The 54860-nt window shown below is 63.8% G+C and carries 55 protein-coding genes; 25 read left to right on the forward strand and 30 right to left on the reverse strand.

All coding sequences use genetic code 11. The features are described 5' to 3' along the window. The coding region (locus AXW67_RS43620; protein WP_245315360.1) for an MFS transporter at positions 1-485 on the reverse strand (485 nt) is incomplete at its 3' end. Positions 486-671: 186 nt separating this feature from the next. Between AXW67_RS43620 and thrS the strand changes: the two genes are divergently transcribed. From thrS to AXW67_RS01650, 3 genes are all read left to right on the forward strand, one after another. Then, positions 672-2714 (forward strand): threonine--tRNA ligase, encoded by a 2043-nt coding sequence (thrS, locus tag AXW67_RS01640; RefSeq protein WP_051310888.1) that lies wholly within the window; start codon positions 672-674, stop codon positions 2712-2714. A gap of 94 nt (positions 2715-2808) precedes the next feature. Beyond that, positions 2809-3372 (forward strand): nitroreductase family protein, encoded by a 564-nt coding sequence (locus tag AXW67_RS01645; RefSeq protein WP_063676131.1) that lies wholly within the window; start codon positions 2809-2811, stop codon positions 3370-3372. A gap of 63 nt (positions 3373-3435) precedes the next feature. Then, entirely contained in the window at positions 3436-4704 is a 1269-nt protein-coding gene (locus AXW67_RS01650) for a serine hydrolase domain-containing protein (RefSeq protein ID WP_063676132.1), read from the forward strand. On the opposite strand, the gene AXW67_RS01655 is transcribed toward AXW67_RS01650, so the two are convergent. Next, entirely contained in the window at positions 4690-7152 is a 2463-nt protein-coding gene (locus AXW67_RS01655; RefSeq protein WP_063676133.1) for a putative bifunctional diguanylate cyclase/phosphodiesterase, read from the reverse strand. The two genes, AXW67_RS01650 and AXW67_RS01655, sit on opposite strands and share 15 nt — an antisense overlap. Before the next feature lie 198 nt (positions 7153-7350). On the opposite strand from AXW67_RS01655, the gene AXW67_RS44720 reads away from it, so the two are divergent. After that, positions 7351-7476 carry a hypothetical protein gene (locus tag AXW67_RS44720; RefSeq protein ID WP_283806449.1) on the forward strand — a complete coding sequence of 42 codons (126 nt, stop codon included), beginning with the start codon at positions 7351-7353 and terminating at the stop codon, positions 7474-7476. 103 nt (positions 7477-7579) lie between these two features. On the opposite strand, the gene AXW67_RS01660 is transcribed toward AXW67_RS44720, so the two are convergent. Beyond that, on the reverse strand, positions 7580-7774 hold the full coding sequence (locus AXW67_RS01660; RefSeq protein ID WP_027554574.1) for a hypothetical protein: 195 nt from the start codon (positions 7772-7774) through the stop codon (positions 7580-7582). Positions 7775-8036: 262 nt separating this feature from the next. Beyond that, positions 8037-9020: an aldo/keto reductase gene (locus AXW67_RS01665; protein ID WP_063676184.1), complete on the reverse strand. Its 984-nt coding sequence runs from the start codon at positions 9018-9020 to the stop codon at positions 8037-8039. Between the two features lie 104 nt (positions 9021-9124). Here AXW67_RS01665 and AXW67_RS01670 point away from each other — a divergent pair, with 104 nt between their 5' ends. Beyond that, the gene (locus AXW67_RS01670) at positions 9125-10018 is read left to right on the forward strand and encodes a LysR family transcriptional regulator (protein WP_063676134.1); all 894 of its coding nucleotides are present in this window, start codon (positions 9125-9127) and stop codon (positions 10016-10018) included. 153 nt (positions 10019-10171) lie between these two features. Here the strand turns inward: AXW67_RS01670 and AXW67_RS01675 are convergent, their stop codons facing one another. Next, the gene (locus tag AXW67_RS01675; protein WP_063676136.1) at positions 10172-11245 is read right to left on the reverse strand and encodes a hypothetical protein; all 1074 of its coding nucleotides are present in this window, start codon (positions 11243-11245) and stop codon (positions 10172-10174) included. Positions 11246-11483: 238 nt separating this feature from the next. Here AXW67_RS01675 and AXW67_RS01680 point away from each other — a divergent pair, with 238 nt between their 5' ends. After that, a complete protein-coding gene (locus AXW67_RS01680) occupies positions 11484-12512 on the forward strand; it encodes a patatin-like phospholipase family protein (protein WP_063676138.1) in 1029 nt (342 codons plus the stop codon). Between the two features lie 7 nt (positions 12513-12519). Here the strand turns inward: AXW67_RS01680 and AXW67_RS01685 are convergent, their stop codons facing one another. Beyond that, positions 12520-12948: a CBS domain-containing protein gene (locus tag AXW67_RS01685; protein WP_027554569.1), complete on the reverse strand. Its 429-nt coding sequence runs from the start codon at positions 12946-12948 to the stop codon at positions 12520-12522. 190 nt (positions 12949-13138) lie between these two features. Then, on the reverse strand, positions 13139-13945 hold the full coding sequence (locus AXW67_RS01690) for a rhomboid family intramembrane serine protease (protein WP_063676140.1): 807 nt from the start codon (positions 13943-13945) through the stop codon (positions 13139-13141). 458 nt (positions 13946-14403) lie between these two features. On the opposite strand from AXW67_RS01690, the gene AXW67_RS01695 reads away from it, so the two are divergent. Continuing rightward, a complete protein-coding gene (locus AXW67_RS01695; RefSeq protein WP_027554567.1) occupies positions 14404-14958 on the forward strand; it encodes a PAS domain-containing protein in 555 nt (184 codons plus the stop codon). A gap of 223 nt (positions 14959-15181) precedes the next feature. Further along, a complete protein-coding gene (locus AXW67_RS01700) occupies positions 15182-15970 on the forward strand; it encodes a Crp/Fnr family transcriptional regulator (RefSeq protein WP_430648693.1) in 789 nt (262 codons plus the stop codon). Positions 15971-16247: 277 nt separating this feature from the next. Here AXW67_RS01700 and AXW67_RS01705 read toward each other — a convergent pair whose 3' ends face one another. Further along, a complete protein-coding gene (locus AXW67_RS01705) occupies positions 16248-16739 on the reverse strand; it encodes a phasin (protein ID WP_245315361.1) in 492 nt (163 codons plus the stop codon). 423 nt (positions 16740-17162) lie between these two features. Between AXW67_RS01705 and AXW67_RS01710 the strand changes: the two genes are divergently transcribed. Beyond that, positions 17163-18296, forward strand: coding sequence for a DJ-1/PfpI family protein (locus AXW67_RS01710; protein WP_063676144.1), 1134 nt, complete (start codon positions 17163-17165; stop codon positions 18294-18296). 72 nt (positions 18297-18368) lie between these two features. Here the strand turns inward: AXW67_RS01710 and AXW67_RS01715 are convergent, their stop codons facing one another. Further along, positions 18369-18758: a COG4315 family predicted lipoprotein gene (locus AXW67_RS01715; RefSeq protein ID WP_063676188.1), complete on the reverse strand. Its 390-nt coding sequence runs from the start codon at positions 18756-18758 to the stop codon at positions 18369-18371. A gap of 146 nt (positions 18759-18904) precedes the next feature. Here AXW67_RS01715 and AXW67_RS01720 point away from each other — a divergent pair, with 146 nt between their 5' ends. Further along, positions 18905-19426, forward strand: coding sequence for a GNAT family N-acetyltransferase (locus AXW67_RS01720; protein WP_063676190.1), 522 nt, complete (start codon positions 18905-18907; stop codon positions 19424-19426). A 36-nt stretch (positions 19427-19462) separates the two neighbouring features. Here the strand turns inward: AXW67_RS01720 and AXW67_RS01725 are convergent, their stop codons facing one another. Next, positions 19463-21418, reverse strand: a complete 1956-nt coding sequence (locus AXW67_RS01725; protein WP_063676146.1) for a DEAD/DEAH box helicase — start codon at positions 21416-21418, stop codon at positions 19463-19465. 378 nt (positions 21419-21796) lie between these two features. Between AXW67_RS01725 and AXW67_RS01730 the strand changes: the two genes are divergently transcribed. After that, positions 21797-22150, forward strand: coding sequence for a cupin domain-containing protein (locus AXW67_RS01730; protein WP_063676148.1), 354 nt, complete (start codon positions 21797-21799; stop codon positions 22148-22150). Positions 22151-22172: 22 nt separating this feature from the next. On the opposite strand, the gene AXW67_RS01735 is transcribed toward AXW67_RS01730, so the two are convergent. From AXW67_RS01735 to AXW67_RS01755, 5 genes are all read right to left on the reverse strand, one after another. Further along, entirely contained in the window at positions 22173-22685 is a 513-nt protein-coding gene (locus AXW67_RS01735) for a hypothetical protein (protein WP_027554560.1), read from the reverse strand. 200 nt (positions 22686-22885) lie between these two features. Continuing rightward, positions 22886-23311, reverse strand: coding sequence for a VOC family protein (locus AXW67_RS01740; protein WP_145927352.1), 426 nt, complete (start codon positions 23309-23311; stop codon positions 22886-22888). Positions 23312-23352: 41 nt separating this feature from the next. Further along, a complete protein-coding gene (locus AXW67_RS01745) occupies positions 23353-23835 on the reverse strand; it encodes a DUF5680 domain-containing protein (protein WP_027554558.1) in 483 nt (160 codons plus the stop codon). Positions 23836-23838: 3 nt separating this feature from the next. Beyond that, positions 23839-24990, reverse strand: coding sequence for a zinc-binding dehydrogenase (locus tag AXW67_RS01750; protein WP_063676150.1), 1152 nt, complete (start codon positions 24988-24990; stop codon positions 23839-23841). Between the two features lie 174 nt (positions 24991-25164). Continuing rightward, positions 25165-25833, reverse strand: coding sequence for an HAD family hydrolase (locus AXW67_RS01755; RefSeq protein WP_063676151.1), 669 nt, complete (start codon positions 25831-25833; stop codon positions 25165-25167). Between the two features lie 243 nt (positions 25834-26076). Here AXW67_RS01755 and AXW67_RS01760 point away from each other — a divergent pair, with 243 nt between their 5' ends. After that, complete coding sequence (locus AXW67_RS01760) at positions 26077-27318, forward strand: MFS transporter (RefSeq protein WP_283806450.1); 1242 nt, start codon at positions 26077-26079, stop codon at positions 27316-27318. Positions 27319-27367: 49 nt separating this feature from the next. Here the strand turns inward: AXW67_RS01760 and AXW67_RS44935 are convergent, their stop codons facing one another. Continuing rightward, a complete protein-coding gene (locus tag AXW67_RS44935; protein WP_245315363.1) occupies positions 27368-27619 on the reverse strand; it encodes a hypothetical protein in 252 nt (83 codons plus the stop codon). A gap of 37 nt (positions 27620-27656) precedes the next feature. Between AXW67_RS44935 and AXW67_RS01765 the strand changes: the two genes are divergently transcribed. The 3 genes from AXW67_RS01765 to AXW67_RS01775 all read left to right on the forward strand — a co-directional run bounded on the left by AXW67_RS01765 (position 27657) and on the right by AXW67_RS01775 (position 30223). Beyond that, complete coding sequence (locus tag AXW67_RS01765) at positions 27657-28586, forward strand: MFS transporter (protein WP_245315367.1); 930 nt, start codon at positions 27657-27659, stop codon at positions 28584-28586. A 67-nt stretch (positions 28587-28653) separates the two neighbouring features. Next, positions 28654-29265 carry a PilZ domain-containing protein gene (locus AXW67_RS01770; RefSeq protein ID WP_027554554.1) on the forward strand — a complete coding sequence of 204 codons (612 nt, stop codon included), beginning with the start codon at positions 28654-28656 and terminating at the stop codon, positions 29263-29265. Between the two features lie 331 nt (positions 29266-29596). Beyond that, positions 29597-30223: a transglutaminase-like cysteine peptidase gene (locus tag AXW67_RS01775; protein WP_063676152.1), complete on the forward strand. Its 627-nt coding sequence runs from the start codon at positions 29597-29599 to the stop codon at positions 30221-30223. Positions 30224-30340: 117 nt separating this feature from the next. Here the strand turns inward: AXW67_RS01775 and AXW67_RS01780 are convergent, their stop codons facing one another. From AXW67_RS01780 to AXW67_RS01810, 7 genes are all read right to left on the reverse strand, one after another. Further along, positions 30341-32110: a CYTH and CHAD domain-containing protein gene (locus tag AXW67_RS01780; protein WP_063676153.1), complete on the reverse strand. Its 1770-nt coding sequence runs from the start codon at positions 32108-32110 to the stop codon at positions 30341-30343. Positions 32111-32737: 627 nt separating this feature from the next. Next, entirely contained in the window at positions 32738-33448 is a 711-nt protein-coding gene (locus AXW67_RS01785; RefSeq protein WP_063676155.1) for an SDR family NAD(P)-dependent oxidoreductase, read from the reverse strand. Between the two features lie 146 nt (positions 33449-33594). Beyond that, a complete protein-coding gene (locus tag AXW67_RS01790; protein ID WP_063676157.1) occupies positions 33595-34347 on the reverse strand; it encodes an SDR family oxidoreductase in 753 nt (250 codons plus the stop codon). Positions 34348-34452: 105 nt separating this feature from the next. After that, the gene (locus AXW67_RS01795) at positions 34453-35190 is read right to left on the reverse strand and encodes an acetoacetate decarboxylase (protein WP_063676159.1); all 738 of its coding nucleotides are present in this window, start codon (positions 35188-35190) and stop codon (positions 34453-34455) included. 74 nt (positions 35191-35264) lie between these two features. Next, positions 35265-36545 (reverse strand): patatin-like phospholipase family protein, encoded by a 1281-nt coding sequence (locus tag AXW67_RS01800; protein ID WP_245315364.1) that lies wholly within the window; start codon positions 36543-36545, stop codon positions 35265-35267. Between the two features lie 310 nt (positions 36546-36855). Then, the gene (locus tag AXW67_RS01805; RefSeq protein WP_063676161.1) at positions 36856-38205 is read right to left on the reverse strand and encodes a metal-dependent hydrolase family protein; all 1350 of its coding nucleotides are present in this window, start codon (positions 38203-38205) and stop codon (positions 36856-36858) included. Positions 38206-38396: 191 nt separating this feature from the next. Next, complete coding sequence (locus AXW67_RS01810; RefSeq protein ID WP_063676162.1) at positions 38397-39104, reverse strand: GntR family transcriptional regulator; 708 nt, start codon at positions 39102-39104, stop codon at positions 38397-38399. Positions 39105-39359: 255 nt separating this feature from the next. Here AXW67_RS01810 and AXW67_RS01815 point away from each other — a divergent pair, with 255 nt between their 5' ends. The 7 genes from AXW67_RS01815 (at position 39360) to AXW67_RS01845 (ending at position 45637) form a co-directional block, all read left to right on the forward strand. Further along, complete coding sequence (locus tag AXW67_RS01815) at positions 39360-40331, forward strand: ABC transporter ATP-binding protein (RefSeq protein WP_063676164.1); 972 nt, start codon at positions 39360-39362, stop codon at positions 40329-40331. A 42-nt stretch (positions 40332-40373) separates the two neighbouring features. Continuing rightward, entirely contained in the window at positions 40374-41654 is a 1281-nt protein-coding gene (locus tag AXW67_RS01820) for an ABC transporter substrate-binding protein (protein WP_063676166.1), read from the forward strand. Next, on the forward strand, positions 41654-42610 hold the full coding sequence (locus AXW67_RS01825; RefSeq protein ID WP_063676168.1) for an ABC transporter permease: 957 nt from the start codon (positions 41654-41656) through the stop codon (positions 42608-42610). The genes AXW67_RS01820 and AXW67_RS01825 overlap by 1 nt, the downstream gene beginning before the upstream one ends. A 3-nt stretch (positions 42611-42613) precedes the next feature. Then, entirely contained in the window at positions 42614-43492 is an 879-nt protein-coding gene (locus AXW67_RS01830) for an ABC transporter permease (RefSeq protein ID WP_063676170.1), read from the forward strand. Positions 43493-43496: 4 nt separating this feature from the next. Further along, on the forward strand, positions 43497-44228 hold the full coding sequence (locus tag AXW67_RS01835; RefSeq protein WP_063676172.1) for an aspartate/glutamate racemase family protein: 732 nt from the start codon (positions 43497-43499) through the stop codon (positions 44226-44228). Between the two features lie 445 nt (positions 44229-44673). Beyond that, entirely contained in the window at positions 44674-44865 is a 192-nt protein-coding gene (locus tag AXW67_RS01840; protein WP_063676174.1) for a hypothetical protein, read from the forward strand. 277 nt (positions 44866-45142) lie between these two features. Further along, entirely contained in the window at positions 45143-45637 is a 495-nt protein-coding gene (locus AXW67_RS01845) for a hypothetical protein (protein WP_027552421.1), read from the forward strand. Between the two features lie 192 nt (positions 45638-45829). Here AXW67_RS01845 and AXW67_RS01850 read toward each other — a convergent pair whose 3' ends face one another. Both AXW67_RS01850 and AXW67_RS01855 read right to left on the reverse strand, forming a co-directional pair. Continuing rightward, a complete protein-coding gene (locus tag AXW67_RS01850; protein WP_027552422.1) occupies positions 45830-46201 on the reverse strand; it encodes a hypothetical protein in 372 nt (123 codons plus the stop codon). A 104-nt stretch (positions 46202-46305) separates the two neighbouring features. Continuing rightward, complete coding sequence (locus AXW67_RS01855; RefSeq protein ID WP_082907718.1) at positions 46306-46659, reverse strand: hypothetical protein; 354 nt, start codon at positions 46657-46659, stop codon at positions 46306-46308. Between the two features lie 95 nt (positions 46660-46754). Between AXW67_RS01855 and AXW67_RS01860 the strand changes: the two genes are divergently transcribed. Further along, a complete protein-coding gene (locus AXW67_RS01860) occupies positions 46755-46985 on the forward strand; it encodes a hypothetical protein (protein WP_063676177.1) in 231 nt (76 codons plus the stop codon). Between the two features lie 163 nt (positions 46986-47148). Here AXW67_RS01860 and AXW67_RS01865 read toward each other — a convergent pair whose 3' ends face one another. Both AXW67_RS01865 and AXW67_RS01870 read right to left on the reverse strand, forming a co-directional pair. Then, on the reverse strand, positions 47149-47679 hold the full coding sequence (locus AXW67_RS01865; RefSeq protein ID WP_063676178.1) for a gamma carbonic anhydrase family protein: 531 nt from the start codon (positions 47677-47679) through the stop codon (positions 47149-47151). Between the two features lie 89 nt (positions 47680-47768). Continuing rightward, positions 47769-48098 carry a DUF6949 family protein gene (locus tag AXW67_RS01870; protein ID WP_027552425.1) on the reverse strand — a complete coding sequence of 110 codons (330 nt, stop codon included), beginning with the start codon at positions 48096-48098 and terminating at the stop codon, positions 47769-47771. Between the two features lie 226 nt (positions 48099-48324). Here AXW67_RS01870 and AXW67_RS01875 point away from each other — a divergent pair, with 226 nt between their 5' ends. Next, positions 48325-49032, forward strand: a complete 708-nt coding sequence (locus AXW67_RS01875; protein ID WP_027552426.1) for a hypothetical protein — start codon at positions 48325-48327, stop codon at positions 49030-49032. A 381-nt stretch (positions 49033-49413) separates the two neighbouring features. On the opposite strand, the gene AXW67_RS01880 is transcribed toward AXW67_RS01875, so the two are convergent. Next, positions 49414-50874, reverse strand: a complete 1461-nt coding sequence (locus AXW67_RS01880; protein ID WP_063676179.1) for a DUF1254 domain-containing protein — start codon at positions 50872-50874, stop codon at positions 49414-49416. Positions 50875-50932: 58 nt separating this feature from the next. Next, a complete protein-coding gene (locus AXW67_RS01885) occupies positions 50933-52348 on the reverse strand; it encodes a DUF1214 domain-containing protein (RefSeq protein WP_245315366.1) in 1416 nt (471 codons plus the stop codon). A gap of 296 nt (positions 52349-52644) precedes the next feature. Between AXW67_RS01885 and AXW67_RS01890 the strand changes: the two genes are divergently transcribed. Beyond that, positions 52645-53409 carry an IS5 family transposase gene (locus AXW67_RS01890; protein WP_063676180.1) on the forward strand — a complete coding sequence of 255 codons (765 nt, stop codon included), beginning with the start codon at positions 52645-52647 and terminating at the stop codon, positions 53407-53409. A gap of 36 nt (positions 53410-53445) precedes the next feature. Here AXW67_RS01890 and AXW67_RS01895 read toward each other — a convergent pair whose 3' ends face one another. Next, positions 53446-54795, reverse strand: coding sequence for an IS701 family transposase (locus AXW67_RS01895; RefSeq protein WP_063676182.1), 1350 nt, complete (start codon positions 54793-54795; stop codon positions 53446-53448). Positions 54796-54860: the final 65 nt, after the last annotated feature.

A 54860-nucleotide genomic window follows, 5' to 3' on the forward strand; every position in this document is an offset into this window, starting at 1 on the left:
CCGTAGCGGCTGGCGATAAACGTGATCAACGGCAGACCAACGGCGGCGGCGAGCGACCAGCCGAGAAAGACGTAGGCGATGGTGCTGCCGCGCCGCTCCACCGGCACGATGAGTGCCGCCGTGCCGGCCGCCTGCGGCGTATAGAGCGCGCCGACCGCGAGCATCACCAGGCGAATGGCGAGCAGGTTCGCGTAGTCGGGAGCAAACGCCGAGGCGAGATTGCCCGCAGCAAGCAGCGCAAGCGTCACCGTGAGCAGCGTCCGCCGTTCGATGCGGCTGGTCAGCCAGGCCGTCAGCGGCGAGCCGATGCACAGCGTGATCGCGCCGAAAGTGATCAGCAGCCCGGCCGCACGGACGCTGACGTCGAGCCCGGCGGCCAACTCCGGCAGCATCCCCGCCGGCGCCAGCACCGAGCAGCCAGTGACGATATTTCCAAGCATCAGGGCGGTGGGCGCGAAACGGCCGGCGGCGGGGGCATTTTTCATGCAGGTGCATGTAGCCGGCGCCAGGGACGAGTTAAAGGGCGCGGCGCGAAATAGTTGTTGCAAGGCAGGTGTTTCACGCAGCCATTTTCTTGGAAATGCCCGATTGCACGGGCCGAATCGCCTGATATATCGCTCGTTCCCGCTTACCTGCGCTCGTTCGCAGGAGTGAGCCTCAGGAGAAATGCAATGACTGACCAGCCCAAGTCCGAGTCCGGCTTCCAGTACAGCCTCAGCAACCTCAAGCCCGTGACGCCGACTCCCAAAGTCACCCTCACCTTCCCCGACGGCGCCCAGCGCCAGTTCGACAAGGACATCACCGGCCTCGACATCGCCAAGGGCATCTCGCCGTCGCTGGCCAAGCGCACGGTGGCTATGGCGCTCGACGGCGAACTCGCCGATCTCAACGATCCCATCGAGGCCGATGCGAAGATCGAGTTCGTCAACCGCGACGATCCGCGCGCGCTGGAATTGATCCGCCATGACTGCGCCCACGTGCTGGCCGAGGCCGTGCAATCGCTCTGGCCGGGCACTCAGGTCACGATCGGCCCGGTGATCGAGAACGGCTTCTATTACGACTTCTTCCGCAACGAGCCGTTCACCCCGGAAGATTTTGCCGCGATCGAGAAGAAGATGCGCGAGATCATCGCGCGCGACAAACCCTTCACCAAGGAAGTCTGGGATCGCGAAAAGACCAAGCAGGTGTTCCGCGACAAGGGCGAAGCCTTCAAGGTCGAGCTGGTCGACGCCATTCCCGGCAACGAGCCGATCAAGATCTACTACCAGGGCGACTGGTTCGATCTGTGCCGCGGCCCGCACATGACCTCGACGGGCAAGGTCGGAAACGCCTTCAAGCTGATGAAGGTGGCCGGCGCCTATTGGCGCGGCGACAGCAACAACCCGATGCTGACCCGCATCTACGGCACGGCGTTCGCCAAGCAGGAGGACCTCGACGCCTACCTCAAGCAGATCGAGGAAGCCGAAAAGCGCGACCATCGCAAGCTCGGGCGCGAGCTCGACCTCTTCCACTTCCAGGAGGAAGGTCCGGGCGTCGTGTTCTGGCATCCGAAGGGCTGGACCATCTTCCAGCAGCTCATCGCCTATATGCGGCGTCGCCTGACCGGCGATTACAGCGAGGTCAACGCGCCGCAGATCCTCGACAAGGTGTTGTGGGAGACCTCCGGCCATTGGGGCTGGTACCGCGAGAACATGTTCGCGGCGCAATCCGCCGGCGACGAGGCCGAGGACAAGCGTTGGTTCGCGCTGAAGCCGATGAACTGCCCGGGCCACGTGCAGATCTTCAAGCACGGCCTGAAGAGCTATCGCGACCTCCCCTTGCGCCTTGCCGAATTCGGCGTGGTGCACCGCTATGAGCCGTCCGGCGCCATGCACGGGTTGATGCGCGTGCGCGGCTTCACCCAGGACGATGCGCACATCTTCTGCACCGAGGATCAGCTCGCCGATGAGTGCCTGAAGATCAACGATCTGATCCTGTCGACCTATGCGGACTTCGGCTTCACCGGCGATCTCACCGTGAAGCTGTCGACCCGGCCGGACAAGCGCGTCGGCACGGACGCGATGTGGGACCACGCCGAGCGCGTGATGGCGACGGTGCTACGCGAGATCCAGACGCAGAACAACCACATCAAGACCGAGATCAATCCGGGCGAAGGCGCCTTCTACGGGCCGAAGTTCGAATATGTGCTGCGCGATGCCATCGGCCGCGACTGGCAGTGCGGCACCACGCAGGTCGACTTCAACCTGCCGGAGCGGTTCGGCGCATTCTACATCGACCATGACGGCGGCAAGAAACCGCCCGTGATGGTGCACCGCGCGATCTGCGGCTCGATGGAGCGCTACATCGGCATTTTGATCGAGCACTATGCCGGCAACTTCCCGCTCTGGCTGTCGCCGGTGCAGGTCGTCGTCACCACCATCACCTCCGAGGCCGACGAATACGCCAAGCAGGTGGTCGAGCAGGCGCGGCGCGCAGGCCTTCGGGTCGAGATCGACCTGCGCAACGAAAAAATCAACTACAAGGTCCGCGAGCACTCGCTGGCAAAGATCCCGGCGCTGCTGGTGGTTGGCAAGAAAGAGGCCGAGACGCAGTCGGTCTCCGTCCGCCGCCTCGGCAGCGACGGGCAGAAGGTGATGACGACGCAGGAGGCGATTGCCGCGCTTCTCGACGAGGCGACCCCGCCCGACGTCCAGCGGATGCGGGGCGCGGCCTGATCCCTGAAATCGATCTAAATCGGCTTTCGGTTGCGGGCGTGCATGACTATCTCCAGCGTGCACGGCCGACGACCAGCCGAAGAGGATACCGAAAGTGCCCGACGCCATCGAACTCCTGAAGACCCGCCGCTCGGTCAAGCCGCGCGAGATGACCGGGCCCGGTCCCTCGCCTGCCGAGCTCGAAACCATCTTGACCATCGGTGCGCGCGTGCCCGATCACGGCAAGCTCGCGCCCTGGCGCTTCATCATCTTCGAAGGCGACGCCCGCGCGCGTGCCGGCGAGGTGATCGCCAAGGTCTTCGCCCGGAAGAATCCCGGCGCAGCGGCGGCCGACATCGACATCGAGCGCAAGCGGCTCACCGACGCGCCACTGGTGATCGGCATCGTCAGCTTCACCAGGCCGCATCCGAAGGTGCCGGCGTGGGAGCAGGAATTGTCAGCGGGCGCGAGCGCCATGAACATCCTCACGGCCGCGACCGCGCTCGGCTACGGCGCCTGCTGGCTGACCGGCTGGTTTTCCTTCGATCGCGACGTGCTGGACGGGCTTGGTCTCAAGCCCGACGAAAAGCTCGCCGGCCTCGTGCACATCGGCAAGCCGACCAAGCCGAGCGAAGACCGCCCGCGACCGTGCCTTTCGGAAATCGTGACGCGATTTTAATCGATGTCTTGTTGACGCCTGCAACATCTTGCGGCTTTGATCCCGTCGAGGGAGGAAGCCCGGATGAAGCGCCGCGAATTTCTGCTGGGGGCCGCGATGCTGGCCGGCACGATGGCACGAGGCCGCGCTGCCAGCATCCCTGCTCCTGCTCCCGAACAGCTCAACCGCATCACGGCGTACTTCGACAATGAGGTGACGAGCGGCCGGCTGCCGGGCGCCGTGATCCTGGTGCAGCAGCACGGCAAGCCCGTCTACTTCAAGACGTTCGGCGTGCGCGACGTCAGGACCGGCCTCGCCATGACGCCGGACACGATCTTCGCCATCCACTCGATGACCAAGCCGATCACGTGTCTTGGCGCAATGATGCTGATCGACGAGGGTAAGCTTGCCCTTGCCGATCCCGTGTCGAAATACATCCCCCTCTTTGCCGACACCAAGGTGGGACTGGAGGTCACGAAGCCGGACGGCACACTGGCGCTCGATCTCGTGCCGCCGGTCCGCCCCGTCAACATCGAGGATCTTTTGCGGCACACCTCGGGCATCAGCTACGACTATATCGGCGGCAAATGGGTCGAGCAGGCCTATCACGCCGCTAACATCTTCGCCGGACAGTTCGACAACAAGGAGTTCGCCGAGCGCATCGCCAAGCTGCCGCTCGCGCGTCAGCCGGGGACGCTGTGGCGCTATGGCCATTCCACCGACGTGCTCGGCGCCGTCATCGAGATCATCTCGGGGCAGACGCTCTACGAATACCTGAAGCAGCGCATCCTCGATCCGCTCGGCATGAGCAGCACCAAGTTCGTGCTGACGACGAAGGACGAGCTTGCGCGGATGGCACGGCCCCTGCCCACCGACCAGATCCTGCTGGATGCAGAGCATGACCGCCTCGCCCATCCGGAATGGCAGTCGGGCGGCGGCGGACTGCTCTCGACCATCACCGACTATCAGCGCTTCGCGCAGATGCTGCTCAACGGCGGCGAGTTCGAGGGCAAGCGCTATTTGAGCCCGGCTGCGTTCAAGGACATGACGACCGATCACATTGGACCGGGCTCCGGCGTCGGGCGCGACTATTTCTATTTTCCAGGCGACGGCTTTGGCTATGGCTACGGCCTCGCCGTGCGTACTGATCCCGGCAACGCGAAGCCGCCGCCGCCGGGTTCGATCGGCGAGTTGAAATGGGACTCGGGCAGCGGCACCTATTTCGGCGTCGATCCCAAGCTCGACATGGTCTACCTCATGATGCAGCAGACCCAGAACGAGCGCGGCCGCATCACGCCCGCCTTCAAGGCGCTCGTCTACGACTGCTATCCGCCCGAGCTACGCCGCCCGTGAGGCGCGCTGGCCGAAATCGGCGAGGAGCTTTGCGATCTCGCCGGCCGGCCGCGCCGCGCTGAACAGGAAGCCCTGCACCTCGTTGCAACCTTCCGCGCGCAGCCAGTCGAGCTGATCCTCGGTCTCGACACCTTCCGCGGTCGTCGTGATGTTGAGGCTGCGTCCAAGCCCCGAGATGGCGCGCACGATCGCACCGCAATCGGGCCGCTGCGCGAGGTCTTTGACGAAGGAGCGATCGATCTTGATCTTGTCGAAGGGGAAGCTGCGGAGATAGCTGAGGCTGGAATAGCCGGTACCGAAATCGTCCATGGAGATGCCGACTCCGAGCTCGCGCAATTGATGCAATATCGCGAGGTTGGCATCGGTCTCGGCCAGGAAGATCGACTCGGTGATCTCGAGTTCGAGCCGCTTGGGCGACAGGCCGGATTGCGCCAAGGCCGAGATCACGACCTGGACCAGGTTGCGGCTGCGGAATTGCGCCGGCGACAGATTGACGGCGACTTTGATGTCGACCGGCCATTTTACCGCTTCGGCGCAGGCCTCGCGCAGGACCCACTCGCCGAGCTGGGTGATGAGGCCGATGTCCTCTGCGACCGGGATGAACTCCGCCGGCGAGATCATTCCCTTGTCGGGATGACGCCAGCGCAGAAGCGACTCGAAACCGGAGATGCGGTCGGATGCGATCGACACCAGCGGCTGGTAGTGCAGCTCGAACTCGCCATTGGCGAAGGCGCGGCGCAGATCGACTTCCATGTCGCGCCGCTTCTGCGCCTGCAGGTCCATCTCCCGCTCGAAGAAACGGTGCACGCCGCCGCCGTCCGACTTTGCCCTGTACAGCGCCATGTCGGCATTGCGCATCAATTCCTCAGACGTCGTGCCGTCGCCGGGCGACAGCGCTATGCCGATGCTCGCGCCGATCACCGTCTCGAGCCCGTCGACGTCGTAGGGCGCGCTCAGCATCTCGATCAGCAGCGTGGCGCAGGCGCTGGCCTCGTTCGGCGAGACGTCGGCCGCCAGGATCACCGCGAACTCGTCGCCGCCGAGCCGTGCTGCGAGATTGCCGCCACGGATCGCGATTGCGAGCCGCTCGGCCACCTGCTTCAGCAGACGGTCGCCGACCGGATGGCCGAAGGAGTCATTGACGTTCTTGAACAGGTCGAGATCGATGCAGAGCACACCGACCCGCTTGCCCCCGGCGTGGTCGAGCGCCTGCTTCAAACGGTCCTGGAAATATTCGCGGTTCGGCAGGTCGGTGAGCCCGTCATGGTGCGCCATGTGGGCGATCCGCGCCTCGGCCTTGCGCCGCTCGGTGATGTCGACCACCGCAACCAGATAGCCGTCACGGTCATTGAAGGTGACGCGGCGGCCGAAGGTCAAAACTTCGATCTCGCTGCCGTCGGCGCGCAGATGCCGCCAGTTGCGCGAGGAATGGTAGGTATCGCCAATGCGCTCGAGCGCTTCGGCGTGGCTGTCCCACTCGTCCTGCGGCCAGATCTCCGGCAGCGTCATGCGCAGGAAGGTGGCGCGGCTGTAGCCGTAGTGCTGGACCGCGGCGTCGTTGACGCCGAGGAACTTCTTCGTCTCCGCGTCGAACACCCACATCGGCATCGGGTTGTTGTCGAACAGCAGACGGAACGAGGCGTCGCGCCGCTTCAGCGCGGTGACGTCGGAGATCGTCAGCGAGACGATATCGGCGAAGGCAGTGGCACTCAGGCGGAGATTGCGGCCGTCGGCCTCGATCTCGAGTTGCTCGCTGCGGCCACCGGAGACAGCCGCAAATAGCATCGCCATGATTTCGGCTGACGCCAGCAGCGTTCCGCCCTCTCGGACGCGGCACCACTGCAGGCCGCCAGCCGCCACATTCAACAGCAGCTCGGCGCTCTTGTTGTGATGGACGACCTGGAGATCGAACGGCTGGCCAAGCGCGTCGCGCAGCGTCGCCAGCGACACGACCGCATCGTCGGTCGACGAGAAGATCGCATCGAGCAGATTGTATTGCGCGCCGCGCTCGTTGACATAGGCGCCAACCAAAGTCGCACCCCAGCGTGAGGCGGTCGGCAGCGCCAGCACGTCGTAGGTCCTCACCATGCCATCGCGTACACAATGCGCGCTTGCCTGATAGGGACGTCCGTTCTCGAGCGCGCTTGCCACGGCTTCGGACAGTGCGGTGGCGCAATCAGGCGCCAGCGCGGCGACCGGAATGTCCCAGCGCTCGTCGCCCAGCCATTTCTGCACGTAGCGTCCGCTGCGCGACAGTTCGAGCCCGCCATCGCCCTTCAGCAGCGCGATGTGGTCGGCAAGCCGGCCGAGGCTGCCGAGCATCACGTCCTCGTAGCGCGGCAGCCGCTCGCCCGGCCGTAACGCAGCACGCCATTTGCGCTGAAGCACCGGCATGTCGTCGAACATCTCGGTGGCCGGTTTTCCCGGCGCTTTCCTCGCGGCACTCATCCTCGTCCCCAACGCACTTTCCCGCCGCATCCAATGCAGGCCCGCTTAATGGCATGTAAAAAGCCTACGATCGTGCGGCGCAAAGCGCGATTATGACAGTTTTAAGTCGGGCGATGGTTAGCGGGCGTTAGAGACTATGACGGTTTCTTTGCACGCGCTGACAGCCGTCGCAGAGCGCATGGACGCGCCACATCCGCGGTGTCGCCCTGGCTTTCGCCAGGTCCTTGGCTCGACGCCCGCCATTTCAAGCTGGAGACCGTCGCGGACGCCTACGCGCTGATCCGGGACCACGCGGCCAAGGGCAAGCTGGTCGTCGATATCTGACGTCAGGCGCGGCGAAGTCCTGCAGCCCCGATGGAGCCAACGGGGCTACGGAGCTGTGCCGCTCGCCTGGAGCGCATCGACATCGATCGGCGCTCCGCGTAAGTCAGTCTTCGCTCGAGGCCGCGGAGCGGTTGTTCAGATAGGCCTGCGACAGGAGAAAGAACAGCGCACGCTCGCCGTGATACTTCGCGGCCGGGCGAGTGCGCTCGAACCCGTCCGCAAATATCTTGCCGGACTGGTCGCTGACCTGCCAGCGCCAGCCAAACCGCTTGCGCCTCGTTAGGACCACTTCGAACATGCCGACGGGCTGGGCCCCCTGCTCACTGCCAGTGGCGCAGGCGTCGATGCTCCGCGCTCCGGCCCCTTGGACGGACGCACGACATATAACGCAGCGGTGCGGAAAGAGAATAAAATTGATTATCGGAATTGCGCCGCAGGCCCGGTGTTTCCCCAGACCTTGCGGCGCGAACACACCTTTGTAGTGCTCACACGCGTATTCAAATCAGAACACAAGATGCCGGCGTCCGGTAAGCGATTGCTCACCGGACGTGCGGCAGATATCAGCGGCCAACCCGCGCCTTGAGATGAGCCGGATAGCGATCGCCCTGCACCGTGACGTTGCCCAATACCTCGGCAATCGCCGCGAGATCGGTTGCCGACAGCGTCAGAGCGACTGCCCCGATGTTCTCCTCGAGACGGTGCAGCTTGGTGGTGCCCGGGATCGGCACGATCCAGGGCTTTTGTGCGAGCAGCCACGCCAGCGCGATCTGCGCCGGCGTCACCTTCTTCGCTGTTGCGATCTCTCCGAGCCGATCGACCAGGCTCTGATTGGATTTTCGTGCGCTGGATGAGAAGCGCGGTACGATGTTGCGGAAATCGCTCGTGTCGAATGCCGTCGTCTCGTTGATCGCGCCGGTCAGAAAGCCCTTGCCGAGCGGGCTGAACGGGACGAAGCCGATGCCGAGTTCCTCCAGCGTCGGCAGGATCTCCTGCTCCGGCTCGCGCCACCACAGCGAATATTCGCTTTGCAACGCGGCAACGGGCTGCACGGCGTGGGCGCGGCGGATGGTCTGTGCGCCGGCCTCCGATAGGCCGAAATGCCCGACCTTGCCGTCCCGGATCAAGTCCTTCACGGCACCCGCCACGTCCTCGATCGGCACTTCGGGATCGACGCGGTGCTGATAGAACAGATCGATGCGATCGGTCTTCAGCCGTTTCAGCGCGGCATCGGCGACCGCCTTGATCCGAGCAGGCCGGCTGTCGAGCCCGTCTTCGACCTTGCCGTCCCTGAAGCCGAATTTGGTGGCGATCACCACCTGGCCGCGGAATGGCGCGAGCGCCTCGCCCAGAAGCTCCTCATTGGCGAACGGGCCGTAGGCTTCGGCGGTGTCGAAGAAGGTCACGCCGTGCTCGAAGGCCGTCCTGATCAGCGCGATCGCCTGCGCCTTTTCAGTCGCAGGACCATAGCCATAGCTCAGGCCCATGCAACCGAGCCCCAAGGCCGACACCTCCAGACCACTTTTGCCCAATGTGCGCTTCTGCATCGCCAGCTCTCCTTGCAAGATCATTTTCGCCGGCGAATTTAGGGCGCGCTCCTGTCTGCGATTAGGTGATAAAATCGGCATGTACTCATGATCCGGATTCATCAATGGCGCGCCCCAACATCAATGACCTCCTCGCCTTTCTCGCGGTCGCGCGCGAGCGCAGCTTCACGCGCGCCGCCGCCCAGCTCGGCGTGTCGCAGTCGGCGCTGAGCCACACCGTGCGCGGCCTCGAGGAGCGGCTGGGACTGCGGCTCCTCACCCGCACCACCCGCAGCGTCGCGCCGACCGAGGCCGGCGAGCGCCTGCTGCGCAATGTCGGGCCGCGCTTCGACGAGATCGATGCCGAACTGTCGGCGCTCACGGAGCTGCGCGAAAAGCCCGCCGGCACCGTCCGCATCACCACCGGCGAGCACGCGGCGCACACCGTGCTGTGGCCGGCGCTCGCAAGGCTCCTGCCGCGCTATCCCGACATCAAGGTCGAGCTCGTCGTCGACTATGGCCTCACCGACATCGTCGCCGAGCGCTACGATGCCGGCGTGCGCATCGGCGAGCAGGTCGCCAAGGACATGATCGCGGTGCGGATCGGACCGGACATGCGCATGGCTGTGGTCGGCGCGCCCGCCTATTTTGCCGCGCGGCAGAAGCCGAAGCGGCCGCAGGACCTCACCGAGCACAGCTGCATCAACATCCGCCTGCCGACCTATGGCGGGATCTATGCCTGGGAGTTCGAGAAGCGCGGCCACGCCATGAAGGTACGGGTCGACGGCCAGCTCGTGTTCAACACCGGCGCGCTGCGCATGAACGCGGTGCTGGCCGGCCTCGGCCTCGCCTATCTGCCCGAAGACCTCGTGAAGCGGGAGATCGCCGACGGCCGGCTGATCCGCGTGCTCGCCGACTGGTGCGCGCCGTTTGCCGGCTATCACCTGTATTACCCCAGCCGCAGGCAGCCGACCCCGGCGTTCGCGGTGCTGGTCGAGGCGCTGCGGTATCGGAAATGAGGGGCCCTCCCCCGTCATTGCGAGCGCAGCGAAGCAATCCAGACTGCCTCCGCGGAAAGATTCTGGATTGCTTCGCTGCGCTCGCAATGACGATGTGGAGGCAGTGGCGCGCTGAAACGGCGATCCGGCACCGCGTCCGGGACGCGAGAGGCGCTACCGCGCGACGACTTCGACTTCGCCGTCGACGCCGTTCACGACGTTGAAACCGCGCTCGTAGACCTTGCCCTCGTTCTTGGCGATGGCGCGGTATTCGCCTTCGGAGAGCACGACGCGCGGAAAGGCGCCGATGGATTCCTTGATGACGTCGCCGCCCGGCGTCAGCACCGACCAGGCGGTGTTGGCGAGTGCCTCGCCGCCCTTGTCGCTGACGAGCTTGAGCGTGATCACGGCGGCGCGGTGGGTGATGGTGACGTCGGTGAGCTTGCCGGCCTGGACGCGGATGTCCGATCGCACCACCGAGTTGGCGTCGCCATAATTGGAGATGATGTAGTAGGTGCCCTCCGGCAGCAGCACGACGTCGCCGGCGGCGACGTTCGGCACCAGCGAGGCACGCTCGCCGGACTCGAACTGGCTGCCCTTGTAGATCGCGAACGAGATCTGGTTCTGCGGAATGCGGCTGGTGCCGACGCGGCCCTCGATGCGCAGGCCGCCCGCCGGCAGCACGAAGGACTCACGGTCGGTCTCCGCCTTCAGGCTCACGGTGCGCACCGCGCTGACGAGGCCGAAGGCAACGTGCACGACGTAGCTGCCGGGCGGCAGCACGATGTTGGGCGTGGCGCTACGGTCCTCGCGGATCAGCTTGAACGTGCCGTTCTCGTCCGGACGGTCGGCAAACACCCGCCAGACCAGGCCGCTGGTGATCGGGGCCGAGTCCTTGCCGTATTTCGCGGTGAGCGACAGCACGGCCTGTCCGGGGGCGGCGGCGTTGAGCGGCGCGGACGGGGGCACGGTCGTGACCGCCGGCGGGATCGTCGGCGAATTCGGCTGCGTCAGGGTCGGCGGCAGGCTGGGCGGCACACCGGATCCTGGTCCCGAGGGCGGCGCCAGGCTCACCGCGCCGCCGGGGTCGGGCACCGAGGCCGGTGGCACCGGAGGCGGGCGATCGGAGAAAAGCTGCGCTTTGGCGGCGTTTTGGCCGAAGATCAGGAGGCACGCGGCAAGGGTTAGCGCCGGCAGCAGCCGAACGCTGCGCCGCCATCCGATGATGCCGTCACCCCCGCTAATCATGTCACCTGCTTTTCACCGAAAACGCGGCAAATTCAAGCCTGAGGAACCCCAGGAAATACGGTCATTTGGAACTCGGTTGACGCCTGCGTGATTAGACTTAAGGCAACCGCCCATCGCCATACTCCTGCCCCGTGCCCTTCCCAAAGCAGCATAAACCATGCTTCGTCCTGGTTCTGGCGGCCCCGTGATGTGGCGCCTAGTCTGGTGATGCGGCTGGCCCCGGCGTAGGAGAGTTTCGGTGCTGGACATGTTGAAAGGTCGGGGCGCGAGCGTCTCGAATGGCGAGAAGGTCGGCCTCGGCAGCATTCGCCGGCCGGTCATCGGTTTGGCCCTTGGCGGCGGCGCGGCCCGCGGATTTGCCCATATCGGTATCCTCCGAACCCTGCTCGCGAATGGCATCGTGCCCAATGTCGTGGTCGGCACCTCGATCGGCGCCGTGGTCGGCGGCGCCTATGCGGCCGGGCAGCTCGACACGCTAGAGGAATGGGGACGCAGCCTGCAAGGCGTGCGCAACATCCTCGGCTATCTCGACATCCGCCTCAACGGCTCGGGCCTGATCGGGGGCGAGAAGCTCGCAACAAAGCTCGAGGCGGCGATCGGCTCGACCCTGATCGAGGACCTCGGTGTGAAATTCGCGTCAGTTGCGACCGAGGTTCGCACCGGTCACGAAATCTGGCTGACGCATGGCCGCGTGGTCGACGCGATGCGGGCGTCCTACGCCCTGCCCGGCATCTTCTCGCCCGTGCTGGTCGGCGACCGCTGGCTGGTGGACGGCGCGCTGGTGAACCCGGTGCCGGTCTCGGCCGCGCGTGCGCTCGGCGCGGAAATCGTCATCGCCGCAAATCTTTCCAGCGACATCTTCACCCATTCCACGACAATTTATTCGCATGGGGCGATGCCCGACCCGGTCGCACCGGTGGCCGAAGAACCAGTGGCCAAGCGGCGCTTTCCGCGATTCTTCTCGCCGGAGCGCACGGTGAAGCGCGAGTTCTTCGGCGGCGGCGGACGGCCCGGCATCTCCGCGGTGATGGTGGACGCCTTCAACATCATGCAGGACCGCATTACCCGCGCCAGGCTCGCCGGCGATCCGCCGGACATGCTGATCACGCCGCGGGTCGGCCAGATCGGCTGGTTCGACTTCCACCGCGCCGATGAGCTGATCGCATTCGGCACCCGCGCAGCCGAGCGCGCGCTGGACTCGATCCAGGAGGCGATCCATGTGCTGGCGCCGGCACCGGACGGCACCGCGCCGAAGGCAAGCGAATAAGGCCGGTTCAGGCCGTCTTGATGTAGTCGCGCAGGGCTTCCTGCTCGGTCTCGTATTCCTGGACGCGGCGCTTGACGACGTCGCCGATCGAGATGATGCCGACGACCTTGCCATTGTCGACCACGGGCAGATGCCGGAACTTGCCGGTGGTCATCGTCTCCATGAGCTCGGCCACCGTGTCGGTTTCCTTGCAGGTCACGACCTTGCGCGTCATGACTTCGCTCACGGGCTCTTCCAGCGCGCCCGCGCCGCGGTCGCCGAGCACGCGCACGATGTCGCGCTCGGACAGGATGCCCTCTAACCGGCTCTGATTCATCACCAGCACCGCGCCGATCTTCTTCTCGCCGAGCAATTTCACCGCGGCCGCGAGCTTGACGTCGGGCTCGACGCTCATGATCTGGTGACCCTTGGTATTGAGAATGGAACGTACCGTCATTGTTGCCTCCCTGAATCCGATCCGTCCGCTTTCCGCGGTCCGGACTTGTTCGCGAGTCTTCAACTAACAGTTACAGCGCCGGTTTCACGCTTCAGGCGCTTGTGGAAGCACCGCCGCTAGCGGCTTGTTGCTTCGGAACATTCTTCGCCTGCGATGATGGATGAATTCGGGCCGGGCCGCAAGCGCCGCCTCAAATACGGTTCGAAATGTCCTGTGATGACGCATCCGCAGCATCGCTTCGCGCACGCGGCACAGGATCGAACAGCGCAAACAGCAAGAGCCCTGCGAAGAAGCCGCCGATATGGGCCTGCCAGGCCACGCTTGCCCCTTCGGTTTCGATACCTAGCGCACCGACGCCGAAGATGATGTTAACGCCGAACCACACCGCGAGGAAGGCGAGCACCCGTCCGTCGCGCAACGCCCGCGACAGCGGCAGCGCCGGAACCTTTGCGGCGGTCTCGGCATCGGTTCGGCTGAACGACAGGAAGCTGCCTCGTGCAAAGGCGAAGCGGATCGCTGCCGCCATCGCACCCGAGACCGAGGCCGAGGCGCCGATCATCGGCGCCACCGCATGCTCATGGGTGACGAGATGGGCGAGCGCGCCCGCCGCCGCGGTCACAGCCAGGAAGATAAAAAACCGTATCGCGCCAAAACGCCGCGCCAGCGCGCTGCCGAACGGCAGCAGCCACAGTACGTTGAAGCCGAGATGGGTGAGATTGGCGTGCAGCAGCGAATAGGTGACGAAGGTCCACACCTTCGCGCCGGCGCCGCCGGGGATCTGTAGATTGAGCAGCGAGGAATCGTAGCGCTTCGGGATAAAGCCGAAGACATCGATGGTCCAATTCTCAAGGTCCGGCGGCAGCAGCACCCGCAAATGGATCACGGCCAGCAGGACGACATAGGCCGTCAGCGCGAACGGCAACGTCAGGACCGGCTCGCGCGGAGCCTCCTCGATTGCGGCCGGCTGCTCCGGCGGGAGATTTGGCGGGGAGTCCAAGGGGTACTTCGCTTTCAGGCGCGATCGGAGCGACAGGCTTGGAGATAGTCGCCTTTGCCGGCCTTGCGCAAGTGCACAAAAGGAAAAGGGAGGGCTCTGGGAAAAGCCCTCCCTGTCCATGTCGGCCTTCCGGGCACCTAAGAGGGATAAGGAGTATCCCCACCCCTCCCCGCGGCCCGTGACCAAACTGTTTGACGCCTGTGTACATGCCCCGCCGAGAACCTGGAAGAAAGCGGCGAGGCTTGCGACCGCGATCACCATAGCAGGCGCTCGGTGCGCGCCAAGCGCATCGTTAACTTAACGTTAACGATGCAAAGGCGGCCCCGGCGGGGCCGAAAACAGGCCTGCGGCATGGACGCTGCAAATCCCCTCCTGCACAACAACCATAGGGATCGCGGGTGCACTGAAGCGGGACAGGTTTGTCCCGCGAGGTCGCACCCGAGGGTAAGCGTTCAGACATGAAACATCCGTCGAGCCGCGAATTCTTCGCATATTGGGACGAAAAGCGCGGCACTGCCCGGGCACCGGACAGGGCCGATATCGATCCGGCGGCCGTCCGCGGCCTGCTCGGGGACATCTTCGTCCTCTCCTGCGAGCCCAAGCTCGGCTTTCCATTCCGCGTCGCCGGCACCCGCGTCTGCGCGCTCGCCGGCTGCGACCTCAAGGACCAGAGCTTCGCCGCACTGTTCACCGCGACGAGCCGCGCCGAGATCGAAGAGATCACGACGGTTGTCGCCGACGAGACACTCGGCGCCATCGCCGGCCTCACCGCGGCGCGCGAGGATGGCAGCAAGGCGCATCTGGAGCTCCTGCTGCTGCCCTTCAATGCGCGCCCGCACACGCCGGTGAGCGTCACGGGCGTGCTCGCGCCGTTCGACGACGCATGCGGCGCGCTCGGCGCCTTCACCCTCACCTCATGGCGCTATCTGCACCAGCCGGAGAAACTGTTGCCGCGTGCCATCCGCAAGCTGCAAATCGCACGCGGGCTGATGGTGTATGAGGGGTTGAGGTAGCAGCAGCCCTCGTGTCGGGCGCGCAGCGCTTGCACACGCCCCCGATCGTCATTGCAAAATTCTGATCGCGGTCAGACGCGCCGGCGCGCGGGCTTGCGCTTCGTCATCGGAACCTTAGCCTCCAAGGTGCGTTTGCCTTCTGCCGTGGCAGGCGGCAACGCGGCTCGGCCGGTGAAGATGCGTCTGCTGACCGCCGGGCCTCCGTCCAGGGAAGCTTCCCGTGATGGAGCACGCGACAAGAGTTGGTAATCGCCTGTTAGCTGCGTTACCGCCGGCCGATCTCGCTTTGCTTGCACCGCATTTGCGCAAAGTACCGCTCCAGCACGACGCCGTCCTGGTTCGATCGGGTGATCGGATCGAACACCTTTACTTCCCCTGCAGCGGCGCGGTCGCTCTCATCATGGAGTTGCCGAACGGACAGACGGCCGCAACCGCCGTGATCGGCAACGAAGGTGCCGTCGGACTCATGACGGCGCTCGGCCCCATCCGATCACCCATGACCGCGGTCGTCCGGGTGGCAGGGACAGCGCTGCAGATCTCGCCCGCGCGATTTCACACCGCGCTCGAGCGCAGTCCCGCCGTCGCAAGTGTGGTTCAGATTCTCACCAGGGCGATGCTGACGCAAGTCCAGCACGTCGCAGCCTGCAATGCGCTGCACTCCGTCGAAGCGCGCCTCGCTCGCTGGCTGCTTCACATTCACGATCGGACGGATGGCGGCGACGTCCTGCCCTTGACCCAGGAGACGTTGTCGGAATTGCTCGGCGTCCGCCGCACCACGGTCACGCACGTCGTGAGCGCACTTCGAACATCAAGGGCCATCAGGTCCAGTCGACGCGGCCAGCTCGAGATCGACAGGCAACGGCTCGAGGTCGTCGCATGCGAGTGCTACAAGGTGATGAGGCGCAGGATCGATCGGATCGTTTCGCAGGACGCGCCAAGGCTCCTTCACGCCGCGCCGGCGCGGAATGGCTGCCCGCCCCCGGACTTCCCGTTCGCCAAGACCGACTCGTAGACCCAGGCCTCCCTGGCGAACCACTCGTGCGTGGCAGCGCACATCTTGCAATAGGTGCGCGAAAAGAACACCGTGCTGCACCGAAACCTGTCGCGATCCATCTCGATGCCCGTCGGAATGGCACTTCCCGTTTCCGGGCACCTGATCATCACCATACCCATCCTGATTTCCTCCAGCTCGGCATCACCTCAACAGTGAGGGGGCCGCAATCGGCTGGACGGCGTCTCTTCTTGCGAAGACGCTCGTCCAGCCGATCCGCGCGGCCAACAGCGTCGATTCAAGCAGCCCTACGCAAGACCCGGTTGAAGCTTTGCTTGATCGGCTCGGCCGTTTCCGTCGCGACCTTCTGGGCGAGGTCCCAGAGCTCGCGGTTCTGGGCCGAAGTTGCTTCAAAGGTCTTGCGGCTGTGGGTGGTGGAGAGGTTCACGAGATCGGCAAACGACCTCGCATCCGCGAGCTGGGAGAGGAATTCCAGCGTGGAGGTGGCATTGGCGTTGGATATTTCGATGACCTTCGTGCCATAATCGGCGGCACGCATCGCATTGGTCGAACAGGCATCGCACAGAGCTCCGGTGATCTCCTGGGAAGCCGCCTTCATCTGTTCGAAATTTGCCTTGGCCCGCGTGGCGCCCTGCTCGGCGAGATTGCCGAACATCGTCTGGATATTGAAGAATGGTACGTCGAAGTGGAGCTTTGCGCTTCCGTTGGCCGCTTCGTTCAGCGGAGCGGCATTCGTGTCGACTTTCACATTGGCATCACTCACGGGCATTCATCCTTTCAAGCGAAACTGCATATGGGATTGAAGACTCCCCGACGCGTTCAGGTGCTTGCCGCACCGGAACACCAGTGCCCCAACTTTCATGACAATGGGATGCTGCTGCGGGTCTACCGCTCTCGCCCCCTGCCGGAGCCGACTATGGTCGAGGGGACTCAAAATTTCTGTTCGCTTTCGGACTCTCAGCTTGATTTAATTCGAAACATGTGATGATGCGGCGCAAACAGCAGTTTAAATCTCGGAAGTTGTTGCGATCGCACACACCAACTTGAGATCGGCGCCAAAACTCCCGCCGCGAGACCAATGATCGCACTTGCGGCATGACCTTTTTTGCCGGATTTGCGTCATTCCCGATGCCGTGGCGAGCGAGTAGCTTCCATTGCCAGCGTGAGGCAACGAAGATCGGGCGACACCATCATGAGCTGGCGCATTCTGACGTGGAGCGGCCTCGGCTGCGTGGCGCTGCTGCTGGCGGTCGGTGCAACCTGGCTGTTCCTTCTACCGGGCTCGCCGGCTCGCGGCACTGCGCCTGTAATATCCAGAGACGAATCCGAGGCGACGCTTGCCGCCCTGAAGCCGCCGAAGCGGAAACGTCCGCTGATCGCCGTCGTCGGAATCAACGACATGAGCGAGACCACCGACTATCTGATGCCGTACGGCATCCTCGCGCGCGCCGATGTCGCCGATGTCCTCACGCTGGCAACGCAGCCGGGCCCCGTCACACTCTATCCGGCGCTGAAGGTGCAACCGCACGCGACGATCGCCGAGTTCGATGCCGCGCATCCCGATGGCGCCGATTACGTCATCGTGCCGGCGATGACGCGCGAGGATGATGCCGTGGCCTTGCACTGGATCAGGAGCCAGGCCGCCAAGGGCGCCATCATCATCGGCGTCTGCGTCGGCGCCAAGGTCGTGGCCAACACGGGACTGCTTGACGGCAAACGGGCCACGACGCACTGGTATTCCGTGCACGATCTAAAGAAGAATTCCGCGATCCGTTATGTCGCAGACCGCCGGCTGGTCGTCGACCGCGGAGTCGCCACGACGACCGGAATTACCGCATCCATGCCGATGGCACTCACCTTGATCGAGGCCATCGCCAGGCGCGCCAAGGCCGAGGCGGTGGCCCGCGACATCGGCCTTGCCGCGTGGGACGGGCGCCACCGCAGCGACGCATTCCGGTTCACGCGCCCGTTTGCGCTGACGGCGATCACAAACACGCTCGCATTCTGGAACCGCGAGCAGCTCGGGATCGCGCTGACGTCCGGTATCGACGAGGTGTCGCTCGCGCTAATCGCCGATGCGTGGTCGCGGACCTATCGCTCGCGTGCCCTCACCTTCGCCGCTACCGCCGATGCGCAGCCGAGCCGCGGCGGCCTCGGTATCCTGCCCGACAAGGTCGCAGCCGATTGGCCGGTGACGCAGACGCCGCCGGCCACCCTCGCCCTGCCACCGGCACGGGCATTGGACCAGACCCTGCTGGCGATCGACGCACGCTACGGAACGCGCACGGCTGACTTCGTCGCGATGCAGCTCGAATATCCGCGATAGCCCGACCGACGGCGCTGGACGGTGCGTCGCCTGGATCGGTAGAGCGACGCACCAGGCCCGCGTGCACCCCTGTTACGGCATCGCCAGATGCCACGCTCCGTTCAAGAAGCCGTCGCCGGTGATGTCACCGGGCTTCTGGTCCTTGGCGAAGGTATAGAGCGGCTTGCCCTTGTAGGCCCATTGCCTGGAGCCGTCGTCGCGCGTGATGACGGTGTAGCCCTCACCCGGCGCGTCGCTCGCCTCGGCCTTCAGCACCGGCCAGTTTGTCGCACATGGTCCGTTGCAGGCCGACTTGCCGTTCGTGTCCTTGTCGAAAGTGTAGAGCGTCATGCCCTTGGCGTCGGTGAGCACGCTGCCCTTGTCGGTCTTGCCCGTCTTGGTCGGCGGCGCAGCGAAAGCAGCGGGAACAATCGCCAGCGATGCTGCGAGCGTGAGTGCGAGGCGGATCGAGGACGTGGTCATGGTGTCTCCTGTCATGCAATTGGCTTGCATGAATAGGACGCCGCGCGGCGCGCCGTATTCCTGCGATAGCGGCAAGGATATTTTTCGCTGCGCATGGCGGCGCAACGGAATAAATTGCAATGGAAGAGACGGAACGACGGATCGACATGAGCAAGCCGCATTGGCGCCAGGCGCGCGCGTTGGACCTTCCGGCGATCAGCGCGATCGCGGAACGCATTCATCCCGATCTTCCGGAACGGCCGGAGGTGCTCGCGGAGAAGATGCGGCTCTGCCCGGACGGCTGCCTCGTGCTCGCCACGAAGGGCGAGATTGCCGGCTACGGGCTCGCGCATCCGTGGATGCAGTACCAGATCCCGCCGCTCGACGGCGTCCTGGAAAAGCTGCCTGGCGATGCGAACTGTCTCTACGTACACGATGTCGCCATGCTGCCTGCGTACCGCGGTGGCGGTGCGGCGCGCGCCTATGTCGCGGCCATCGAAAGCCTGGCGCGAACGACAGGCATCACCACGCTCGCGCTCGTTTCGGTCTATGGGACACGATCGACATGGAAGCGCCTCGGCTTCCGGGCGGTCGCAGCCGATGCCGTCTTGCGCGGGAAGCTCGCATCCTATGGCGAGAACGCGACCTATATGCTCCGCGAGCTCGCCGATCCCCGCGCCGGGACGTGATCTCCTCCGCCCGGCTCACGCGCTTTCGGCAACAACTCAGCCTCGACGCTTCTTCTTTGCCTTCTTTCCCGGCACGCCCTTCGCAGGCCACGGCGTGACCGATGGCGGCTCTCCGGCGTGGCCGGGCTTGTTCCGATGCTTCTTTTTCTTTCCGAAAGCCAGCGCATCGTCGAATTTCGGCCTGCGCTCGCCGTGCGACTTGCTGTGGTGCTTCGGCCCCTTCGCATCGCGCGAACGATCGGCGCGACGCTCATCGCGATCGCTGTCGCCGGCGTCGCGCCGAGGCGCGTGTGACCGCTCTTCCGAAGGTGCCTGCCCTTGCGGCGCGTTTGCCAGCGGCTCGATGCGGATGCTGTCTTCCTTGTCCGGGCGCTTGATCTTGGCGGCGAAGGAGTCTGCAACCCGCTCGGATATCTCGAACTCGGTCGTGGTATCCATGATCTTGATAGCGCCGATGTCGCGCTTGTCGATGCCGCCACGACGGCAGATCATCGGCAACAACCAGCGTGCTTCCGCATTCTTTCTGCGTCCGATGGCGGCGCGGAACCAGACGCTCGCCTCCGCCATGCCGTGGCGCGAGGAGGTTTTTCCCGATTTCGATCGGGGCCTCACCGGGCGATCTTCGCCGCCCTCGCCCTGAAATCTGTCGCGACCGCGATCGTCGCGCGGCCGGCCGCTTCGCTCACCCGGATCGATGATGTCCTCGGGCGATGGCAGTCGCGCGCGATAAAGCCGCGCCAGCGCCGCAGCGATATCCTCGGGCGATCGCTCGGCCAACAAGGCCTGCGCCAGAACCAGATCGTCGGCAGTCGTCTCCTCGGTGAACAACACGCCCTTCATGCGCTCATGATCGAGCTTGCGGATTTCATCGACCTGGGGCGCCGTCCCCCACTCCGCATCGATGCCGGACAGATTCAGCAGCAATTCAGCACGCCGCCGTCGCGCGGGCGGCACCAGGAGGACGCTTGTACCCTTTCGGCCCGCGCGTCCCGTGCGCCCTGAGCGATGCTGCATGACCTCCGCGTCATTGGGCAGATCCGCATGAATGACGAGGTCGAGGCTGGGCAGGTCGATGCCACGGGCGGCCACGTCGGTCGCCACGCAGACGCGGGACCGTCCATCGCGGAGCGACTGAAGCGCCAGGGTTCGCTCGTTCTGCGTCAACTCGCCGGACAGAGCGACCGCGGAAAAGCCGCGCTCCAGGAGCGCCGCCTGCAAGTGCCTGACGGCATCGCGCGTGCTGCAAAACACCAGGGCGCTCGGCGCCTCGAAGAAGCGCAAGACGTTGACGACCGCGTGCTCGACATCGCCGGGGGCGATCCGGATGGCCCGGTATTCGATATCGGCATGACCGCCTTCGTCGCCCGCGACCTCGATCCGAAAGGCCTGCTGTTGATACTGCTTGGCCAGCGCGACGATGCCGCGTGGAAACGTCGCCGAGAACAGCAAGGTGCGGCGCGTGTCCGGCGTGGTCTCGAGGATGAATTCCATGTCCTCGCGAAAGCCGAGATTTAGCATTTCGTCGGCCTCGTCGAGCACGACTGCGGTCAATTGGGAGATGTCCAGACGACCGCGCCGCAAATGATCGCACAATCGGCCGGGCGTGCCGACGACGATGTGAGCGCCCGCGGCGAGCTCGCGCTGTTCGCGGCGCGGATCCATGCCGCCGACACAGGAGACGACGCGCCCACCCGCATGTCCATAAAGCCAGGCAAGCTCACGCTGGACCTGCAGCGCGAGTTCGCGGGTCGGCGCCACGATCAAGGCGAGAGGCGCTGCAGCCGGCTCAAATCGTTCGGCACCGCCCAGCAGATTCTTTGCCATGGCGAGGCCATAGGCCAGCGTCTTGCCGGAGCCGGTCTGTGCGGAAACCAGCAGGTCGCGGTCAGCGGCTTCGTCAGTGAGCACAGCGAGCTGAACGGGGGTCGGTGAATCGTAGTTCCGCTCGGCCAATGCTCGGGCGAGCGGCGGAGGAAGGGTCGGAAATGACACGAGATGGAAAACCTTGGTTAATTCAGGCGCAAACCGGCGAGCCGCAGGACCTGAAACGCGCGTGCCGGCAAGCGGCCAGTCGCACGCGTGGCGATTTGGCCCGGTCTTTACGCCAGGCGGAGGCAAATCACCATAGCTATGCGGCATGGCGATGCCGGTGACCGCACCATTTCCCGCATAAGTCGGCGACAAAGCCGAAGCTTTTTGCTGCCCGCGACCTTGATACAGCTCGCGCCAAGGGCGCCGGTCCGCAGGCTGAGTGCGCCGCCCTCAGATATCGGCAGGGCAAGATCGCCGGGCCGACTGGATGCAAACCTTGTCGCATCGGCAATTCGACCCCAAATCGTGCCTCGCGAGAGAACAGGATACGGGTGAGACATGGCCGACGGAATATCGCTTGCCGACAAACTCGCGACCTTTCAGGATATTTGGTCTCCGCGCACGATCACGACCTTCAACGATTGCGACGTGATGGTGGTGAAGGTGAAGGGAGAGTTTACCTGGCACAAGCACGAGGATACCGACGATTTCTTTCTTGTCCTCAAAGGCAGTATGGACATCGAATTGCGGGATCGCACGGTGACGCTCGGTCCGGGCGAACTCTACGTCGTGCCCAAAGGTGTTGAACATCGCCCGGTGGCACGCGAGGAGGTCCACCTCCTGCTGATCGAGCCGACCGGCACGCCGAACACGGGCGACAAGGCGACCGCCGCAGCGCGCAAGGTCGTCTGAGGAGTACACGGCCCTTCGGACCCTAATCCCTGGAAGTCACCAGCTTGCTGAAGCCGCTGACCAGCCTTGCTCTGGCCTGCGCAACATAGTCCCGCGCCGCGTGGCTCAAGGCGCGGACGACCCGCCAGGCCTCGGTTGCTTGCAGCCAGGCCTTCGCCTCGGCGAACTTCGTATAGGCCCAAGCGAAAGCCGGAATCCTCATCAGCTTGTCGCGCGTGAGATGAAACAGGCGCTCGACCAGCACGAGCTTGAGGAGTTCGCCGATGATGAAGGTCACCGCACCGCTCAGGACCTGGCCCGTCGCGGCGAGGTATGCTGCCACCGGCTTGATCGGCTCCAGAATGATCACGGGCACCGAAAACAAGGCGAGCGATGGATAAGGCGGCAGCGATCTGATCCAGGCCCGCAATCGCTTGAATTCGAAATGCTGTCCGATCCAACGCGATATCGGCCGGGCCACGGCCATGAAGACCGCGTCGACCAGAAAGTAGATGGCGGCCAGGACGAAAGTGACGGGTTTCAGGATCTGCTTCACGGTACCTCTCCCGCGAAGTGAAAGCCGGAACTTGGACCTAAGTTTCACCTTAGCATGGATGACTCGCGGATTCCTGATGGAACTTTTTAGGCGTCGAGCCTGCTCCTGCGTCTTTTGGCCGCCATCATCCCGCCGGCTCCGGCCGCGGCCCGATCGTCGACTTCACCGTCTTCATGCCAGCGCATCAATGGGACCCGCTCTCAGATCTCCGCAAAGACCTCCAGCAGATTGGCGTCGGGATCGCGGAAGAACAGCGTCCGATGTCCAAAGGACTGATCCGTCGGCGGCGACAGTAGCGCAACGCCCTGTCGAAGGAGTTCGTCGGCACACGCGTCGACTTCGGCCGCGGACACCTTGAAGGCCAGTTGGAGCGCGGCGCTGCCCGCCGGCGTCGGCGCGTCAGTCGCGGTCCGGCTCGGCCTTGCCAGCGCCAGCGTATTGGTGCCGACACGATATTCGATCCAGTTCGGCGACAGCTCGCGCAGCAGTGGAAAGGCGAGGACGTCCTCATAGAAGCGACGCATCGCCGCCATGTCGCGGACAAAAATGACGGTGTAGTCGATCGCGCTGATAGCGCCGAAGGGCGAGCGGGCGCGCCGGCTCTGCTCGCCAGTGTGTTCGTCCATTTTCATGTCCTTCATTCCGTGGGGCACGTGCGGCGATATCATCATCGCAGCAGACCGCCGCTGTAGCGCAGCTCGTAGAGCAACGCGCCATCGCGACGCGAGATCGTCTCGACGCCGTGGAAGCGCTCGAGCGCGCCCTCGACGTCGTTGCGATAGGTCATGCCGGCCTGCTCGAACAGGCGCGGGCCGCGGTAGGGCTCCGCGACGTCGATGGCCAGCAGCGCCTGGCGCAGGAACTTGTAGATCTCGAGCAGGGTCTGCCGATCGGTGATCTCCGCGCGAGCGCCGCCGCTGTAGCTCATCGACCAGATGACCTGATCATTGCGCGACACCGTCTCCTGCCCGACAAAGAACCCCATGCCGAAATAGATGTCGCGATAGGCAAAAGGCGGCGCCCGATGCTCGAGCTGTTTGGAGCCGGCGAGCAGCGGCGTCGCCACGGTCGCCTCGTCGTCCAGGCCCGCATAGGTCCGCCGCTTGGCTTCGACCAGAAACGCTGCGAGGCCGTGGAGGATTAACGACATGGATTACTCGACCAGTTCCGGCCACGGCACGATGGTCGACTTCACCGTCCTCATCGCCATCGCATCGCTCACGGCCTGCGCGACGCCTTCTTCCGTGAACGGATAGATCGTCTGCGTCTTCAGCCACGGATATTTGTCGCGGGTGCGGTAGAGCATGTCGACACCGAGCGGCAGATCGTTGCCGGTAAAACCCCAGGATCCGAGCACGTTGAGGTCCTTGGTGCAGATGCGGTGCCAGGAGGTGTCGATCGAGCCGGCGTCGGTGAACTGCCCCATCTCGACATAGGTGCCGCCGTCGCGCAGCATCTCGATGCCTTCCGGACCGGCGGTGGGATGGCCCGAGCAATCCATCACGAGATCGGCGCCGAAGCCGCCGACGATGTCGCGCACCGCTTTGATGCGCGCCTCGGGCGTCTTGAGCGCTTCGATGTTGACGGTCGCTTCCGCGCCGAACTCGCGCGCGAGTCTGAGCCGTGGCTCCTCCGGCGCACCGACGCAGATCACCCGCCCTGCCCCCATCTCCTGCGCGGCCGCGACGGCCAGAATGCCGATCGGGCCCGAGCCCTGGATCACCACCGTGTCGCCCCAAGTGAAGCCGCCGGCGCGGCTCGCGCGGTTGAAGGCGCGGATGCAGGAGGTGAGCGGCTCCGACAGCGCGCCCAGCCGCAACGACATGTCGTCGGGCAGCTTGTAGATCTTGGTGCCCGGCAGCATGTCGAGATCGACATAGACATATTCGGCCCAGCCGCCCCACAGATGCGGCGCCTTGTCGAAGCCGAGATAGCGACCGTAATAGACCGGCGTCAGGCATTTGTTGGCGGTCTGCGGATAATGGATGCAGTAGTAGCAGCGGCCGCAGGGCATCAGCGGCGGGATCATCACCTTCGAGCCGACCGCAAGCGGCTTGCTCATGAAGTCTTCAGTGAACTCATCGCCGCATTCGACGATAACGCCGCCGAGCTCGTGGCCGAGCGTGAACGGCCAGGGCAACGGCTTCGGCCAATGACCCTTGAGGATGTGCAGGTCGGTGCCGCAAACACCGCAGGCGCCGATCTTGATCAGCGCGCCCTTCCGGCCGACCTTCGGCCACGGCACGGTGCGAATGACGGGTTCAGTGCCCGGCCCGGCATGGGTGCAGACGCGGATTGATTCCATGGTGTGTCCTCGCCGCCCGCTTGTTATGATTGATTGGTGCGGGCCGAGAGCAGCGTATGTGAGATGCGCGGTCTCGCCAAGTTGGTTATTCGTAGCCCGCATGAAGTGAAACGGAATGCGGGGCCGGCGGTCCCGGATTTCGCGGCGCTCCATCCGGGCTAAGGCGGATCAGTTCTAGCCGGCGAGCAGGCTTCCGACGATCCGCTCGACCTCAACATAGTCCGCAGCGATGTAGTGCGCGCCAGCATCCTTGAGTGTAGCGGCATGGCCCTGGCGGATGTGCCCTGCGGCCAGTAGTCCAATCACCGTTGCGCCCGCCGCGCGCCCGGCAATGACGCCACTCGCGCTGTCCTCGATGACGATGCAGTCGCACGGCGGCACGCCGATCTCGGCGGCGGCATGCAGGAAAATGTCCGGATGCGGCTTGCCTCGCGCGACGTTGGAGGCGCTGAACACCCGTCCCTCGAACAGCGAAACCATGTCCAGGACATCGAGACAGACGGCGAGCCGGTCCGGCGAGGAGGACGAGGCGATGCAGCGGGACAGCTCGGCGAATTTCGAGATGAAATCCCGCACGCCCGCGATCGGCGAGAGCTCGAGCCTGAACCGCGTCAAGGTGCGATCCTGATAGTGCTCGCCGAACGCCGGCGGCAGCGTTCGGCCGACCGCGGTCTCGATTGCTGCAATCACCTCGTGAAACCGCTTGCCCATGTAGTCGCGATAGGCGTCCTCGACCGTCGTCGGCACGCCCAGCTCGGTCACGATCTCGGCCAGCACGGTGTTGGACAGCACCTCGCTGTCGGCGATGACGCCGTCAAAATCGAATATGATCGCTTTGGTCATTGTGCCCTTCCCAGCCGGCGGCACATTGGGAGCCGGCAGTGAGAGTCGCAACTCACGTTTGGCTTCCAAATCTTACGACGCGCGTTGCAGTCTCGTAGCCCGCATGAAGCGGAGCGGAATGCGGGGCCGGCGGCCGCGGATTTCGCTACGCTCCATCCGGGCTACGTGCTCCACACACCCAAGTATCTTGAGCACTCAGCGGCGAACGTGTAAGGCCCGCCCAACTCCTGCCCAGGTGATCGAGTGAACCCCCTCCCCCAAAATCCCGTGGTCGCGTCCGGCTCGTTCGCGGCCATGAAGTCCGTGCCCTACCGCCTCCAGTTCGTGGCTTACGTGCTCGCGATGATGGCCGACAACATCGAGCATGTGATCAGCTATTGGGTGGTGTTCCAGAAATTCCATTCGCCGGCGCTGGCGGGTTTTGCGGTGCTGTCGCACTGGCTGCCATTCCTGCTGTTCTCGGTCGCCGTCGGCGGGCTCGCCGACCGGTTCGATCCGCGCCGCATCATCCAGTGCGGCATGCTGCTGTTCATCGTGGCGTCGAGCGGATGGGGGTTCTTCTTCATCACCGACACCATTCAGATGTGGCACGCGATGCTGCTGCTCGTGATCCACGGCTGCGCCGGCGTGTTGTGGCAGACGCCAAACCAGCTCCTGCTCTACGACCTTGTCTGCCCGGCCGACCTGCCGAGCGCGGTGCGGCTCAACGCAATGGCACGCTATCTCGGCATTTTGGTCGGTCCGGCCGTCGGCGGCGTCATCATGCTGACGCTCGGCACCTCGCACGGCATCATCTTCAATACGCTGTTCTACCTGCCGATGCTGCTCTGGCTGTTCTGGGCGCCGGTGCGCGACAAGAGCGTCGCGGTGCGGCGCTTCGCCGTCCGCGGCCTCGCCGACATCCTCCTCACCATTCGCGCCATCGGCACCCAGCCGGTCCTGACCGCAATGACGTGGCTTGCCGGCCTCACTTCCTTCATGATCGGCAACGCCTATCACGCCCAAATGCCGGGCTTCGCCGGCGATCTCGGGCATGGCGATCCCGGCGTCTCCTATAGCGTGCTGCTCGCTGCCGACGCCGCCGGCGCCCTGCTCGCCGGCATCGCGCTCGAATCCTGGGGACGCCTCAAGGGCACGCCGCGCACCGCGATCACGCTCGCGATGCTGTGGAGCGTGGCGCTGCTCGGCTTCGCCTCGATGCGGATCTATCCTGCTGCAATCGTATTGCTGTTTGCCGCGGGCTTTTTCGAGCTGTCGTTCAACACGATGGCGCAGGCACTGGTGCAGTTGAATGCGCCGCCTGACATCCGCGGCCGCGTCGTCGGCCTTTACAACATGGCAGGGCTCGGGATGCGGGCGTTCAGCGGCATCACCGTGGGGCTGTTCGGCGCGGCGATCGGCATCCACTGGTCGCTCGGCCTCTCGGCCGCGGTGCTATTGGCGCTGCTGCTGCTGCTCTATCAGCGCGCAACGAAGACGGCGTAAGGACGCAGCCTTACGCCGTTGACACCGCCGTCCCGCCACCGCACGCTGATCAGGACGGCTGGAGGATGAGGCGTTGCGCAATCGCTGGGGCATTCTTGCGATCCTGTTCGTGGTTCGCCTCACCATCGCATTCCAATTCCAGAGCGTGGCCGCGGTCGCGCCGCTGCTTCAACAGACCCTTGGCGTTGGCCTCGCCGATATCGGCATCCTGATCGGGCTCTATTTCACGCCGGGTGTCGTTCTGGCGCTGCCGGGCGGCGCGATCGGCCGCACCTTTGGCGACAAGCTTGCCCACGACCATTGCGGCGCTGCTGCTGATGACGGCCGGCAGCCTCGTGATGGCCGTGACGGACGTCTGGGGCTGGCAGATGGCGGGTCGGCTCGCCTCCGGCGCCGGCGGCGTGCTGCTCACGGTGCAGCTCACCAAGATGGGCACCGACTGGTTTGCCGGAAAGGAAATCGCGACGGCGATGGCGATCTTCGTCAACTCCTGGCCGGCCGGCGTCGGAATCTCGCTGCTGGTGCTGCCGGCGATCGGCACGGCATATGGCGCCGGCGCGGTGTTTCTGTCGGCAGGCGCATTGACCGCGATCGGCATCGTGCTGATCGCGTTCTATCAGCCGCCGCCAACGACAACCGCACCCGCCGCAGCCGCGGCGCGTCTCGATCGACCTGCGCAGCTGGCGGTGATCGTCGCGGGCCTGATCTGGGGCCTCTATAATGTCGGCTTCGCCATGATCTTCTCGTTCGGCCCCTCGCTGCTGGCCGAGCGCGGCTGGGGCATCGCCGCCGCGGGATCCGCCATCAGCGTGGTGATGTGGCTGTCGGTGCTCTCGGTACCGACGGGCGGCTATCTCGCCGATCGCTTCAAGCGGCCGTTGACGCTTGCAATCGTGGCAAGCCTCATCGTCGCGCTGCTGCTGGCCTCGCTGCCCAGGTCGGATGCAGTGATCGCGATCCTCGTCCTCATCGGCCTCGCCAGCGGCTTTCCGGCCGGCCCGATCATGGGCCTGCCGGCCCGGGTGCTGGGGCCGGAAACCCGGGCGATCGGGATGGGGGTGTTCTACACACTCTTTTATGCCGCGATGATGCTGGGGCCGGCGGTCGCCGGGCGGCTCGCCAAATGGGGAGGAGGTGCGGGAGTTGCGCTCGACCTGGGCGCCCTCACCGTGCTGGCCTGTCCGCCGCTGATGTGGCTTTTCGAGCGCATCATCGCCCTCCGACGCCGACCCGGCCCAACCATTCCGGCCGCCGGCTCGCAATCATAACCGCGCGTTAACCCTATGCGCCTTAGGGTCGTACGGACTCCGCCCGGGCGGGGGTCGGGTAGTGAAGATGGCGTTGGCGAACAAGAAATTTCTTCCGGCCGCCGAGGAGCGTCGGCGATTCCAGCGGGTGAAAGTCCACCTGCTCGGCCGCTACATGCTGCCGGACCGCCGTGAATTCCCCTGCCAGGTGATCAACATGTCGCCGGGCGGGCTGGCGCTTTTGGCGCCCGGCATCGGTAATGTCGGCGACCGCGTGGTCGCCTATCTCGACCATATCGGCCGCGTCGAAGGCAAGATCACCCGGATTATCGACAACGGCTTCGCCATGACGATCGGGGCAACGCCCCGCAAGCGGGACAAGCTCGCCGCCCAGCTCACCTGGCTCGCCAACCGCGACATCCTCAACCTGCCGGAGGATCGCCGCCACGACCGTATCGTGCCGCGCAACCCGATCGCGGTGCTGACGCTCGAGGACGGCACCAAGATGACTTGCCGCATCATCGACCTCTCGCTGTCCGGTGCGGCCATCGCGGCGGAGAACCGGCCGTCGCTGAAATCGATGGTCATGCTCGGCCGCGTCCAGGGCCGCGTGGTGCGAAACCTCGAAGACGGCTTCGCGCTCGAATTCATCCACGAGCAGCCGGCCGAGACTCTCGAAGAGAGCGTTACCGCGCGGTAAAGCGCAAACGCGACAAAACCCCTGCTTTTCCAGCCCCGAAGGCGGCCTTCGCAATGCGAACGCCGCCTTTTTCGCGTGAGGTGTTGGTGGTTTTGGCGGTTAACGCGCGGACGCCGTACGCGCGGAAACGGCAGTTCCACCGGTGATTCCGCGTTAATGCGTACAATTTGAATCAATAGCAGTCATTTCAAATTTTACGCGAATTCTATTCAAGTATAGATCGAATTCGCTGTGCGTTTTACTTGTATTCGTCTCGACTTGACTTGGCTGACTTAGCGCCAACTCAAAAGCTCCGTGCGAAATGTGGTCCCAACAAGAAACGGGGGCCACGATGTTCGACTTCAAGGGACAGGGGAAAGGGCTGGCGATCGCCGCCATGCTCTTCGGGATCAGCGCGACAGTGCAGGCCGGTGAAAGCCGCCTGCTCTACGCGAGCCTCGGCGACACCACGCGTGCGCCGATCGGCTGGGTCGAGTTCTGTGCAGAGAATACTGCCCAATGCCAGGGCGGGCCGACACAGCCGCGCGACATCGTGATGTCGCAGTCGGCATGGCGCGACCTCGTCAAGGTCAATCGGTGGGTCAACGAGACCATCAAGCCTTTGACCGACCAGGAGCACTGGGGCGTGATCGAGAAGTGGTCGCTGCCGACGGACGGTTACGGCGACTGTGAAGATTACGTGCTGTTGAAGCGCAAGATGCTGATCGATGCCGGATGGCCGCGAGAGGCCCTGCTCATCACCGTCGTGCGCGACAAGAAGGGCGAAGGACACGCGGTGCTGACGGTGAAGACCGACAAGGGCGAGTTCGTTCTCGACAATCAGAACGAGAACGTCGTGGCCTGGACGGAGACCGGCTACCGCTTCGTCAAGCGCCAGTCGCAGAGCGATCCCAACGTCTGGGTCTCGCTCGGCGATACCAAGCCGGCGGTCTCCACCGCCAGCGCAAGAGATCAGTAGTTACGAGAGGACGAGTTACGCGACCCGGTCACATCCCCACCCCTCCCCGTCCCAGACCGGTTCGCGCGCGGCCAGCCATCCCCCAATGGCTGGCCGCAACTTTTTTGAGGCGAGCGATCACGCCTGCCGGCCTTGCCGCAACCAAGGCACGCGCGCCGCAGTGAAATCCTGCCACGTGCCGCGCAAGGACGGAGCGACGCCGACCGCCGCGCGCGCCTGCCAGCCGGCGATCGCGGCCGCGGCGGTGGCGCTGTCGGGCGTCTCGGCACCAACACCGTTGAGCAACGTTGCCGTGACCGCCATGTCGTTGAAGGCGCCGAGTTCCTCCTGCAAAGCAGCCAATCTGCGCGAGAAGCGTCGCGTCGACTTGCGATCTTCGAATAGCGGTAGCAGGAACTCGCTGAGATAGCGCAGCCTCTTCGTCGCCAGCCGCAAGCGGTGGAGCTGTTCCGCATCGCGCGACTTGAAGCGCCGACCGCGCTTGAGCACCTTCGCATACTGCTCCGACAGGATGCGCTCCGCAAAGTTGACGGCGGGCTCGGCAAGGCGGCCGAGATCTTCGGCGGCGATGTCGTTGCGCCAGCCGCGCGCCTCGATCCAGCCACCGAGGCTGATCACGAAGTTCGCGCATCGGCGGTCACCGAGCGCCTGATGTGCCGTACGATAGCCGTCCGACTGGCGCCTGGCGGCGACCTGTTCCAGCGCATCGAAGCCGGCAACCATGGGACAGGCCTTCGCAATCGTCGGCAACGTCTGCAGCTGGAACACATCCCAGTCGCGCGCAGCGGACATATTCTGCGCCAGCCATTTTACCTCGGATCGCAGCGCATCGAGGTTGCTGAGCGAACCCACCGATCGCATCAGGTCCAGCGCCGATCGAAGACGGCGCAGCGAGACGCGAAGCTGATGAACGCCCTCGGGATTGCGACCGTCCTCGGCCGCCGGCAGCGACTGAACGAGATGATGGAAGCAGGATCGCAGGATCGCCGCGAAGGCCTCGTCGAGGGCAACTGCCGAATCGAGGCGAAATTTTTGCGGTCGCTTTGCCGATGGCGGCGTGCCGGCAGCAAGATCGAAGCCGCGCGCCGATTTGCTGCGGATCGACGGCTTCACTGCGCCATGCTCGGCGAGCCGCAGCGCAATCTCATAGATCGTGCTCGGGCTGCCGCTCTTGAGCTCCAGCTCGATCTCGCTCACCGGCATCGATCGATCGCCCGCCTTCAGCAGCCCCTGATCAAAGGCGACCTCGACCGTCCCGGACGGCAGGTCGATGATGCGCGCGTGGCGATGGATATCGGTCGTGAAGACGGCTTCGAGCGATTGCGCTTCGAGACCATCGCGAAGCTTGGCCGGGATGAAAGGCATCGCCAACCCAAGATCGGGCGCCATCGACGGGACGCTTGCCTCCCACTCGCCGCGGCGAAGGGGATCGTCCGCGGCGTCGGTCTTCACCGTCTGCACGAAGCGCGCGCCAGTTTGTCGAACGCGCAAGCTCAACCCGCCACGTCGAAGCGTGCGCTCCGGCGTATCGTAGTAGACGGACTTCAGATGTTTGCGCGCGCCCTTGTTGCGCGCATTGCCCGCGATGATCGGCGCCGCATTGAAATGCGCCATGCGGTCGGCATCGACGAGCAGCTTGAGCTCGATTTCACCCGCAGATTGCGCGGCACCGTTCGGCAGAGGCCGCTCCGGCGTGGCCGGCTCGCTGCGAGGCGGCGCTTCATGATGCGCAACGTCTTCGGTCAGCGTCGGCGCAGCACCGGGCTCCGCGAGTTGTTGACTGGAGGCGGCGGCGGATTGCTCCGCCCTCTTGTTGTCCTGCGAGACAGGACTCCCATCCGGCCCGTTCGGAGTCTTGCGGGCTGACGTTGCGTCGCGTTTTAACATTTCCGGTGACATGACGATTCTATGACAGTTCGGCAACATATACCGGTCGCAGGGCGCGAGGAAAGCGGGATCAGGAAAGCTCTCGAAAATCTGTCTCGCCAAGTGAATTCATTTGCGGCTCAGCGTCGCAAGTGATTGAATTGTCAGCAATCCGGTCACTTCAACGGAGATGAATTCGTCAGCGAGCTTGACTCATGCTAGCGGAAAAATTCTTCCTGGTCCTGGAGACCCTGAGAAGTCACGCATCCGACGACAGGCCAGAGATTGTGAAAAGCCCTCCGAAGCCTATCGCAGTCCCTGATGTTGCAACCATTTCGCGGCCCGAAAAGCCGGTAGCGGAACAGCGGGACTAGGCTGTAAACCCATAAACGCGCCGGGCTGACGGCTTGTCAGAGTCCGCTGTGCCCCCCGACTCTGTTGAAAAGTCGTCTGCGGTGTTGGGACCAATTATTTAAGGGCCGCTGATGCACTTGGTGTCTTGGGACGTAGGGAACCACTCCGACTTGAGTGGGGATTCATCCGGCTGCCTTTCCGCGTCCGTCGAAGCGACAACAATCTCGGCCAACAGCGCCGCGTCCTGAACCTTCGAGACGTGGTCATCGCGCTCAGCTGGCTGGGCCAGGGCGACTAAGTCGCCGCCGATTGGGAGGAAGCCCCGAAGACCGGGACCACGCCGCCCCGGCTCACCTTGTTTTCGGGTGAGGCGAGGAAGAGGATCGTCGCCGCCACCTCCTCCACCTTGGGCCAGGCGTCGAAATTGGCCTTGGGCATGTCGCGCCGGTTGGTGGGGGTATCCATGATCGAGGGCGCCACGGCGTTCACCAGGATTCCCTCTCCCGCCAGCTCCTCGCCCAGCGCTGCGGTGAGCGCGGCGACGCCGGCCTTGGCGGCAGTAGAGGCGCTTATATTCGCCCCGGTGCGCGGCTCCAGGGCCTGGCGCGCCGCCACGTTGACGATACGCCCGCCGGCCCTCCCCCGGCGCATCGCCGCCACCGCTTCGCGGCAGCAGAGGAAGCAGCTCACGAGATTGTCGTCGATCAGCCGACGCAGCAGTTCCCCGCTGGTATCGGTCAGCGGGGCGAATGCGAAGCCGCCGGCGATATGGATCGAGGCCCAGAGCGCCGGAAGCCCGCCATAGAGCTTCGCCACCGCCGCCTCATCCGCCAGGCTCGGCACGGGGATCAGGCTCAGCAGCCCGCTGGGAAGGCCTTCCTTCTCCCGCTCCTGCCGATAGGGCACATGGCAATGGGCGCCCGCCGCCAGCAATGCGCCCACCACCGCGCGCCCCAGGGCGCCAGTGCCGCCGGTTACCACCACGTGACGATCGCGAAAATCCATTCGACCCTCCCGTTTCCTCTGCCTCGACCTGGCGGCGCTCGCCGCCGCTCATCCTGCCGCCCGCCTGCGGTCCTTCTGCCGTCATTCTCTCCCTCTCGCGCCCACGGGCCCGCCCGCTTTAGGACCTTCGGTTGGCGGATACGGGATCAGGCTTTTGCCTGTGAGCGGCGGAGCCATTCGTCCAGACCAATGCGCCCGAGGCGCGCCTCGCCCAGCGGCACCAGCGATTTCTCCTCGACCCGGCCACCGAAGTATCGAGCCTCGGGGTCGCTCACGACCACACGCGGATCACCGATCGCCCTCAGATAGCGGGCAACAATTTCGTTGAACGGTGCTCGTTCCGGGCCCGCGATCTCGACGATGCCGTTTCGCGGCGCCGCGAGCGCGACTTCGGCGACGTTGGCAGCAACATCGTCCGACGCGATGGGCTGGAACAGGCCGGGCGAAAGCCTGACCACGTTTCCATCCGCACTTGAAGCGGCGATGCCGCCGAGGAATTCCATGAACTGGGTCGAGCGGATGATGGTGTAGGGGATGCCGGAGGGCGCGATCAGTTTCTCCTGGGCGACCTTGGCACGGAAGTAACCATTGTCGCTCCGGTCGGTTCCGACGATGGATAGCGCGACATGGTGCCGGACGCCGGCTGCGGCCTCCGCCGCAAGAAGGTTGCGCCCGGAAGTCTCGAAAAATTCCAGCACCGCCTTGTCTTCCCATGAGGGCGCGTTGGCCAGGTCGATCACCACCTCCGCGCCGGCCAGGGCCTCCTTGAGTCCCTCGCCGGTGATGGTGTTGACGCCGGTATTGGGCGAAGCGGCGACGACCTCGTGGCCGCCCTGGCGCAGAATGGCGACGGTCTTCGAGCCGATCAGGCCGGTGCCGCCGATTACGACGATCTTCATGTGATGTCTCCCGAGTTCAGTCCGGCGACGTGCCGGACATTTGTTATCGGTTCAGACTGGCGCAGAAACGGACATGGCATCACAGCATGAGCCGGCCGTCTCCTTTCAGCGCAAGTAGTCGTGCACGACCTTGCCCAGGCCGAGGGTCAGATCGGCGATAATGTGGACGCCCGACAAGACCTCGAGCACTGGCAGTTCGGCCACCGGTGCCAGCGCATGCGCGTGGAGGTCGAGCGCGGCCGGGCCGGTCCAGGCGCCTTTGACAGTAATGTCCTCGAGATAGTACTCGACGAGTTCGCAGATGCGCGGTGTGCCGTCGACATGTGGAATGATCTTGAGGAGGAAGTTCGGCGCCGCGAGCGATGCCTTCACCGCCGCCAAATCCGAAGTCTTGTGCTTGTAGCCCATTGACCCGGTGGCGATGCGCACCGGGCCGTAGTCGAGCGTGCCGACAAGCGTGTCGATCTCGATGTGTAGCGTAGGATCGGCGAGCTTCTTGGGGAAGCCCCAGAGCTCGCGGCCGCCGGCGATCGGCCCTTCGTCGTTGAGGAACATGCAGTGCGAATAGCCGCCCTGGCGGCCGCGGAACGTGACCGGAATGACCTGGCCCGTCTCGGTGTAGTCGCCGAAGCCGGTCGAATCCGGCATGCGGATGAACTCGTATTTGACTATGTCGCCGTCCGACACGAGCGGCTCCGGCACCAGCGCGCGCAGCCTCTCCGGATCGGTGCGGTAGGTGATGATCAGATACTCGCGATTGATGAAGCGATAGGGCCCCGGCGGATAGGCCGGGCTCGTCAATGGCATCGCAAACGCTCGCTCGCGAATTTCGTTTTCTCTCATCGCTGAATCTCCCTGATATAGGTGTGTCGAAAAATAGGTGCGTCGAAGGGGGGCCGCGTCTCGCGGCCCGCGGCTCAATCGCGATCACCGGCAAAGTCGAAGATGGTGAGTTCCTGGCCATTGCCGGCGCGCTCGAGCACCTCGGGATGGCGCAGCGTGCGAATGGTGTCGTGGTAGCCGGAGCGCCAATGCTCCCCCATGGATACCCGGGAGAATTCATAGTCTTTCGAGTCGCCTTCGTAGCCTCTCGGTCGATAGATGAGGTGCACGAGGTTGTAGGCGTGGCGTTGCGCGCGCGAGGTCAGGAACTTGGCTTCCTCGCTTTGCTTGAACTCGTCCGGCAGCTGGTCCAGGAGCGTGGCGACGGAGTATTCCAACTTGTGCAGCAGCTTGATGAAATTCGTGAAGGCGCGGGTGCGGCTCGAGTATTGGATCTCCTTCTGACGGGTCGCGACTTCCGCGAGGTTGCGCGGGAAATCGCCGCGTGCGCTCCAGAGATCGACCTGAAACACGAGCGCGTCAGGCATCCGCTGGCCCGTCACGCGCGTGTTCGTCACAAGCCACTGGAGCGGCGTGTTCGAGACGAGGCCGCCATCCCAATAGTGCTCGCCCTCGATCTCGATGGCTGGGAAGCCGGGCGGCAGCGCGCCGCTGGCCATCACATGCTCGGGGCCGATCACCTGCGTCGTGGGGTCGAAATAGACCAGGTTGCCGCTGCGCACATTCACCGCGCCGAGGCTGAGACGCGTGTCACAATTGTTGGAGTTGACGCGGTCGAAGTCGACGAAGCGCTCGAGCGTGGCTTTCAGCGGCCGCGTGTCATAGTAGCTCGTCGCCTCGATTGTACCGGGCGGATGAAACCACGGATTGGGGAGTCGCGGCCTGAAGAAGCCCGGCGTTCCGGCGCAGGCAACCGTGGCCGCGCTCACTTGATTGGCGAGCGAGCGCGCAGCCTCGCCCCGTTCAAAGAGGCCGATGACGTCGGCGTCGAAGCCCATGGCAGGGGCGGTGATTTCCTCCCAGAATTCGCGCAGCCTGTCGACGCGCCTCTCGGGCGCATTGCCGGCGATGATGGCGGCGTTGATGGCGCCGATCGAAATGCCGACGACCCAGTCGGGATGAAGTCCGGTCTCGGCCAAGGCCTCATAAACGCCCGCCTGGTAGGCGCCGAGCGCGCCGCCCCCCTGCAGCAGCAGCACGACGCGATCGAAAGGGAGCCCCGCGCGCAGGTTCCGGCCCTTACTCGTTGCGCCCGGTTTCGGGACGAGCGGTTTTTTCGCAAGCGGCGTGTCGGGCACGCCCTGATCGCGCAGCGCTATCGTCGGCATGCTCTCCGAGATCGTGCTCTTGGCCATGTTGCCCCTCCCTCGTCGATGACTGGAGATTCTTTGATGACCGGTGCGCCTTAAGTGGGGTTCGAAAAGTGGGTTCAAATGCTAATGAGAAGAAATTATCCGTTCGCCCCTTCGCACTCAACACCAGGATAACATCCGCGACGGCGTCGACCGGTCAGCCATACTTACAAGCTGGCAGCGAACTACCTAGCGTATGTCAAGCTCGCATCCATCCGCATTTGGCTACGTGCTAATGAGTCCGCGCCCTGGTCTAGTTTCAGCGCATCACACCTTCGCACGGCGTGCAGGATGCGAGCGGTGCACGCGTTCGTCAGTGTCCAAGACCATTCTTGTAGATCTTTCCGTCCTTCATGATCACCACGAAATTCTTCGTGGGATCTTCGACGAGCCTGATGTTGTCGAGCGGATTGCCGTCGACCAGCAGCAAATCGGCGAGCGCACCTTCCTCGACCACGCCGAGCTTACCGGGATAGGGATTACGCGGACCCGATAGGCTCAATAGTTCCGCGTTGGTCGATGTCGCCATCGCTAACGCTTCGGCCGGCGTGTACCAATGCGTGAGCGCGGCCAGCATGGCACCCTGCTGTTCCGCCAGTGCTTTCGAGAACAGAACGTCGGTGCCGAACGCAGTCTTGATCTTGTACTTCCTGGCCAGCGTGTAGACCCTGCCGGTGCCGGCAACCACCTGCCGCATCTTGTCTTGTTCCGCAGGTCCGAGCGCGGCTGCACCGGCGAGATCCAGGAACGGCTGCGTGCTCAGCCAGATCCCCTTCTCTGCCATCAGGCGGGCGCTTGCCTCGTCCATGAGGTGCCCGTGCTCGATGCATTTGACGCCGGCGGCGATCGAGCGCTGGATCGCGACCGGCGTGTACGCGTGCGTCGCGACATAGGTGCCCCAATTCTCGGCGGCTTCGACCGCCGCGCGCAGCTCGGGCTCGGTGAAGGTGGAGACGTCGAGCGGGCTGAAGGGCGAGGCCACCCCGCCCCCCGCAGTGAGCTTGACCTGCGAAGCGCCCTGCATGAGCTGCTCGCGCGCTCGCACGCGGACCTCGTCGGGACTGTCGGCGACCATGCTGCCGCCGATTTGCTCCATGCGGCTCAGCATCCCACCGATCGTTCGCGGCAGATCGGAGAGTTGCCGGAAGTCACCATGGCCGCCGGTGATGGTGATCATGGCGCCGGACGGATAGATGCGCGGACCCGCGACGAGGTCGTCGTCGATGGCCCGCTTCAGGCCAAAGCTCGGCCCGCCCATGTCGCGCACGGTGGTGAAGCCGCGCATCAGTGTTGCGGTCGCCTCGGCGGCGGCGAGCAGATTGTTGTAGCCGACATCACCTGCGAGCACCGCCGCCGGCGTCGGACGCACCAGCATCGCGTGCCAATGCGCGTCGATCAGCCCGGGCATCAACACACGCCCGCCGCCGTCGATGACTTGAGCTGTGGCCATGATGTCAGCGGTCGAAATCTTCGCGATGGTCTTGTTGCTGACGAGGACGTTGGACGGCGCGGAGACCGTGCTGCTCTTTCCGTCGAAGATCCTGACGTTGCGGAACAGGACCGCGGAGCCCTGCTGGGCCCATACCGACGACAGGCTGCCTGAAAACAACGCAACGGCGGCAAGCAATGCGGCGACTGCTGCCGGCATCCTCAAAGCCAACATATCCGGGTCTCCGCAGAGGTGAAGGTCTACGCAGAGCCAAGTTGACGCCTACGTTTAGTCCCCGTCAACCTACAACCATCGCGACTCTGCGCAGCCCTGCCATCTGCTTTGACTTGAGATCGCAGCGATTTCGCTCAATTGGATCAAAGAGACAACGTCACCAGCAACGTCACCGCACAAGGGCGCATCGTTCACGCCCCCAGCACGTCCGCGAGCCGCAGTTCGTCAGCGGCGGGGTCCTTCAGGAACAGCTCGGCCTCGATCTCCCTGAGATGCGACAGCATCTGTCCGCGCGCGGCCACCTTGTCGCCCTTGCGGATCGCGGTGACGATCTCGGCGTGATGATTGGTGCCGCAAGCCGGCGTGTCGTGGCGGCGGTAGAGCAGAATGATCAGTGAGGAACGCGCGATCAGCTCCTTCAGGAAGCCGAGATAGATGCTGTGGCCGGACATTTCGGCGATGAGGCGATGAAACTCGCCGGAGAGCCGGACCGAGGCCCGCGCGTCACAGCGCCGCTCGGCCTCGCGCTCCTCGGTGAGATGCCGCCCGAGCCGATCGAGCCAGTCTGGTGACACCGCATCGATGGCATGGTCGACGATCGTGGGCTCGATCAGCCGGCGCGCCTCGAACACTTCACGCGCATCGGCGGGACTGGGGCGCGCGACGAAAGCGCCGCGATGCTTCTCGATGTTGACGATCCCCTCATGCGCGAGCTGCTGCAGAGCGGTGCGGACCAGCGTGCGGCTTGCGCCATAGATATCGCCGATCTCGTCCTCGCCGAGCTTTGTCCCCGGCAGCAAACGATGCTCTAGGATCGCCGCGGTCACACCCTCCCGGATGCGGCTGACACGATCGCTCGCGTCTGGCGCGTCGGATTTCGGCTGGGATTTGGCGGCCATGGATGTGGGGGCTCGATCTGCGAATATCGGCCTCGAATGTTAGTCGACGAGCCGTATCCAATCACAGGCGAAACTTTATACAATCTTCGCCCGTTTTGTGTGCAGGTGATTGCACAGGCAGCGAGCCGCCGAGGTGCACCGGATTCGATCTAACGATCTGAGTTTGCTGCACAGTTCCGAAATCCGACCTGAGACGGCCGCTTGGCACGGACCTTGCGGAGAGAGGCGCAGCACCGCCCTTCCCTCGGACACGCCATGGCCACTCCCGCAGCTCTCGAACTGGTCGCCGTCACCAAGCGCTACGATACGACGCTCGCGGTCGACGACGTCAATCTGAAGATCCCGGCCGGCACCTATTGCTGCCTGCTCGGTCCTTCCGGCTGCGGCAAGACCTCGACCTTGCGCATGGTCGCAGGCCATGAGGCAGTCAGCGCAGGCGACATCATCCTGGGCGCACAGAACGTCACGGACCTCGAGCCTGCCAAGCGCGGCACGGCGATGATGTTCCAGTCCTACGCGCTGTTTCCGCATCTGACCGTGATCGACAACGTCGCCTTTGCGCTGAAGATGCGCGGCGTCGACCGCGCGGGCCGGCACAGGCGCGCCGGCGAACTGCTGGAGCTCGTCGCAATGAGCCCCTATGCGGCCCGGCTCCCGGCGCAGCTCTCCGGCGGCCAGCAGCAGCGCGTCGCGCTCGCCCGCGCCCTCATCACCGAGCCGCAGATCCTGCTGCTCGACGAGCCGCTCTCCGCGCTCGATCCGTTTCTAAGAGTGAAGATGCGCGGCGAATTGAAGCGGCTGCAGCGCGAGCTCGGCATCAGCTTCATCCAGGTCACCCACGGCCAGGAAGAGGCGATGGCACTCGCCGACCACATCGTGGTGATGAACCACGGCCGCATCGAGCAGCAGGGTACGGCGCGCGACATCTTCCACCATCCCCGCACCGAATTCGTGGCGCGCTTCATCGGCGGTCATAACGTGCTCAGCGACGCCGGCCAGCTCATCGCCGTGCGCGCCGATCAGCTCGGCATCGTGCCGTTCGGCGCGCCGGCGCTGCTGACCCAGACCGAGTACCAGGGCTCCTATGTCGCCGTCTCGCTCACGCTCGACGACGGCACCGCCCTGTTCTCCCACGTCCCCGAAGCCACCTTCGACGTCCACCCGTTCCGTCCGGGCGATCGCGTGCTGGCCACCTGGGATCCCGCCAAGGCGCAACGCCTGCAATAGCACCGATCGTTCGTGACAATGCGCAACAGAGGAGTGACTGATATGACCGAGACCACCAGGACGACCGGCGTCAGCCGCCGCACGCTACTCAAGGGCACTGCGGGCCTTGCCGCAGGCTCCGGCGCGATCACGGGCTTTCCCTATGTGAAGTCGGCGGAAACGAAGGTGCTGCGCTATCTCGGCACCGCCGTGAACGAGGGCGACGACATCTCCAAGCAGTGCCTGAAGGACACCGGGATCAAGATCGAATACATCACCGCGACCACCGACGACGTCACCAAGCGCGTGATGACCCAGCCGAACTCCTTCGACGTGCTGGACACTGAATATTTCTCGCTGAAGAAACTCGTGCCGTCGGGCAACATCCTTGCCCTCGACTCCAAGAAGATCAAGGAATTCGACAACATCACGCCTGTCTTCACCAGAGGCGAGACGCCCGGCGGCAAGAAGATCGGCAATCAGGGCACCGCGCCCTGGAAGGTGCTCTATCTCGAAGGCAAGGACTCCAAGACCTTCTCCAAGACCGCGACCGAATTCGTCACGCTGATCCCGACCGTCTACAACGCCGACACGCTCGGCATCCGCCCCGACCTGATCAAGCGGCCGATCAGCTCCTGGTCCGAGCTGCTCAATCCCGAGTTCAAGGGCAAGGCCTCGATCCTCAACATCCCCTCGATCGGCATCATGGACGCCGCGATGGTCGTGGAAGCCACCGGCAAATACAAATATGCCGACAAGGGCAACATGACCAAGGAAGAGATCGATCTCACCATGAAGGTGATGACCGAGGCCAAGAAGGCCGGCCAGTTCCGCGCGTTCTGGAAGGACTTCAATGAGAGCGTCAACCTGATGGCGTCCGGTGAGACTGTGATCCAGTCGATGTGGTCGCCGGCAGTGACGAAGGTGCGCTCGATGGGCGTCGCCTGCACCTTCCAGCCACTGAAGGAAGGCTACCGCTCCTGGGCCTCGGGCTTCTGCGTCTCCAAGGGCGTCTCGGGTGCCAAGCTCGACTGGGCCTATGAGTTCGTCAACTGGTTCCTGTCCGGCTATGCCGGCGCCTATCTCAACCGCCAGGGCTACTACTCGGCCGTGCTCTCGACCGCAAAGGCGCACATGGAGCCCTACGAATGGGCGTACTGGATGGAAGGCAAGCCGGCCGAGAAGGACATCAAGGCGCCCGACGGCTCGCTCTTGGAAAAGGCCGGCGCGGTGCGTGACGGCGGCTCCTACGAGGACCGCATGGGCGCGGTCGCCTGCTGGAACGCGGTGATGGACGAGAACGACTACATGGTCCGCAAGTGGAACGAGTTCATCGCCGCGTGATGGACACTTCCGAAAACATCCTGCATCAGGCATCCTCGGGCCTTGCCCGGGGATCGGACACGGCGCGCGCGAAAGCGGCGCGCCTGTCGCCCTCCTTCATCTCCTGGCTCCAGGCCGGGCCGATGATGCTGGTGTTTCTCGCCTTCTTCCTCATCCCGCTGGTCTTCGTCGTCATCGTCTCCTTCTGGGACTACAACGAATACCAATTGCTGCCGGCCTTTTCGGGCCGCGGCTACACCGACACGTTCGAAGGCTGCATCGCGCAGATCCCCGATCTCTGCACCATCGGCAAGACCTATCTGAAGACGCTCAAGCTTTGCTTCATGGTCTGGGCGATCACGCTCTTCATCGGCTTCTGGGTCGCCTATTTCCTCGCCTTCCATGTGAAGTCCAAGACCTGGCAGATGGGGCTGTCGCTGCTCTGCACGATCCCGTTCTGGACCTCCAACGTCATCCGCATGATCGCCTGGATCCCGCTGCTCGGGCGCAACGGCCTTGTCAATTCCGGACTGGTCAAGAGCGGGCTGGTCAACCAGCCGGTCGAATGGCTGCTCTTTTCCGAATTCTCCGTGGTGCTGGCGCTCGTGCACCTCTTCACGTTCTTCATGGTCGTGCCGATCTTCAATTCGATGGTGCGCATCGACAAATCGCTGATCGAGGCCGCCTATGACGCCGGCGCGACCGGCTTCCAGACGCTCGTCAACGTCGTCATTCCCCTGGCCAAACCCGGCATCGTGATCGGCTCGATCTTCGTCATCACCATCGTGATGGGCGATTTCATCACCATTGGCGTGATGGGCGGGCAGCAGATCGCCGCCGCCGGCAAGATCATCGAGACGCGGTTGAACGCGCTGCAATTCCCGGCAGCGGCAGCGAACGCGGTCATCCTGCTCGCCATCACCTTCCTGATCATCACCATGATGTCGCGCATCGTCGACATCCGGAAGGAGCTGTAGGCGATGACGGAGGGACGCCCGCGCAGCTTCTATGTTCTCGCGATCTTCTTCGCGGCCTATGTGCTGTTTCTCTACGGGCCGATGATCGCGATCTACATCCTGTCGTTCCAGGGACCGCAGGGCGGCCTCACCTTCCCGATGAACGGGGTGTCGACCTACTGGCTGGCAAAGCTGTTCCAGGGTACCGGCATCGTCGATCTCGGCGCCGCCTTCCGCCGCTCGCTGCTGCTCGGCCTCGTGGTGATGGCCGTGACCGTCGTGCTGTCGGTCGCAGCCGGCATGGCCTTCCGCCGCAAATTCAGGGCGCAGAGCATCCTGTTCTATTCGGCGATCGCCAGCCTTATCGTTCCCTCGATCATTACATCGCTCGGTATTTCGCTTGAATTCCGCATCATCGACGATCTGATCAAGGCGCATTGGAACGAGAACTTCGAGACCTCGATGGGGCTCTTGACCTCGGGCCTCGGCGCGCATCTGACCTGGACGCTGCCGTTCGGCCTCCTCATCATGTTCGCGATCTTCAACCGCTTCGATCCGCGCCTGGAGGAAGCCGCGCGCGATCTCGGCGCGACGCCGTGGCAGACCTTCCGCCATGTCGTGCTGCCGATCATCCTGCCCTCCGTGATCGGTATCGGCCTGTTCGGCTTCACGCTGTCCTGGGACGAGCTCGCCCGCTCCAGCCAGGCGATCGGACCGGTGAATACGCTTCCGCTCGATCTCCAGGGCCTCACCACGACCGTGACGAAGCCGGACATCTATGCGCTCGGGACGGTGATCTCGGCTGTGTCCTTTGCCGTGATCAGCCTTGCGCTCGGCACCATCCACATGCTGAACAAGCGGCAGGCGGCCAAAGGCTCGGACGCCGGCAAGGGTCTGGTCTGAACTGATGCGACTTCACGTCGTCAATCCCAATACCACCGCGACGATGACGGCGAAGATTGCCGCCGCCGCGCGCGCGGTCGCACTGCCCGACACCGTGATCGATGCGCGGCAGCCCACGATGGGCCCGGTCTCGATCGAGGGCTTTTACGACGAGGCCTTCGCGGTGCCCGGCATGCTCGGCTGCATCCGCGAGGCCGACCGCGACGGCGCGGACGCCCATATCATCGCCTGTTTCGACGACACCGGCCTCGATGCCGCGCGCGCGGTCGCGCAAGCGCCCGTGATCGGCATCGGCGAAGCAGGCTTCCACATTGCGAGCCTGATCGCCGCGCGCTTTGCCGTGGTGACGACGCTCAGTGTCTCCATCGTGCCGATCGAGCATAATCTGACGAAGTACGGTCTCGCCGCGCGCTGCGCCGGCGTCCGCGCCGCCGAGGTGCCGGTGCTCGCGCTCGAGGAGCGCAATGCCGATGCGATTGGCAAGATCTCGTCGGAGATCACGGCCGCGATCCGCGAGGATCGCACCGAGGCCATCGTGCTCGGCTGCGCCGGCATGGCCGATCTGGCCGCCGAACTTGCCGACAGGCACGGTCTTCCCGTGATCGACGGCGTCGCCGCGGCGGTGACGCTTGCAGAAGGATTGGTGCGGCTGGGGCTGAAGACCTCGCGGCTCGGGCCGTACGCGTCGCCGCGGGCAAAGGCCTACTCCGGTCTTCTGGCAAGCTTTCAGCCCTGAGCCTTGGTCAAAAGAAATAGGTTCTCCGTCTCGCCGAACGTCGTCTATGCACGAATCCCCTCGCGATGCACTGATGCTCACCTCTAGGTCCACCACCAGACCAAAGTGGTCACTGAGCCAAACACCGTCGATAGGCTTGTCGAATGCAAGGCACGCACCTTGCACCTTCGCATGGGCTTTCGGGTGTGCGTCCCAAGAGCCGACGAATACATAATCAAAGCGGCTTCGATGGTTGGGTTGGCGTACGATCTGTTCTGCCCCGACACTTGCATGAGGATTGTCAACGGTGCGAACCCGATCGCCGCACGCTTTTGCGGTTTCCAGTCGTGATGCTCGGCCGCCGGTCCCGCGAACATGAATATTTTTTGACACGCGACAACCAAGCGACCCAAGTTTCGCCCTAACCTGTGTTAAGAAGTCGCACCAGTGTTTCTACGGGGTTTGTATGAAAAAGGGCGATGTCACGTGTTCCGCGTGTGGTGCCGGCTTCCGCCGGCTTGAGCTGGCGACGCCGCCGGCGAGCCAGGGCGAGTATCGCTGCCCGGCCTGCAACGAGGTTCTGGAGAAGTTCGACGGTCAGGCATTCATTGCGTACCGCATGACGATCCAGCCATCGATGAAGGCCGCGCGGTCCTAGCGGTCGACGTGACGAACTTCATGTGACGGGCACAGCACAGATCTGGCCCCTCGCAACAAGACCTGCTCCTCGTCCACGCTGGATACGGCATGGACGGGGAGCTCTTTTTTGGGGCGAGCCGGTCCTGACCTTGGACTGGAACAATTGCGTTTTTTGGCTCGCGGCCTCCTTTTCGTCCCATTTCTTGCCGAACTGTAACGTTTTCGGGACCTCCCGGCACCCTCTGAGGCTGCCGGTCTTCGCCACTCACCAAGTTTCAATTTGGGTTTTGTCAGCGATGATCGATCTCGCAGAGGATAAACCGACCAATCCCCTCCTTCGCATCGGCGCCCAGCCAATCGCGCTGACCGCCGCAGCCCTATTATTGCTGATCGCCGGCGTCACCTCGATGGCGATCTGGCGGGCCTATACCGGCCATGCGCCGGAGGCGGACCGCGTTGTGACGTCGCGACTGCTCCAGGCTCGCACCGCGCAGGCTTCCGAGCAGCTTGTCGAGAAGACCAAGGGGCTGGAGGCCACCCAGCAGGAGTCGATCGACCAGCTACAGGTCGTGCAGGATCAGCTCCAAACAGTGAAGCGGCTTCTGGCGATGCAGCAGTCCGATACCAAGCGCCTGTCGGAGCAGGTTGCCACCCTCAACGAATCCATCGACGGCTTGCGGCAATCCTTCGCCAGCGTTCGGGCCACCGAGGCCGAAACCCCGTCGGTTACCCGCAGGAAACCGGCGCGGCGAGCGCATGCGAGCGCCCGGCACCACAAGTCGCGCAGCTGATTCGGCGACGAACGACGCCGACTTATATTTTGCCGGTTGTGAACTGGATCACATTCACCCGTATGATTCCACGCCATGCTCGCCGGTACCGGATGGCGTGAGCCAATTTCAATATCCGGGGCTGGCAAGGTCGTTGACGGTATACTGCGTCAACGGCCTTGTTTTTTAGATCACCAGGCGGGCCGTCCTGTCCTATTCGCAGACATCGACGCGGCGGATCCGCCATCCCCTGGGCGTCATGACGCGTTGCCGCGCGACGTAGCAGCCGCCATAGCCGCCGTTGGCATCGCCGTACCCGGAATCGTAATAATAGGGATCGCCATAATAGGGGTAGCCATACCCGTAATAGCCATACCCTGCGCCGGCGAGACCCGCGCCGATCGCGACGCCGGGCCAGAAGCCGCCGCCGTGCCAGTGGCCGTGCCAGCCGCCACCGTGAAATCCGCCTCCGTGGAAGCCACCGCCATGGAAGCCCCCGAAGCCGCCCCGTGCCTGCGCCGCCTGAGGCGCCAACAGTCCGACCGCCGCAACGGCCAAGGCAGCCATGATCATCTTGCGTAACATCGCTCAACCCTCTGTGTGGAAACCGTCCACACTTCAAAGCAATGCCAAAGCTAATGTCCTTTGGGAATTTCGGACAGGTATGCTGGCTCACTTCCGCGCGAGCATCAGCAACCGCGGCAAATGCTCTTCATCTTCCTGTCGAGCAGCTTGTTCTCCGCAGCGACGGCGGCGTCCACGCCGCCCCCCGTGCCGGTGGTGACGCCCGGCGCCACATTCGGACCGGAGGATTGGGCCGTGCCGAGACTGTTGGTGCCAGGCGGTGGCGCCGGCGCATTGGCCACACCGTTTGTCGATCCTGTCGTGGTGCCGGCGGTCGATCCTGTGGCGCCGGTTGTCGATCCCGTGGCGCCACCGGTGGCTTGCGCGAGCGACGCAGCCGGCAGCGCGGCGATGGCGCAGATCACGATCAAAGCTTTGACTGAAACGGTTGCAGAGGAGCTTGCAGACGACGGGGCCATCGGAAATTCTCCTTTGCCGGTCAACGGCGCCAGCGAGCACGCGTTCCGGAACAAATCCCGTCGCGTCCGCTTGAACCAAGGAGGCGGCCACGATCATGCGCAAACTGATCGCGTTCGACGAGGATACGTTCGACAAGCTGAAGCAACTGGGGCGCGACCGGATGGCGACGTTTCAAGAACTCGCGGATGAAGCCTTTGCCGATCTGTTGAAGAAGCACGGCATTCCCGTCGACCTCAGGGACGCCCTGCGCAAGAGCGCCAGGCTCGACAGTCAAGAGAGCAAACCGGCCGCGCGTCCCAAGGCCAGAAAGGTGAAATCACGATGACAGATTGCGATCCCTTCGCAGAAGGCGAGCGCGCCGCACGCGAAAACATTCCGGCGGAAGCCAATCCGTATCGGGATGGCAGCGATGAGCATGCGCTGTGGGCCGCGGGCCACGAGAAGATTGCGAGCGCGACTGAAACTCGCGAGTCAGAAGGCAGTTGACCTCAACCGATCCGCTTCAGGCCCTTGTTAAAGCGCGGGCCGTTGGCGACGTAGAACTTCGCCGCACTCCCCATCCTCTGGACCTGGGTGTCATCGAGCGTGCGGATCACGCGCGCGGGCGAGCCAATGATCAGGGAGCGTTCGGGAAATTCCTTGCCCTCGGTGATGACGGAGCCGGCGCCGACGATGCTGTCGCGGCCAATCTTCGCGCCGTTCATCACGATCGAGCCCATGCCGACAAGCGCGCCGTCCTCGATCGTGCAGCCGTGCAGGATGACGTTGTGACCGACGGTGCAGTTCTTGCCGATGTGAAGCGGAAAGCCGAGATCGGTGTGGCAGGTCGAGCCGTCCTGCACGTTGGAGCCCTCGCCGATCTCGATCCACTCATTGTCGCCGCGCAGCACCGCGCCGAACCAGACGCTCGCGCCGGGCTTCAGGCGCACGCGGCCGATCACGGTCGCGGTCTCCGCAATGAAGTAATTGCCGTCGGCCGGAAGATCGGGCGCCTGCCCGTCGAGCTCGTAGATCGCCATGGGGGTCTCCTGTCACGCTTCCCCAAGGCATAGCGAAACGGCGGGCTTGGCGCAAAGGGCCGCGCTGCCGGCGGCCTGGAACGCAGCTATCAGGCCAGGACGCCCGCGGCGCGCAACGTCATCAGGAAGAAGGTGCCGCTCATCATGCTCCAGAAGCCGGCGATGACGGTCGCCATCATCACGAATTCGAAGCGTCGGCTTTCCACCTGCATTCCGCGCAGCGTGTTGCGCATGATGATGAAGGGAGCGGCGAACACCAGGAATGGCACCGCCGCAAAGGTCCTCGGCGCCACGCCCTCCTGCAACAGGCCGAAACCCGCGGGCCGCTGCGCAATCGCCTGGTATCCGCTGACGAGCGCACCCGCGAGCGCAAATCCGATGCAGATCGAGAAGAAGGTATTCAAGGTCTCAGGTGTCATCGGAACGGTTCCGCAACTAACGCAACGCCGGTCCCTTCGTGTGACAAAAAGCGCGCTTTAACGCTACATTATCCTTAAGGGAAGGTTAACAGCGCGGGCCGGCACACGCAGGGCCGCCTCATGCCTGCCCGCAGCCGGGAATGCTCCGCGAAACCGCCGCCGCGTGGCATAGTCGCGGCTGATTCGTCGGCCATCGGCCGACTTCCCGGCTCACGCGCGCAAGTTCATGACGGTGTTTTCGGCAGCCTCCCCTCGGACCCGTGCGACGCGCACGCGGGCGCATCTCGTCCCCATCGTGCTCAGCGGCATGGTTGCGGTGAGCGCGGTCGCGCTGGTCGCCTATCTCCTGTGGCCGACCTGGGGCGTTGGTGGCGCGAACGCGCCCGACAAACTGCCGATGAGCGTCGGCGGCACGCTGTTCAACGTGCCGACGGCCGCGATACGCATGAAGATTCAGCGGCATTCCGGACCGCAGGAACGCATCGACCTCGATTTCCTCTATCCCTCGCTCGAGCCGCCGGGTGCGCCGAAGCACGTCACCGCCGACACGGTCGAGGAACCCATGCAGCCGATCGACCGCATCTTCCTGTCGATCGCGGCGCATCACGATGCGCTGGCGCCCGAGCAGCGCGTCGCTACGATCTATCCGCGCTATCTCGACCAGGCCGCGACGATGCCGGAAGACGGGCTGACGATGCGAACGTTCCGCGGCGATACGCCCTATGGCACCGAGGATCTGATTTCCGGCGCGAACCCAATCCTGACCGCGCGCTGCACGCGCGATGCGGCCACCCCGGGCATGTGCCTGTCCGAGCGCCGCGTCGACGGCGCCGACCTCACCTTCCGCTTTCCGCGGAGCTGGCTGTCGCAATGGCGCGAGGTGGCCTCGGCGATGGACCGGCTGACGGTGCAGCTCCGCGGGCCGAAGGGGTGAGCGGCAGGTCTGCCCGGCCGTGAGATCGGTTTGCGGGGGGCGTGGGGCCTCCAGTCAAAAATATCGAAAACAACCCCATGCAAAGTAGCCGGGCGCCGGCGGCGCATTTCGTATTTTTCGAAAAAGACTCGACGCGTCGGGCAAAACAGGGGCAAGATGTCATCGTGGCGCCCCTCAAGCCTGGCGCCCCGGACTAGCTCGGCGGCGCGACGTTCACTCGGGAGGCTTGACATCATCGGGCCCATTACAGAAGGCCGTGTACTCATTAAGCAGCTGGCCACGTGATGTCCGCTCAACCTCCAACAGCGGCAGAAAAGCGGACGTCTCCCGAGGTCCGCTGAAGAGCCACAAGCGGACTCGGCATCGCCGGGGTGGCTTCGTCTATCGCACGCGAGCAACGGCGGGCGGCTTCCACTGCCCATCGAGCACCGGCTTCTCCGCCCAATAGGCGCGGATGTAGAGCGAGAAGGCTCCGTCTGGTGCCGGCAGCCAGTTGCTTTCCTTGTCCTTGCCCGGCGATTTGGCGCCCGCATAAAGCGTCAGCGAGCCGTCGGCATTGTACACGAGGGTCTTGTTCTTGGTGCCGAGCGAATAACGGTTCAGCGCGTTCGGATTGAAGAAATGCTCTGCGTCGTACAGGGTGAGTGACCAGAACCCATTTACAGGCGGTACTTCGCCTTTCGCAAATGTGATCGAATAGGTGTTCTCACCGCTCAGTTGTTTTCCCTGGCTGTCATCATCGGTGTAGATGTACTTCGTTTCCTCGGGCCGATTGTCGTACATATTCGACTTGGCGGTGCCCGTCCGATTGAGATAGTCGGTGCCCCATTCGGCATTATTCACCGGTGAGTTCCAACCGTTACCAGCGGCACGGCCGTTTAAGCGCCATTGCAGGAATGGCGTAATCGTCTCACTCTCCAGCTGCGCGGCGGTCTCCTTGAGGGTGTTTTTGATTTCAGGGTCATTGGCCGCAGCGTTGAGCACGCTGCCGATCCAGGCGTAGAGTGATTCCTCACCAGGCAGTGGCGGCACCTGCTTCATGACGGCAGGTAATTCATCGAAAAATGTGTCCGGGTTCACCCACTTGGTCTCGCCTTTGCCAGCAGACTTCGGAGCCGGAAAATGCGGGAGCTTGCTCCAGTCGGTGACCTTCATCTTTCCGTCGAATGAGGATAATGGATACGCATTGATCTGACTTAGCACTGGCCGGATGGCTGTATGATCCTCCGGCGTGTCATCCATGAAAATGCGTGGCACCGCGAAAGCAAACCGCGTGGAAGAGCGCACCACACCGTTAATCCCAGCAGGCGGTTCTCCTTTCCAGTTCGGGCCGACCATCAGATAGAAGCCGGGCTTAGTGCCAAACTGCTTTCCGATACTCGCAAACTCGTCTGTACGCCCGTCATATAGGGCAAAAACCCAAAATCGATCACCGAAGTCTGGCACTTGAATAACAGCGGCTTCCTTGTCCAGATCGAAGAAGCCGGCACCGTATGCAACGTCTTGGTTCGGGCAGGCGATGAAGTGCTGATCCGGCGCAATGTAGCCCGTCAGCATCGCAAGTCGATTGTAGGCGACGGGAATGACCCCACCCATCAGTCCAGGTTCGGGGGCCTCGGAAAAAGCATGGGCACGGTTGGCAGCATTGACCAGCGGCCATCCCCAAAAGTAAGCCACACGCGCCACCATCTGCACATACGGTTTGGTCATGACTGTACCCGGCGCTGGGCCGGGGACTTGTGCGGCGGTGGTCGGCAGCGGAACCTGCTGAGCGTGAGCGACGGGCATCGTCATAGCGCAAATAAGCCCGGCGAAGCTCAGTGTTCGCAGTAACTTCTTCATAGCGCTCTCCCTCGTTCCATTTCGTCTCTCAAGTCCAGCTTCGGTCGGACCGTACCCGCTATTTCATTTCCTCGACGTCCGGCAATATCCAGGTCTTGTCGAAAAACGCCTTCTCCGGGCCGTACAGACGGAAGAGGATTTCGAAATCGTGGCCGTTCGTCGGCACCCAGTTCGACTCCATGCCTGCGGGCGTCCTTGCGCCGACAAATACGTCCAGAGAGCCGTCGGCATTCTGCTGCATGCCGGCGCTGTTCGACGCACGGCTGGAGCGCGATGTCTCGCGGATCAGCGCGTGCGTCTTGCGGTCGTACGCGGTGGCGGACCAGTACAACTTCACCGGCGCGTTCGGCGGGACGTGCAGCCGATAGGTCTTCTTTCCGTCGAACGGTTGGCCGGATTTGTCGTCGATCGCCAGGAGGTAGAACTGACCAGCGCCCAAGTGCTTGGCACTGAAGTAGGCGACGGAGAAATAGACTGCTCGGCCCTCGATCGGATAGTTGTTGGGGTCGGCAAACATCGTTGACAAGCCCTCGATGGTTTCTTTCGGCACTGGCAACGCCCAGTGCGTGCCTTCGAAGAAAGGCGGGCTAAAGCCCCGCTCGTACCACTTGTCGATAGAGGCCCCCGCTACGCGCGCCGCTTCGTCGAGGGTGGATCGCGTCTTCGCATCCGCGGTGAACGGCTTGCCTTTTGCAATGCCGACCGTCTTGAGAGAATCGATCATCACCTTGTCACGCGTCAGCCACGGCTCAGCCTGAACGAAGCGGTTCAGCGATTCGAAGAAGCGCACGTCGTAGGGAATCGTCGCCTCGAACATCTTGTCATAGACATCGACGTAAACGGTCTGGTTCGCGTTTCCGCTCAGCGGGTAGATCTTCATCCGCTTCCCGTACGCTACTGCCCCGGCGATGTCGGCGTCGCTGCCGCTCTTGAAGTTCGAGCGAAGAATCGCGAATCCCTGAAACGTATCCGACGGCACGACGATGTATCCACCGGGCGGCGTCTCGTTGTATCCCGGCGGGGTGATGAGGTATTTGCCGCCCTTGCCCTGATCGACACCCGCAGGGCCCACGTCCTCCAGCGCGCACTGCCACGCGTCATCGATACTGCCGGTGATCGAAGAATCTCCCTCGACAGGCGGGATCTCGAGCACCACCGGCCCTTTGGTCGTGTCGTAGAACGGGTTGAAGTAGATCGTGCTGGGGTTAGGCGTGAGGGCTTGATCCTTCCAATTGACCGGCCGCGACCAGTAGAGCATCTGATTGGCGGCCCCGCCGTTGGCGATCGCCGCCTGGAGCATGAGTTCAAAATTGACCGCTGGCATGCCCCAGACGACGGCCTCGACAGCGCCGCGTTGGATATTGCGACTGGTCAACTCCTCGGATGAAGGGAGGTCACTGTAGCGAGCCGTTTCCGCGACCACTGTAGTCGCGGTCACCAGGGCAACTGTCAGCGACGCGAGTGTTGTTTTCACCGATTCCTCCCTGCGTTTCAAAACTCGGGTCTGCGAGGAAGCAACTTGAGGGGAAGCTAAGGGGACTATTGCTGGCGGCGCTATGCACATTCGGCCGCGCTAAAACGTATCTTCGCGGCCGCGCAGCAGTATCCACCACGCCGGATCTAACCGTGTCGCCTTTGGGTCAGACTCGGCAAAACTCAAAGTGAGCATAATCCGTCCGCTTCCGGGCGCATCAAAATCCCGTAGATTGCAGCCCCGTTGATCCTGACTGACGAGCCGTGATTCAAGCCCCCTGGGCGAGGGGCCGAATCATGCGCTACGAACTTTCCGACGACGAATGGAGGACCGCCATCAAGCCGATGCTGCCGAACAAGCCGCGAGGCGTTCCTCGGGTGAACGACCGACGTGTCCTCAATGGCATCTTCTGGGTCCTAAGATCAGGAGCGCCCTGGCGTGATCTGCCCGAGGCGTTTGGTCCGTACACCACCTGCTACAACCGTTTTGTTAGGTGGCGGCGGGCTGGCGTCTGGAGCCGCATCATCGACGCACTCGCCGGTGCCCATGATGCCGCTGTCCAGATGATCGACACCTCCATTGTCCGCGTGCATCAGCATGGAGCATGCATCACAAGGAACCAGCGGCAGTCGATGGGAAGGTCGCGCGGCGGTTTGACGAGCAAGATTCATGCTGTGGTCGATAGCAATGGTCTGCCGGTGCGACTAGCACTGAGCCCGGGCGAGGCCCACGACGTCCGACTCGCTGGAAAGCTGCTGTCTCGTCTGAAATCCGGATCAATGCTGCTTGCCGACCGTGGTTACGACGCCGACTGGATCAGAGAACTGGCCCTGAAAAAGGGCGCGTGGGCCAACATCCCGCTGAAAAGCAATCGCAGCGATCCCATCTGCTTCAGCCCGTATCTTTACCGCGCTCGCAATCAGGTCGAGCGGTTCTTCAACCGGATCAAACAGTGTAGTCGGGTGGCGATGCGCTACGACAGGCTGGCCGCCAACTATCTTGCCTTCGTTCAACTGGCGTCAATCAGGCTGTGGCTGCGCCTTAATGAGTCCGCGTCCTAGCACTACTTTGGCAGAAGCTATTTGCGCCAGTGTTTTTCAAGGATTTGTTTTCGGCAGTATGGGCACCGCTGAGACGGCGGCCGAAGGATGAGATCGACGATGGCGTGACGTACGGCGGGCATGGTTGGCTGAGGCGGAGGTCCGTTGATTCTTTTTTTTCCGCCCCGCGTGTGCGAGGCGACGATGCTGCAGGAAGGCGTAGGCAATCATTGTCATCAGGGCGTGGCGATGAAGACCCTGCCATGATCGCCCCTCGAAGTGATCAAGTCCGAGCTCCTCCTTCAACTGCTGATGCGCCTGCTCACAAATCCATCTTGCCTTGATGGTGGCAGCTAGTGTGCGCAGATCCGTCGCCGCGGGGAGATTGGCAAGATAGTATTTCTTCTCCCCTGAGGCACGTTGCTCGCCAATGAGCCAAGCTTCGTCGCCCGGGAGATGCTGCTGACCCTTATCCCAAATCCGCTGAGGAGGGCCGTCGGCGGTGCGGACACGGAGAGCAGCAAATCGGGCTTTCAGCCGACCTTTCGTCCCGCTGCGCCAGCTCACGGCTTTCCATTTGGCGCTGGCCAGCATTTGTTCTGCCGCAATCGATAAGACATCGGGCACGTGGTGCTTTCGTGGTTTCCCGCGGACCTTGGTAATCGGCCAAACGAGCTTCACATCGACCGGATACACCTTCAGGTGCCGAGGGATGCCGACAGCCCAGGCCAGCCCGCGCTCTGTTAGCCCTTGTCGAAATGGTGCGCTAAGTCCGTATCCTGCATCCGCCAGCACACATCCAAAGCGCACGTTGGCTGCCGTCGCGCGGTCAATCTCGGCCAAGGCAATTTCCGGCTTGGACCGTGGCGTTCGGTGTTCGACTGGCACGCGAGCGCGCTTCAAACGAGACACGTCGCTTGTCCAACTGTCAGGCAGAAAGAGACGTAACGCGACCATCACTGGCACTTCGCCGCGCGCGAGCGTCAAAGACACCAGCGTTTGGCAATTTGCCGTTTTGCCGAGAGCCGATGCGTATTGAGCCGCAACACCAACCGAGCGTTCGCCCTTCTTCGGCAGTGAGGTGTCATCAATAACGAGCACCGCATCCCTGCCGCCGACAAGTCGGTCCGCCTGGTTGAGCAGCTCCGTCTCCAGCGGCGTCGCGTCCCAGACACCGTCCGCAATGAAATGGTGCAGCTGATCGTAGTTGCCCGAGGCAAGGCGCTCCGCCATCGGCTGAACGCTCTTGCGATCGCCAGGACCAATCAGTCCCGCAACATACAGAGGACACATCCGCTGCCGAGTCTTATGGCCCAGCCGGTCCAAGAACGGCATCAGCCAGCGTTCAAGTTCGTCTTCCCATCCCGCCATGGTCAGCCCTCCAAGAGCCGACCACCCATGAATCATTGAAAAATTGATTCGGGAATCCTATAAAGCACAGCAAAACCGACAATCTGCCAAAGTAGTGCTAG

Source organism: Bradyrhizobium neotropicale, from assembly GCF_001641695.1.
Classification (GTDB): Bacteria; Pseudomonadota; Alphaproteobacteria; order Rhizobiales; family Xanthobacteraceae; genus Bradyrhizobium; species Bradyrhizobium neotropicale.

Bases quoted from the DNA above. Each gene is read 5' to 3' on its own strand.
- thrS (WP_051310888.1), top strand. From the start codon at position 672: ATGACTGACCAGCCCAAGTCCGAGTCCGGCTTCCAGTACAGCCTCAGC.
- AXW67_RS01650 (WP_063676132.1), top strand. From the start codon at position 3,436: ATGAAGCGCCGCGAATTTCTGCTGGGGGCCGCGATGCTGGCCGGCACG.
- AXW67_RS01655 (WP_063676133.1), bottom strand. From the start codon at position 7,152: ATGAGTGCCGCGAGGAAAGCGCCGGGAAAACCGGCCACCGAGATGTTC.
- AXW67_RS01660 (WP_027554574.1), bottom strand. From the start codon at position 7,774: ATGTTCGAAGTGGTCCTAACGAGGCGCAAGCGGTTTGGCTGGCGCTGG.
- AXW67_RS01665 (WP_063676184.1), bottom strand. From the start codon at position 9,020: ATGCAGAAGCGCACATTGGGCAAAAGTGGTCTGGAGGTGTCGGCCTTG.
- AXW67_RS01670 (WP_063676134.1), top strand. From the start codon at position 9,125: ATGGCGCGCCCCAACATCAATGACCTCCTCGCCTTTCTCGCGGTCGCG.
- AXW67_RS01675 (WP_063676136.1), bottom strand. From the start codon at position 11,245: ATGATTAGCGGGGGTGACGGCATCATCGGATGGCGGCGCAGCGTTCGG.
- AXW67_RS01685 (WP_027554569.1), bottom strand. From the start codon at position 12,948: ATGACGGTACGTTCCATTCTCAATACCAAGGGTCACCAGATCATGAGC.
- AXW67_RS01695 (WP_027554567.1), top strand. From the start codon at position 14,404: ATGAAACATCCGTCGAGCCGCGAATTCTTCGCATATTGGGACGAAAAG.
- AXW67_RS01700 (WP_430648693.1), top strand. From the start codon at position 15,182: ATGGAGCACGCGACAAGAGTTGGTAATCGCCTGTTAGCTGCGTTACCG.
- AXW67_RS01705 (WP_245315361.1), bottom strand. From the start codon at position 16,739: ATGCCCGTGAGTGATGCCAATGTGAAAGTCGACACGAATGCCGCTCCG.
- AXW67_RS01710 (WP_063676144.1), top strand. From the start codon at position 17,163: ATGAGCTGGCGCATTCTGACGTGGAGCGGCCTCGGCTGCGTGGCGCTG.
- AXW67_RS01715 (WP_063676188.1), bottom strand. From the start codon at position 18,758: ATGACCACGTCCTCGATCCGCCTCGCACTCACGCTCGCAGCATCGCTG.
- AXW67_RS01720 (WP_063676190.1), top strand. From the start codon at position 18,905: ATGAGCAAGCCGCATTGGCGCCAGGCGCGCGCGTTGGACCTTCCGGCG.
- AXW67_RS01730 (WP_063676148.1), top strand. From the start codon at position 21,797: ATGGCCGACGGAATATCGCTTGCCGACAAACTCGCGACCTTTCAGGAT.
- AXW67_RS01740 (WP_145927352.1), bottom strand. From the start codon at position 23,311: ATGGACGAACACACTGGCGAGCAGAGCCGGCGCGCCCGCTCGCCCTTC.
- AXW67_RS01745 (WP_027554558.1), bottom strand. From the start codon at position 23,835: ATGTCGTTAATCCTCCACGGCCTCGCAGCGTTTCTGGTCGAAGCCAAG.
- AXW67_RS01750 (WP_063676150.1), bottom strand. From the start codon at position 24,990: ATGGAATCAATCCGCGTCTGCACCCATGCCGGGCCGGGCACTGAACCC.
- AXW67_RS01755 (WP_063676151.1), bottom strand. From the start codon at position 25,833: ATGACCAAAGCGATCATATTCGATTTTGACGGCGTCATCGCCGACAGC.
- AXW67_RS44935 (WP_245315363.1), bottom strand. From the start codon at position 27,619: ATGGTCGTGGGCAAGCTTGTCGCCAAAGGTGCGGCCGATCGCGCCGCC.
- AXW67_RS01765 (WP_245315367.1), top strand. From the start codon at position 27,657: ATGGCCGTGACGGACGTCTGGGGCTGGCAGATGGCGGGTCGGCTCGCC.
- AXW67_RS01770 (WP_027554554.1), top strand. From the start codon at position 28,654: ATGGCGTTGGCGAACAAGAAATTTCTTCCGGCCGCCGAGGAGCGTCGG.
- AXW67_RS01775 (WP_063676152.1), top strand. From the start codon at position 29,597: ATGTTCGACTTCAAGGGACAGGGGAAAGGGCTGGCGATCGCCGCCATG.
- AXW67_RS01780 (WP_063676153.1), bottom strand. From the start codon at position 32,110: ATGTTAAAACGCGACGCAACGTCAGCCCGCAAGACTCCGAACGGGCCG.
- AXW67_RS01785 (WP_063676155.1), bottom strand. From the start codon at position 33,448: ATGGATTTTCGCGATCGTCACGTGGTGGTAACCGGCGGCACTGGCGCC.
- AXW67_RS01790 (WP_063676157.1), bottom strand. From the start codon at position 34,347: ATGAAGATCGTCGTAATCGGCGGCACCGGCCTGATCGGCTCGAAGACC.
- AXW67_RS01795 (WP_063676159.1), bottom strand. From the start codon at position 35,190: ATGAGAGAAAACGAAATTCGCGAGCGAGCGTTTGCGATGCCATTGACG.
- AXW67_RS01800 (WP_245315364.1), bottom strand. From the start codon at position 36,545: ATGGCCAAGAGCACGATCTCGGAGAGCATGCCGACGATAGCGCTGCGC.
- AXW67_RS01805 (WP_063676161.1), bottom strand. From the start codon at position 38,205: ATGTTGGCTTTGAGGATGCCGGCAGCAGTCGCCGCATTGCTTGCCGCC.
- AXW67_RS01810 (WP_063676162.1), bottom strand. From the start codon at position 39,104: ATGGCCGCCAAATCCCAGCCGAAATCCGACGCGCCAGACGCGAGCGAT.
- AXW67_RS01815 (WP_063676164.1), top strand. From the start codon at position 39,360: ATGGCCACTCCCGCAGCTCTCGAACTGGTCGCCGTCACCAAGCGCTAC.
- AXW67_RS01820 (WP_063676166.1), top strand. From the start codon at position 40,374: ATGACCGAGACCACCAGGACGACCGGCGTCAGCCGCCGCACGCTACTC.
- AXW67_RS01825 (WP_063676168.1), top strand. From the start codon at position 41,654: ATGGACACTTCCGAAAACATCCTGCATCAGGCATCCTCGGGCCTTGCC.
- AXW67_RS01830 (WP_063676170.1), top strand. From the start codon at position 42,614: ATGACGGAGGGACGCCCGCGCAGCTTCTATGTTCTCGCGATCTTCTTC.
- AXW67_RS01835 (WP_063676172.1), top strand. From the start codon at position 43,497: ATGCGACTTCACGTCGTCAATCCCAATACCACCGCGACGATGACGGCG.
- AXW67_RS01840 (WP_063676174.1), top strand. From the start codon at position 44,674: ATGAAAAAGGGCGATGTCACGTGTTCCGCGTGTGGTGCCGGCTTCCGC.
- AXW67_RS01845 (WP_027552421.1), top strand. From the start codon at position 45,143: ATGATCGATCTCGCAGAGGATAAACCGACCAATCCCCTCCTTCGCATC.
- AXW67_RS01850 (WP_027552422.1), bottom strand. From the start codon at position 46,201: ATGTTACGCAAGATGATCATGGCTGCCTTGGCCGTTGCGGCGGTCGGA.
- AXW67_RS01855 (WP_082907718.1), bottom strand. From the start codon at position 46,659: ATGGCCCCGTCGTCTGCAAGCTCCTCTGCAACCGTTTCAGTCAAAGCT.
- AXW67_RS01860 (WP_063676177.1), top strand. From the start codon at position 46,755: ATGCGCAAACTGATCGCGTTCGACGAGGATACGTTCGACAAGCTGAAG.
- AXW67_RS01865 (WP_063676178.1), bottom strand. From the start codon at position 47,679: ATGGCGATCTACGAGCTCGACGGGCAGGCGCCCGATCTTCCGGCCGAC.
- AXW67_RS01870 (WP_027552425.1), bottom strand. From the start codon at position 48,098: ATGACACCTGAGACCTTGAATACCTTCTTCTCGATCTGCATCGGATTT.
- AXW67_RS01875 (WP_027552426.1), top strand. From the start codon at position 48,325: ATGACGGTGTTTTCGGCAGCCTCCCCTCGGACCCGTGCGACGCGCACG.
- AXW67_RS01880 (WP_063676179.1), bottom strand. From the start codon at position 50,874: ATGAAGAAGTTACTGCGAACACTGAGCTTCGCCGGGCTTATTTGCGCT.
- AXW67_RS01890 (WP_063676180.1), top strand. From the start codon at position 52,645: ATGCGCTACGAACTTTCCGACGACGAATGGAGGACCGCCATCAAGCCG.
- AXW67_RS01895 (WP_063676182.1), bottom strand. From the start codon at position 54,795: ATGATTCATGGGTGGTCGGCTCTTGGAGGGCTGACCATGGCGGGATGG.